This is a genomic window from Cutibacterium sp. LaCa_286 (assembly GCF_057198075.1).
This window is the reverse complement of the sequence record NZ_CP191091.1, coordinates 1,441,789-1,499,459: the sequence shown is the minus strand read 5'-3', so window position 1 is coordinate 1,499,459 and position 57,671 is coordinate 1,441,789. Positions and strand designations below refer to the sequence as shown.

Sequence of the window (57,671 nt, the reverse complement as noted above, 5' to 3'; positions counted from 1 at the left end):
CCTGGATCTGGTGGAGCTGCTCGAGGATCAGGGTTACGAGGTGGTGGCCCAGGCCAGTGATGGTGAGGAGGCCGTCTCACTGGCGCGTGAGCTGGAGCCCGATCTCGTCGTCATGGACGTCAAAATGCCCAAGATGGACGGAATCACCGCAGCAGACAAGATTGCCGAGGAACGTATCTGCGCCGTCGTCATGCTCACCGCCTTCTCCCAGCGCGATCTCATCGAACGCGCCAAGGAAGCCGGGGCAATGGCCTACGTCGTCAAGCCCTTCGACGTGTCAGACGTCGTGCCCGCGATCGAGATCGCTCTTGCTCGATTCCAGGAGATCCGTGCTGTTGAAGACGAGATCGCCGACCTTGAGGAGCGTCTTGAGTCCCGCAAGCTCGTCGACCAGGCCAAGGGGATGCTCCAGTCCAGCTTGGGCCTCACTGAGCCAGAAGCCTTCCGTTGGATCCAGAAGACTGCCATGGACCTGCGTAAGTCCATGCGTGAGGTTGCCCAAGGGGTCATCGACCACGGGCGCAAGTGACGGCGGTGTTCGTGTTCAGTCGAGGTCGATGATTTGGCAGCTCACCCGTCCCACCGCGCAGATCCGTCCCAGATCATCGACAATCTCCACCGCGTGAGTCGTGGTACGCCGTCCCAGGTGCATGGCCGTGGCGGTCGCTGTCATGTGCTCTCCCTTGGGGGCGCGCATGTGGGAGACATTGAGCTCGGTTCCCACTGCACCTTTGCCGCTTTGATGTGCAAAGAACATGGCGGCCAAGGAGCCGGCCGTTTCCACCAGCACTCCTGACCCACCGCCGTGCCACAGTCCGAGTGGCTGGGTGTTGCCGGCCAAGGGCGCCTTGATGACGCAACGCTCTGGTGAGAGCTCAATCACCTCGACGCCGAGCTTGTCGTCGAGCGGGCTCACCAGGTCGGTGAGCCATGTGGGGAGTCCGGATTCCTTGGATGCGTAACTCATGTGACGTAGCTTGCCACGTTGGCGAGCGAAGTAGCACCCCTTCCTGCCCCGCTGTGTCATTCGCTCTCGACTCGACGCGGCGGTCAGGGTTTGGCTCGGCTGCCCCACCTTTTCTGATGACACGCGTTTGCTCTCCTTGGCAGGTACCCCTTGTCCTTTGTCAGTGTCAGGTAGTCCTCTCCGGCAGCCGCTCTGTCTTTTTTCTGGTGACACGCGTGTGCTCCCCCTTGATAGTCACCCCTCACCATATTTCCTTGTGGTCGCGAGCTCATTTCCTGCTGGGCACACGGTCATCTCTTTTTTCCGTGGTCGGGGGAGCGGTAGTCGTTGCCAGCATCGAGTGAGTGACATCCTCTGGGCGATCTGTGGAGAAATGGTTGCGAAAGGCCGTGGATGTCACCCTGCTTTGCAGTGGGGCGACTCATGAACAGAAATACCACGCCGGCGTCGCCGATCCAGCTCACAGATGCATGTTTCATGCCTGATGTTTAAAGGACCTACGTGTCTGTGAAGGCTCCACCAGAGCGCCGTGGGGCCGCGTGGGCCGTCGTTGCCGGGAGATCGTGTGGTTCGCCAGTGTCGTGGGAGCCGTGAGGGGCCGTGGGCATCCCCAGTCACGGTTTCCACGGAACTCGTGTGAGGTCGAGAACCGCCTCCAAGACTCGTGAAGGTAACGGAGATGTAGAATTGCTCTCCAGCAGGTGGTCACGCTCCATGACCGGGGGCCCGCCCGACAAGGTGCACCAGCAGATCTTCTCCGAGCGGTCACTCCCCATGCCCGTGGGCCAGAGCTGCCTGTCGAGCCAGCTCGGGCACGTCTGCCCGGCGTGATGAGGCATACCGGGCTTCCGCATCTGCGGGGCCAGTCCATTCAACGAGCACCCTGCCTCCCCGCCCGGAGCGGTTCACAGTGTGCAACCGGTCAGCAACCTGGCTCGTCACGCTCCCATGCGTGGGTGTGCAGCAGAGCCCTGATCGAGGCCTCGCGATCAGAGTAGGCCCTCTCAGTCAGGTTGTGTGGCGGAGTGAACCTGCCCTGCTGTGACACCATTGCTGCCCGTCGTTCCCGACCCGCGTGGCAAATTGGTTGCTGCAGCCGAGGCTTGCCACCAGTCGTGGCAGCTCAAGGTTCTCACAACCAATTTGCCACGCGGGCTCGTGGTACCGGTGATTTTCGGTCGGGGTTGGTCAATGGGGCAGGTGGTTTCTCAGGACAAACCGGCCCGTTCTCCAGCGTCAGCAGCGATGACGACGGGCGCACACATCAGTGCTGGGAGAAAACCGCGTCTTTCATCGCCTAGAGTCGTACACATGAGCCAACGCCCCACCCTGTTGATTGTCGACGGCCACTCGATGGCATTTCGCGCGTTCTTCGCCCTGCCGGTGGAGAACTTCACCACGCGCACCGGCCAGCACACCAACGCGGTGCACGGCTTCGTCTCCATGCTCACTCGACTCATCAAGGATGAGGATCCGAGCCACATAGCGGTGGCCTTCGACCTCCCCGGCGGTACCTTCCGCACCGAGCAGTACCAGGACTACAAGGGCGGTCGGGCAGCCACTCCGCCGGAATTTCCCGGGCAGGTCGAGCTCATCAAGGAGGTTCTCGACGCGCTCAACATCACCCATCTCTCGGTGCCCGGTTATGAGGCCGACGACATTCTTGCAACTCTGGCCATCTCGGCCAGCGCGGCAGACATGGACGCCCTCGTCGTCTCTGGAGACCGGGACGCCATGCAGCTTGTCACCGACCAGGTCACGGTTCTCTACCCCAAGCAGGGCGTCTCCAAGTTGGAGCGTATGACCCCGCAGGCTGTCGAGGAGAAGTACCTCGTCCCCCCGGAACGGTATCCGGAACTGGCTGCTCTGGTGGGTGAACATGCCGACAATCTGCCCGGCGTCCCCGGGGTCGGTCCCAAAACTGCTGCGAAGTGGCTCGCGGCGTACGACGGTCTCGACAACCTCCTGGCGGACGCAGATTCGGTCAAGGGCAAGGCTGGTGCCTCGTTCCGTGACCATCTCGACGACGTCAGGCGCAACCGTCGTCTCAATGCTCTGGTGCGGGATCTGGAGCTGGAGGTTGGCCTTGACGATCTGGCCCGACGTAGTTGGGATCAGCAGGCCACGCGCCAGCTCTTCGACTCCTTGGAGTTCCGCTCACTGTGGGATCGCGTCAAGGCCATGGAAGGCACCGACGGGGCGCAGGACAGTGCGCGAACTGTGGATGTCACCGTCCAGGTGCCAGGAGAAGGCGAGCTCGACTCGTGGTTGCAAGCCCATCGAGATGTTCGACTCGGCGTGGACGCCACCGGGACGTGGGTCTGTGGAGCCGGCGACGTCACTGGTGTCGTCATAGGGTCACCGCAGCAGGAAGCCGTCAGGCTGGACCTCACTGATCTCTGCCCGGCAGATGAGAAGGCCTTCGCCGATTGGCTCGCTGACCCCCACTGCCCCAAGGTCATGCATGCCGCCAAGAGCCAGATCGAAGCCTTCGCAGCACGTGGGATGGCTGTTGACGGTCTCAGCTGTGACACCGAGTTGGCTGCCTACCTGCTGCACCCGGATCGGCGCAAGTATCAACTTGACGATCTGGTTCTTGAGTATCTCGATCTTGAACTTGTCCCGACCCACGATCAACCCAGTCAGGGCACACTCGACTTCGGTGACGACGATGCCACGGTTGAACTGTCTGCGCGTCGAGCGGTACTCATCGCTCGGTTGGCCGACGTCCTCGAGCGGGAACTCGACAATCGCAGCGAGCTCGGCCTGCTCCACGATCTTGAGCTGCCTGTTCAGCGCAGTTTGGTCGCCATGGAACAAGCTGGTGTTGCCGTCGACACCGACGTGCTGGACGGGTTGCGTGCTGACTTCGATTCCCGGGTTCGCAAGGCCGAGGAGCTGGCCTGGCAGGCAGCGGGGGAGCAGGTGAATCTCGGCTCGCCGAAGCAGCTGCAGGCCGTCCTCTTCGACCGTCTCGACATGCCCAAGACGCGCAGGACCAAGTCCGGTTACACCACTGACGCCGCTGCCCTGGAGGGGTTGTTCAAGAAGACCCAACACCCCTTCCTTGCACATCTGTTGGCCCACCGTGAGGCGATCCGCATGCGGCAGACCATTGACGGGCTGCTCAAGTCCATTGCCGACGACGGACGAATCCACACCACCTATCAGCAGACGGTTGCTGCCACCGGTCGACTGTCGAGTACCGATCCCAACCTTCAGAACATTCCCATGCGCACCGAGGAAGGTCGACGTATCCGGGAAGGATTCGTCGTGGGTGAGGGATACGCATCGCTCATGAGTGCCGACTACTCCCAGATCGAGATGCGCATCATGGCCCATGCCTGCGGGGACGAGTCGCTCATCGAGGCATTCGCCTCTGGTCTGGACTTTCACACGGTGACGGCTTCGCACGTCTTCCGGGTGCCGATCGAGGACGTCACCGCGGCCCAGCGTTCCAAGGTCAAGGCCATGAACTATGGCTTGGCGTATGGGTTGAGCGACTATGGGCTCTCGCAGCGACTCGACGTTCCGGTGACAGAGGCTCGTGAACTCATGGACGACTACTTCAGTCGGTTCGGCAAGGTGCAGCAGTATCTCAACCAGGTCGTCGACCAGGCTCGTAGGGATGGGTGGACCTCGACTCTGTTGGGCCGCCGGCGCTATCTACCCGATCTCAACTCGTCGAATCGGCAGCGTCGCGAGATGGCGGAACGCGCTGCCCTCAACGCGCCGATCCAGGGCACAGCTGCCGATCTCATGAAGTTGGCCATGCTCGCTACCGATCAAGGACTTGCTGAGCACGGGATTCGTTCCCGTGTGCTGCTGCAGATCCACGACGAGCTCGTCCTCGAGGTCGCTGCTGGGGAGGAGCAACGGGTGCGTGAGGTCGTCACCGATGCGATGGGTGGCGCCATGGATCTGGCGGTGCCATTGACTGTCGCGATTGGTGTTGGGCGGTCCTGGTTCGACGCGGCGCACTGAGCGCGGTGGCGGCGCACTGAGTGAGAGGACATCGTTGAGCGTGCCACGGACATTCCAGATGTTCCCCTGATCCAGATGATCCTCTGAGTTGTCCGGGGAAGTTCCGCGTGGGCGCCCATGGCATCTTTTCGATACTCGGCTCCCGCGGTGCTTTGCATGGGCATGTGAGTGCTGGACGTGGTGTCCGGGGTTGGGCCTTCTGGCGGTCTGGCGCGCATGCTCTTTCCGTGCTGCCACCCAAGGCCTTCGCGTCGATGAGCAGATACCACCGTGGGGGGTGTGCGCTCCTGCACGGTGCATCTTTTGCCGCTGCTGTGGTGTTCCTGTGCGTCGATGGGGTGGTTGTCATGTGGAGTGTCAGATGAGGCGGTTGGCAACACGATTACCACGGGTGATCGTGGGAACAGGGGCGCGGTGTGTCTTGGTCAGTTTCTCGATTCGGAGCGGCCATCCCGAATCATTCCGCTGGTTGCTCTTTGAAAAGCGAATTTAGATTGAGTCGAGACCAATCATGATGTGGCGGAGCTGTGGTTCGGTGTAGTGGCGCGTGGGCTTGTGACGAATGTGGAGGTGGGTGGTGATCCAGTCGAGGACGAAGTGCGGGTGGTGGCGCAGCATGGTGGGTGTGATGTGGAGGATCTTCCAGCCGTGTCGCTCGAGGTGAGCAGTGCGCATCATGGTGTGTTCGTAGCCATCGATGGTGCCGTGGATGGTGCGACCGTCAATCTCTATGGCGAGTTTCTCAGCGTTGAAGGCTTGGTCAAGGTAATAGGCGTGGTTTCCGGCGTGGATTTCGTGGTTGGATTTGTGGCCGGTGATGCCGGTGGCTCTGAGCAGTCGTGCCATGTGAAGTTCGGGGATGGACCAGGCGTTGAGGGCTATATCGGCCAAGGCCTGGTCGATCTGGGTTTTGGGATATCGGCCGGTGAGGCTTTTTCGGGCTGCACGGCAGGAACCAGGTGAGACGAGGCGCTGCCGGAGCGCTTCACAGACCCAGTCCCAGTTCCCATGGATGGCGAGGATGAGGACGCAGACTTCTGGTGTGGTGAGGCGGATGTGTTCGCGATAGGTGATGAATCGATCGGGGATGTGCCAGCGGTGCACGGTGATTCCTGGTCGGCTCAGATGCCGGGTGAGTGAACATGCCTCGATGCTGGTGATGCCGGTGAAGTCGAACACGTGGCGGGTGTTGGGCGCTGTCATGCCGTGCATGATGAGGGCAGCTTTTCCGGTGAGGATGGTGTTGGGGTCCCAGAGCCAGAGAGCTCGGATGAGGGTGGTGGGGTCGTGGGCCAGTGCTGCGGCGGCTATCACACCTGGTAGCACACGTACTGCGTCTCCGCGAGCGACGGTTCGGTCGGCTTGGCCTCGGTATGGTGAATTACGGCGGACACGGGCCACGCCGGTGTGATTGAGGTGGTCGTACAAGGTTGTCACGTCTGTGGTTGTTGTGGCCGGGGCTGATTTCCGGCGTGTTTGCCATTCCTTGTGGACAGTGATCGGGCGAGAAGACTGAGTTGCTGTGGATATTTTGTTCGGCACGACCGAGGATGCCGTTCGCAGTGGTAGATCCTGTAGGTGCCACCACGATCACCACAGCAGCCGGCGGAGAAATCCTCGAAGACGAGTCACCCGATCACCGTGTCGTCGGCCCTGTCATGAGCGGGTTGCAGACCCACCCCTGATCACTCGACTGTTGTTTCAGCGAGCATCTGTATCCGCCGGATGGGGACCCACTCATGGCGTGGAATGGGTTGCGGGTCCTGGCTGGATGCTCCGAATGGGAGGGTCCTTGGCCGATGAGGGGGTCCTTGGGCAGGGGTGAAAATCGCCGGTACGAGCGGAGCGCGAGCCACTACGGACCAGGTTGACCCTCTCCCGCGGAGGGCTGTAAAATGCCCAAATGTCATCGCTGTGCGCTCTCGGACAGAGGGGAGCGCCGAGGGCTTCATGTTTTCGAGCATGGCCCAAGGGGTGGCACCACACATCCACGCAACCAACCGGAGTCCTACTACATGACCTCCTCCACTGAGGCCTCCACCTCGAATTCGGTCGACAACGACCAGCAGACTGCCGCCACCGCCACCGAGAACAGCTCGGTCACCGTTGACGACCTGGGCAGCACCGAAGCCTTCATGGCTGCGGTCGACGCCACCATCAAGTACTTCAACGACGGTGACATCGTCACCGGAACCGTCGTCAAGGTCGACCGCGACGAGGTCCTCCTCGACATCGGTTACAAGACCGAGGGCGTCATCCCCTCCAAGGAGCTGTCGATCAAGCATGACGTCGATCCATTCGATGTCGTCAAGGTCGGTGACGAGATCGAGGCCTTGGTCCAACAGAAAGAGGACAAGGAAGGCCGCCTCATCCTCTCCAAGAAGCGTGCTCAGTACGAGCGTGCCTGGGGCAGCATTGAGAAGATCAAGGACGAGGAGGGTGTCGTCTCCGGCACCGTCATCGAGGTCGTCAAGGGCGGCCTGATCGTCGATATCGGTCTGCGTGGCTTCCTGCCGGCCTCCTTGGTCGAGATGCGTCGTGTTCGTGACCTCCAGCCCTACGTCGGCGAGGAGATCGAGGCCAAGATCATCGAGCTCGACAAGAACCGCAACAACGTGGTTCTGTCGCGTCGCGCCTGGCTCGAGCAGACCCAGTCCGAGGTTCGCCACAACTTCCTGCAGCAGCTGCAGAAGGGGCAGATCCGCAAGGGCGTCGTCTCCTCCATCGTCAACTTCGGTGCCTTCGTCGACCTCGGTGGGGTTGACGGCCTGGTCCACGTCTCCGAGCTGTCCTGGAAGCACATCGACCACCCGGGTGAGGTCGTCGAGGTCGGTCAGCCGGTCACCGTTGAGGTGCTGGACGTCGACATGGATCGCGAGCGCGTCTCCCTGTCGCTCAAGGCCACCCAGGAAGATCCGTGGCAGGCCTTCGCCCGGCTGCACCAGATCGGCCAGATCGTTCCCGGCAAGGTCACCAAGCTCGTCCCGTTCGGTGCCTTCGTCCGTGTCGAGGACGGCATCGAGGGCTTGGTTCACGTCTCCGAGCTCGCCGAGCGTCACGTGGAGATCCCCGAGCAGGTTGTCTCGGTCAACGACGACGTCATGGTCAAGATCATCGACATCGATCTGGATCGTCGTCGCATCTCGCTGTCGCTCAAGCAGGCCAACGAGGGTATGGACACCACCTCCGACGAGTTCGACCCCTCGCTGTACGGCATGACCGCCTCCTACGACGAGAACGGCAACTACATCTACCCCGAGGGCTTCGATCCGGAGACCAACGAGTGGAAGCCCGGCTACGACGAGCAGCGCATCGCCTGGGAGCAGCAGTACGCCGAGGCCCAGGCTCGCTGGGAGGCCCACAAGAAGCAGGTCATCGCTGCCGAGGAGGCTGAGCGTGAGGCTGCCGTGGAGCAGCCTGCCTCCGCCACGTCCTACACTTCGCAGGCTCCGACCGAGGGTTCGCTTGCCTCTGACGAGGCTCTGCAGGCCCTGCGTGACAAGCTCACCAACGGCTGAGTTTTTCCTGAGCACTACTGCTGACGCGTCCCCCTCACCCGCCGTGGTGAAGGGGACGCGTTGTTTGTCGCGCAGTTTTTCACAGTGCACTCCTTGCGCAGAAGGCACGTGGACAGTACGGGCAGCATGAAGCCGAGACCGCAAATGCGTTCCCCACGCAGAGGACACGTGTCTCGACGTGGTGCATGATCTGGCCACCATGAAAGGTTGACTCATTCGCGGAGTGTTGATGCGAATCGCTGCTAGCACGAATCGTTCGGAAAACTCGCAAGGCTCGGTATGAGGGGTTGCCCCTTCACGGAGTGTTGGCGTACCGAGCGCCTTGACCAACGACGAGCCAAAAAGACCAGCTGTGGCGGATGGGTGACGGGATCCCCGGGAAAACTGCTCGGCGGATTTCCCGTGCTGTTCGTAGAGCTTCCGTTCCGCGTCTGACTGCCGAGTTGGCACTGAGTTCGCTTCGCTCTGGCGGCAGCCGAGCTGGCTCTGCGAGCTTCCTCCTGCTCACAGAGCTTCCCCTGCCGTGGGGCGAATCTCTGTGTGGTAATCGTGGTCGAGAACGATGAAGATGCCACTGCGCGTGGCAGAACATGGGGATGCGAACAGGATGTGCACACCCCTGACGAATGCAGCGAGATATTTCAGTGGCCCTCGCCAGGATCATGACTTGCGGGATTCTGGTTGCCTGAGATCTCAGCTTTCCGTGCCGCGTCAGCAGAGGGAGAGAGTCAACGGCCTGCCCGATGCAGATGCCCACGATGACGCGCCCATGGTCGACCACGTTCATGACACAATGGGTTGGTGAGCTTCGCACCAGTCTCTGCACCACGCCGCCGTCGTATCGCGCTCACCGGGGGCATTGCGTCTGGCAAAACCACGGTGGCCCAGCTCCTCGCCCAGCGCGGGGCTCTCGTCCTCGACTACGACCAGTTCTCCCGCGACGTTGTCGCGCCCGGTGGCACAGGACTGTCCCGGGTGGCTGCCGAGTTCGGCCCTGAGGTCCTCAACGAGGACGGTAGCTTGAATCGAGCGGCCCTGGCTGAGGTGGTCTTTTCCGATGCACAAGGACGGCAACGGCTGGAAGCCATTCTGCATCCACTCGTCACAGCCCGGGCAGATGAACTTGAGGCACAGGCCCCAGCAGACCAACTCGTCATCCACGACGTTCCGCTGCTGGTCGAAGCAGGGCTTGCTGACAGGTTTGACGTCATCATCGTCACCGATCTCGATCCTGACGAACAGGTGAAACGTGCCCAGGCCCGAGATGGCTCATCGGAACAGCAGGTACGTGATCGAATGGCTGCCCAGGCCAGCCGGGCTGAGCGTCTCGCGGTGGCTGCCCATGTCATCGACACCTCGGGGGCGCTGGAGGAATTGGACGCCAAGGTTGATCGGCTGTGGGCTGAGTTGGTGACGTGACGTCGGACGGCATGGGAAATGGCTTGGCAGCGGCATAGCCTTGGATCATGCGTCCTGTCAACGAGATCACCCGTCGAATCGCCCCAATGCACGTCGTGAGCGAATTCCAGCCTTCCGGCGACCAGCCCAAGGCCATTGACGAGTTGGAGCGACGTCTCAAGGAAGGTGAACAGGACGTCGTGCTGCTGGGTGCCACCGGCACCGGCAAGACGGCCACCGTCGCATGGCTTGCGGAACGGGTGCAGCGCCCGATGCTCGTCATGCAGCCCAACAAGACCCTGGCAGCGCAGTTCGCCCAGGAGCTGCGCGGATTCTTCCCGGACAACGCCGTCGAGTACTTCGTGTCGTACTACGACTACTACCAACCAGAGGCGTATGTTCCGCAGACCGATACCTACATCGAGAAGGACTCCAACATCAACGATGAGGTGGAGCGACTGCGACACTCTGCGACCACGTCGTTGCTCACCCGCCGCGACGTCATCGTCGTCTCCACGGTGTCGGCCATCTATGGTTTGGGCACCCCGTCGGAGTACGTGGAGCGGATGATCACCTTGGAGGTTGGTCAGGAGTGGGACCGACGTGAGTTGTTGTCCGAACTCATCACCAACCAGTACGTTCGCAACGACATCTCTTCCGAACGCGGCACGTTCCGAGTCCAAGGTGACACCATCGAGATCTTCCCGGTGTATGAGGAGAACGCAGTACGTATCGAATTCTTCGGCGATGAGATCGAAGCGCTCACCACGATGCATCCCATCACCGGCGAGGTGCTGCACGAGGACGACATCGTCTACGTCTTCCCCGCGAGCCACTATGCTGCTGGTCCGGAACGCATGGAGCGAGCGATGAAATCGATCGAGGCCGAGTTGTCTGAGCGTCTGACGATCCTGGAGCGTGATGGCAAGCTCTTGGAGGCGCAACGCCTCAAGATGCGTACCACCTATGACCTTGAGATGATGCACCAGATTGGTTCGTGCTCCGGGATCGAGAACTATTCGCGGCACATTGACGGGCGCGGTCCCGGTACCGCCCCGAACTGTCTGCTCGACTATTTCCCCGAGGACTTTCTCCTTGTCGTTGATGAATCGCATGTGACGATTCCTCAGATCGGCGGTATGTACGAGGGTGACATGAGCCGCAAACGCACCCTCGTCGAACACGGTTTTCGACTGCCCAGCGCCATGGACAATCGGCCGCTCAAATTTGACGAGTTCGTCCAACGTATTGGTCAGACGGTGTATCTCTCGGCAACTCCGGGTAGCTACGAGACGGAGCGTGCCAACGGTCAGGTGGAGCAGATCATTCGTCCCACCGGCTTGGTGGATCCGGAGATCATCGTCAAGCCGACCAATGGTCAGATCGACGACCTCATGGGCCTGGTCAAGGAACGTGCCGAGCGTGACGAACGAGTCCTCGTGACGACATTGACGAAGAAGATGGCGGAGGATCTCACCGACTATCTCATGGAGCATGGGGTACGTACTAGATATCTTCATTCCGAGATCGAGACCCTGAAACGCATCGAGTTGCTCAAACAACTGCGTATGGGTGAGTACGATGTGCTGGTGGGTATCAATCTGCTGCGTGAGGGGCTTGACCTTCCCGAGGTGTCACTCGTCGCCATTCTGGACGCCGACAAGGAGGGATTTCTGCGTTCGGATCGGTCGCTCATCCAGACCATCGGTCGCGCAGCCCGAAACGTCAATGGCCAGGTCGTCATGTACGCTGACACGATCACTGAGTCGATGGGGTTTGCCATTGACGAGACGAATCGTCGTCGCGAAATCCAGCTGGCCTACAACAAGGAACACGGCATCGATCCGACGCCGCTGCGCAAGAAGATCGGTGACATCACCGAGATGTTGGCACGTGAGGAGGCCGACACCGACGAACTCGTGGCCCGGTTCGACTACGGCAAGGGACACCGTGGCTACGACTCGATGATCACCGATGAGCAACGGGCACATCGGCAGCTGGACAGCGGGAAGATGAGCGAGCAGGAGCTTGGCGACCTCATTGTGGAGCTCACCGCGCAGATGCGTGACGCTGCTGGCGAGCTCAAGTTCGAGGTGGCGGCACGTCTGCGTGACGAGATCGCTGACCTCAAGAAGGATTTGCGCCAGATGGTGGAGGCCAACCGCTGAGTTGAGAGCATCGGTCGGTGGGAGACCCTTGGGTGGCCCAATATTTTCTACCGACCGCTGCATGAGGCGTTGAAGCCTCGGTTCTGAACCTATGTGATGCCATGGCTTGGACTCGGCGCGTGGTATTTCTGTTACGGATGGTGTGTGCTGCCACGCCTCGTGGCATGAACGTGATGTGGGAACGGATTTTCCACGCTCCGTCCAGCGACCACGCACCAGTTGCTGGGGATGGCTTGCGCTACGCAGGAGATGCCTCACGGGATTCAGGCGAAAGGATCCGGCGACCTCAGGGATCGTCGGGGTGGGGGAATCGGCCGTACATGTCGCGCAGGGCTTTTCTGCAACAGAAAAACAAGGTGACAGAGCGGGTCACGGGATGTCACACTGGTAACTCCTGAGGGGGAGTAGTCTGCGAATGCTGTGGTCGTCACCACGGTCGCGCCATCGCGATCCGGCCACCCGACTCCGAGAGTGACTTGGAGTGGACGAGACCTTCGGACCTTCCCATGCACGTCAGGAGGCCCGATGCCTGTCCACTCGTACACTTGGATCATCACCATCGCCGTCATGCTCGGTCTGCTCATCTTTGATGTGCTCCTCATGAAACGGCACCCACACAAACCATCTGCCAAGGAATGCAGCATCTGGGTCAGCGTTTACATCGGGCTTGCGTTGATTTTCGGGATGGGCGTCTGGATGCTCGCCGGTAGGTCATGGGGGCGTCAGTTCTATGCGGTGTGGATAACTGAATACAGTCTGTCTCTGGACAATTTGTTCATCTTCATCATTCTCATGAGCAAGTTGAAGGTTCCGGAGAAATTGCAGCAATTCGCATTGTTGTGTGGAATCATTCTTGCCTTGGTTTTCCGCGGCGTTTTCATTGCACTTGGCAAGGCTGTCCTCGACGCCTGGGCTTGGGTGTTCTTCGTCTTCGGACTTTTCCTGTTGTACTCGGCGATCAGCTTGGTCAAGGAGTACTTCTCCACGGATGGCAGTGAGGGGGATGCTCCCGACAACGCCCTCATGAGATGGGTGAAGCGCCGAGTCCCCACCACTGGTGACTACCGTGGAACGGCATTTCTGGTCAAGGAGGATGGTAAGCGTCTGGCCACGTCCATGCTCACCGTGATTGTTGCTCTGGGGAGTACGGATCTACTCTTCGCCCTGGATTCCATCCCGGCAAGTTATGGATTGACCAATGAGCCTTACCTCATTTTCACAGCAAACGTCTTTGCTCTCATGGGGCTTCGGCAACTGTATTTCCTGTTGGGAAATCTGCTCAACAGGCTGGTTTTCCTGCAGCTGGGATTGGCAGTCATCTTGGGGTTCATTTCTCTCAAACTCGTGGGGCATGCCATGAACCATTACGGTCTCGATGAGAAATGGTTGGGGTTCTCTGCAGAGACGTCGGAAGGCGTCTCTCTGGGGGTCATCATCGTCACCCTCATCGTCACGACGGTGGCGTCACTGACGTACTCCCGTCTGCACCCGGGAGCGAGTGGGCGCGACTGAAGCTGTGTCGATGGGTGGGATGATGTCCGCCGAATGCGTCCATATATGCAGATGAGCACTCGGTCAGACAATTGCTGTTGCGTACGGGCATCGTGAACTATCCCCGTGGATTTGTCTCCACGTCCGCCATGAGTGCCTTCCGTCAGCTCAGCAGCGGGATCACCAGGTGCTCGGCCCCGGTGAGAGAATTCGAAGTGCCACGTCCGGACAACCACCCGGCGAGTTCGGCGTCTGAGCCATGCACTGTTGTGGCAAAACCGCTTGAACCAATGCGGTCGGTGTAACCGGAGTCTGACACGATGCGCAGCGCCGGAACGTCTGCACGGTTGTGGAGTCGGAAACACACCCATTGCAGCAGTATGCGAGCGCTGAGGTCGTCAAGACTGCGCAGATCAAAGTCGATGTCCAAATCGACGTGGTGCAGCACGACCTCCGCCAGACGGACGGAGGGGAGCTCGTGGGCATGGACGAGTATCCCCGGGCCGAGGATCACTGGTGTGGCGGGGTCCACAGGATCAAGTGCGTCAAAGATCTCGTGGAGTTCGCCTGCTGCTGTGTCCATGTCGATCTGCAGTTCGACTCCCGGACGTTCCGACCCGCGCTCGATCTCGGAGATGCGATTTTCGCGTGATTCGTACAGGGGACCGGGTTGCTCACCGTTGACGAGTGCTGAGGCCACTCGACCCAGGGCTTGGGCACCTCGTGCCAAATGCGTTGCGACATGCGCGCGTGTCCATCCCGGTAGCAGACTGGGAGACTGCCATTGCTCATCGGAAATGTCCATGGTGGCACCGAGCAGTCGCTGGGTGGCATCCCTTTTCGCTTGGCGGACCTCGGACATGGGTGCATCAATGCGTAACCCCGATGAGTGCGTCTGCGAGGTGGTCATGACTCGACCATATATTGTCTGATCTGCTGAAACGATCCTCCCTCGGTTCAGCAGGGTTGGAGCGACACTATCCACTCATGCGGGTCGTGGCTGGGCGTGGAATTGTGGTGGGCGAGTGCGTCTGCTGCCACATGGGGTGGCAGGTGGGACGCTCTGAGACCCGTCGTCCGTAGCGGCAGCAGTTGCCTGGCCTCAATTTCAGATCGATGCGCTCCAGGTGTCCCAACAAGGGTCCATGGGCAAATTGGGAGATGCACTGACTCCGGGGGAGCTGCCGCGGGGGCCTCGTGACGTCCTTGTGGCGTGCAGCCTTCATGGCCTCGGCATCTTCCGGCGAGCTGTGGCTTTTCTGTTACGCGCCGTGGATACTGCCACGAGAGATGGTAGATGGTTGCGTTGTGAACAGGATTTCCACGAAGCCTGTTCCCCATGCACGGTTTGGGCCATGTACGGATTGGACGCATCGGCAGTAGACCCGGCGGCCTATTCGGGTCTGCCTACCTCCGTGCCCAGTCTGATCGAAGACATGGCTTGGCGTGTCTGTCATGGGGTGAGAAACGAGTAGCACCGGGACGTGAAAACGGGGATGTGAAAGCTGTGAGCTGTGGTAAATCCGTTGTGAAGTGAAAGTGCTGCCACGTGGGGCAGCAGAGTGATCGGCGGGAACGAGATTTCCACGGAGGGGATTGGTCACGGTCGACCACGCAGGCTTGCGGGTCTGGATCCGTGTGGGACTGAAATCTGCGATGGAGATGAATCGCGCCGGAGATGGGGAGGGTTGCTCCTGATGCCAGGCTGTCGCCCCGATGCCATGATGTTGAGGGGTGTGGGGGCGCGGCGATGAAGTTGCTGTGGTTTTTCTGTTACAGATTGCGGTTGTTGCCATATGGGTGGCAGCGGAGATCAGGGGAAACAATTTTTCCGCGGAAGCGGGCATATTGTTCAGGGCCTGCCGAGGTGGTTGTGGGGTCGTGGAGAGGTCGCGCTGAAGCGGCCATGGAGTCGTGAAGTGGTCATATCGTTCGAGGCCGGTTCGGACCCGCCGAAGTGACTGTGGAGTCGTGAGGCGCGCTTATCGTACGAGGTCGACTTGGGCCCGCCGAGGTGGCGGCGGAGTTCCGGGGAAACAGGTTTTCCGCGGAAGCGGGCATGTTGTTCAGGATCGGCTTGGAGCCTGCTGGGATGGTTGTGGGGTCGTGTGAAGCGGGCATATCGTTCGAAGTCGGCCTGGGTTTCGCCGAGACGGCTGCGGAGCCGTGAAGTGGCGTGCCGTTCGGGGCCGGCACTTCCAGCCTGCTGCAGGATCTCACCCGTGCGGACTCGGAAGTGGTCCTCACCAAGGCTGGTCTGCCGTCGCCGGACGAACCTCACCCTTGTGAGTTCGGAAGTGGTTGAGATGGTGCGGTTCTGAGCAGACCTGGCCCTTGAGGACTCGACGCCATGAGAGAACGCCTCCCAGCGCGCCCGGCGGATCTGTGAGGATTACCTCGCCCCTCCCGTAACATGGCTGGACGTGAGTGGTGATCGAATAGTCGTGCGGGGAGCCCGGGAACACAATCTGCGCAATGTCAACGTGGAACTTCCTCGGGACCAGCTCATCGTCTTCACCGGCCTCAGCGGGTCGGGCAAGTCATCCCTGGCCTTCGACACGATCTTCGCCGAGGGTCAGCGCCGCTACGTCGAGTCCCTGTCGGCATATGCACGTCAGTTCCTCGGTCAGATGGACAAGCCCGACGTCGACTTCATCGAGGGGCTGTCCCCGGCGGTGTCCATCGACCAGAAGTCGACCTCGCGCAACCCGCGTTCCACGGTGGGCACCATCACCGAGATCCACGACTACCTGCGTCTGTTGTGGGCGCGCATCGGTGTGCCGCACTGCCCCATCTGTGGCGAACCCATCGCCAAACAGACCCCGCAGCAGGTCGTCGACCGGCTGCTCACCATCGACGAACGCACCAAGTTCCAGGTGCTCGCCCCAGTGGTACGTGGCCGCAAGGGGGAGTACGTCGAACTGTTCCGCCAGCTCACCACCGACGGTTTCACTCGTGTGCGGGTGGACGGCACGGTGTACCGGCTGGGTGAGGTGCCGGCCCTGGACAAGAAACGCAAGCACGACATCGACGTGGTCGTCGACCGGCTCGTCGTCAAGCCCTCGATCAAGCAGCGGCTCACCGAGTCGGTGGAGACCGCCATGCGGCTGGCGAGTGGCGTCGTCGCCGTCGACTTCGTCGATCGCCCCGAGGACGCCCCGGACCGGGAACGGCGGTTCTCGGAGAATCTGGCCTGTCCCAATGGCCACGACGTCGAGATGGATGAGCTGGAGCCGAGGCAATTCTCGTTCAACGGCCCGTGGGGTGCCTGCCCGGTGTGCTCCGGGCTGGGAACGACCCAGGACGTCGACCCGGAGCTCGTCGTCCCCGATTCCCAGGTGAGTCTGGTGGACGGGGCCGTAGCGCCGTGGGCGACCCCCCAGGTGGCCAGACACTTCAGACACGTCTTCGAGGGGTTGGGTGCCGATCACGACTTCGACCCGACCCTGCCGTGGGCCGAACTTCCGAAAAAGGTGAGGAAGCTCGTCCTGGAGGGTGACGGCGATCCGGTCATGGTGACCTACCGCAACCGGTTCGGACGGGTGCGTTCCTTCTCGCAGAACTACGAGGGCGTGCTGCACTACGTGCGTCGTCGTTACGACGAGGCCGAGACGGACTCGGCCCGGTCGCGGTGGGGGCAGTACCTGCGCGAACATCCCTGCCCGGCCTGCGACGGCAAACGCCTCAAACCGTCCAGTCTGGCGGTGACGGTGGACGGGCACTCCATCGCCGATGTCGCCGACATGTCGGTGGGCAAGGCGTCGGAATTCTTCGACGCCCTCACCCTCAGCGAGCGCGACGCCATGATCTCGGCGCGAGTGGTCAAGGAGGTACGAGCCAGGCTGCGTTTCCTCGTCGACGTCGGCCTGGACTACCTCACCCTGTCGCGCTCGGCGGGATCGCTGTCGGGCGGTGAGGCCCAGCGGATCCGGCTCGCCACGCAGATCGGCTCGGGCCTGGTGGGTGTGCTCTACGTGCTTGATGAGCCGTCCATCGGGCTGCACCAGCGCGACAACCGTCGTCTCATCGAGACCCTCGTGCGGCTGCGAGACATGGGCAACACGCTCATCGTCGTCGAACATGACGAGGAGACGATCCGCGAGGCCGACTGGGTGGTAGACGTCGGCCCGGGAGCCGGTGAGCACGGCGGCAAGATCGTCGTGAGCGGCCCGGTCAAACAGCTGCTCGCCAGCAGGGAATCCCTCACCGGGGCCTACTTGGCAGGCAGACGCTCGATCCCGGTGCCGCAGGTGCGTCGCCCCCGCACCGGCCGTGATCTCGTCGTCAAGGGGGCGCGTCAGAACAATCTCAAGAACATCGACGTCACCTTCCCGCTGGGGCAGTTCGTCGTCGTCACCGGCGTGAGTGGCTCGGGCAAGTCGACGCTCGTCAACCAGATCCTCTACACCTCGTTGGCCAGTCGTCTGCACGGGTCGCGCACGGTTCCGGGCAGGCACGACACCGTGACAGGCATTGACGAGATCGACAAGGTGATCCACGTCGACCAGTCGCCGATCGGGCGCACACCGCGCTCCAACCCGGCCACCTACACCGGGGTGTTCGACAAGATTCGCGCACTGTTCGCCCAGACTCCCGAGGCGAAGATACGCGGCTACCAGCAGGGGCGGTTCTCGTTCAACATCAAGGGTGGGCGGTGTGAGAACTGCCAGGGTGAAGGCACCATCAAGATCGAGATGAACTTCCTGCCCGACGTCTACGTCCCCTGTGAGGTGTGTCACGGCGCGCGCTACAACCGCGAGACGCTGGAGGTGCACTACAAGGGCAAGACGATCGCCGACGTGCTCGACATGCCGATCGAGGAGGCGGCGGAGTTCTTCGAACCGATCAAGTCCATCCATCGGCACCTCAAGACCCTTGTCGAGGTGGGGTTGGGGTACGTGAGGCTGGGGCAGCCTGCGACCACCCTGTCCGGTGGTGAGGCGCAGCGCGTCAAGCTGGCCTTCGAACTGCAGCGACGCTCGACGGGGCGTACCCTCTACGTCCTCGACGAGCCCACCACCGGGCTGCACTTCGAGGACATCAACAAGCTGCTCAAGGTGCTTGGCAGGCTCGTCGAGCAGGGCAACTCGGTGATCGTCATCGAGCACAATCTGGACGTCATCAAGACGGCTGACTGGATCATCGACATGGGTCCCGGCGGGGGCGACGGCGGTGGCACCGTCGTGGCGCAGGGCAGCCCGGAGGAGGTTGCGGCCTGTCCCGACTCGTTCACCGGGCAGTTCCTGGCGGAGATTCTCTGAGGGGTGGGCCACCCCAGGTGCGTGGGGCGGACGCTACCCCAGACGCAAGAACCACAAAGTCCTTGCACTCTGCTCCAGATGCGTGGGGTAGCCCATAACGGCAACGTCCAGCCCGATCCCCGGTGCATCACACCCTGCTGCAGGCGCGCTGGGTGGGCAGTGGATGGGGCCCAGGCACGCAGTGGATGGTGATCCTCACCGCCCACCCCTCTGGGGGAGTGGAGCCGGGGAACCGGTGGTGCTGTCGTGGTGGATGAGTCGCTCCTACCCTTCCAGGGGGAGTGGAGCCGTTGCGTGCGGGACCGCCCGGGGCAGGGCGGCGTCGGTCACGCCCCAAGATCTCAACCTTCCTGTTCGTGACAGGGCTGGGGCCAAGGCCTTCAGTTCCCTTGGTTCTGGAGAGAGCTTCAGGGGCTGAGGGTGGCAGGTGGGCGCTGCTCTCAGCGGGTGCCGGGATTTCCGGTGGCGCTGGCTCGTGCGCCATGCACCATGCCGGCGACGACGAGGTGATCGACTCGGTTGATCCAGTGCACTTCACAGGAGTTGGGATGGATCTCGATCATCGAGGTGGACGTGTTGGCCAGGTTGAACCACCACGGTTCGGTGCCGGTGGGGTAGTCGGCCAGCTGGGCGGCGCGCTGTGGAGCGATGATCGTCTCTAGGGTGAGTGCCCCGATGGCGCCGTGCCCCACCCAGGCGACGACGTCGTCATCGGCGTGGGCACTGATAAGCCACGACGCGATCCGGCTGGCCCGCTCGACGGCATGGGCCGGGGTCTCGATGTCGTCGTGGTACCAGCCGTCCGCGGTGATGTCTGGATCGAGGACGGCACGCGGGGTGTGTGCGGCAAGCGCGGAGCGCGACGAGCCGGGGTGGGCTCGGGGTCCATCCGGGGTGATCTGCACCGGACCGGGGCGTTCGTGCAGCAGGCTCTTGACACCGATCGGAAGATCGAGGGCGTCGGCCAGTGGCGCGGCGGTCTGCAGGGTACGGCTCATGGGGGAGCAGTAGATGTGCGTCGGGCGCGGGTCGACGCCGGGAATCCAGTCGGCGAGCGCGTGCGCCTGACGGTGCCCGAGCTCGGTGAGTTCCGGGTCGGGTAGACGACCGGTGGTGTAGGCGTTTCCTCCTTGGTTGGCGAGTGCGTTGTTGGTGGACTGTCCGTGGCGGATGAGGAGAAGATGCACGGCATCAGCCTACTGGTGAGCTGCGCCCACGGTCATCATCAATGGACTGCCGCTGGCATACTGTTCTGCCTAGTGGTGCACACATGCAGACGCTCCACGAGGCAGTTGACGAGGGATCATGATGGGGGCCACGGAGATCGGGGTTGAGACCTTTCGAGTCCCAGCTGGGCGTGTTCTATGAAGAGATAGCTTCTGACATGGATGGTTGCCACGTTCATTCAATACCGTTGAATGCTCATCTTTCTACCGGGCACACGCTCCCATGGTGTTCAGGTCACCTGTCACCAGGAAGATCGGATAGATGGGTACTCAATTCCAACCCCGTGCACTGGCATCACGTATTCACGGTTAGTGTTATCGCTATGAGGCATTGCAAGGTTGTTGCCGTTGGTGCTGCTGCGGCTCTCGTATTGACGGCGTGTGGGTCGTCGAAGGATTCATCCACGCAGGTATCACCTGCTTTCAAGGTGTCGGCGTCTGCACAGGCATCCTCTTCAGTATCTTCCGTGGGTACGTCGGCGTCGGTGACGCCCTCCGCCACCCCAACGCCTACGCCCACCCCCACTCCGACCCCGCACAAGCCTGATGCGACGAAGGCTGATCTGGAGTCGATGGAGATTCCGAGTGATTGCACTGTCTCTGCAGACGCACGACTGTCCAACGGCGAGTTCCATGACAAGAAAAATCACATTGACGTGAGGCTCGTCGGCACCTCAGCTTCCGTGGACGTCAATGGGGATCGGGTCCGAGAACAGGTTTCCTTCTTGAACTGCTACACGGGAGGAAATGCACCTTTGCCGGACTTTCTCGCTGTCGTAGGTCGTGGTGGACGTCTCATCGCTTTCAAAGGCTTGGAATCCTTGAACCCTGCGGCTGTACATGGGTTCAATGGAAAAACGGTGACTGCCCATGGCCACGACATCAGATTTACCGCAGACATCACTGGTGTTCCCATGTCAGGTATTGCCAAGGTGAAGGGCAGCCAATTGATCTTCGACATGGATCCCGGTCCGTGGAAGAATGCCAGCTTCACCATGCAAGGTTTTGGTCCAGCAAAGGTTGGATCGCAGGTCAAAAATATGCCGGGGGCACAATATGATGACTCGTGCGGCATCGTCAGGGTTCCGGGCAGGCCACGTAATTTGGACATCGTTCCCGATGACAGTGGTACCGTCATCAAACATGTGGGCACCAGGGATCCGAAGTTCCACACCCGATCTGGTGCCCACGTCGGTATGTCCGAGAAGCAGCTGCGCAAGATCTATGGTTCGGCTCTGAAACCAGTGACGGTTGGCTCACAATCGCCCACGGAGGGTTTGGCCATCAGCAGTGGTGGACACTCCATGGCCTTCTGGTTGGATTACGAGGATCGCCATGTCACGACCATCTACGTCTCTGATGGACCGGCAGGTCCTATCAGTTATTGTGATGACGCCTATAAGGAAGACTGGTCCTGACCCCATCCGTTGGCAGTTCCCTGTCATTGGTGCTCTCACGCTTGCTCCAGTTGGGTGAGCAGGTACCGTAGACCTCTGCTCGCCGATGTCTTGACCGTGGGGAGGCGTGAACATGCGTGATGCCAGCGCGCCCACCCCGGCTTGCCTCGCAACTGGGTCGCGTGGATCGCGTCCAATGTGTCTGGGTCCGGTGGAGTCCAATCCGGCGGAGCAACTCCCCGCGATCCCGAGACCAGCTGCACCGAGTCCAGTGTGGTGGGGGCCAGCACCTCTGAACGTGGTGGTCTCCACCTCGGCAGGGCCGAACCGTGGCTGACCCGTCCACCTACCGCCCCGCCCCCGGCACGATCCCCACCCAGCCCGGCGTCTACCGATTCAGCGACGAGCACGGTCAGGTCATCTACGTCGGCAAGGCGAAGAACCTGCGCAACCGTCTCAACTCGTACTTCCAGGACATCTCGGCCCTGCACCCGCGCACCCAGCGCATGGTCACCACCGCCGCCCACGTGCAGTGGACCGTCGTGCAGAACGAGTTGGAGTCCCTGCAGCTCGAGTACACGTGGATCAAGGAGTTCGACCCACGGTTCAACGTCATGTACCGCGACGACAAGTCGTACCCGTGGCTGTGCATCACATGGAGCGATGAGTTCCCACGCGTGTTCGTCGGCCGTGGCAAACGCCGCAAGGGGTGGCGCTACTTCGGCCCGTTCGGCCAGGCGTGGGCCATTCGCGACACCATGGAGACCCTGCTGCGCGTCTTCCCGATGCGTTCGTGCTCCACCGGCGTGTTCAACCGGGCCCGCTCCCAGGGACGCCCCTGCCTGCTGGGCTACATCGGCAAGTGCTCGGCTCCCTGTGTGGACCGGATCGGCCCCGACGAGCATCGTGCCATCGTCGCGGACTTCTGCTCCTTCATGGCCGGGCGCACCGCGCCGATCCTGCGACGCATCCGTACCGAGATGGACGAGGCTGCCGAGAACCTTGAGTTCGAGCGGGCCGCCGTGCTGCGTGACTCGTTGGACTCGCTCACCAAGGCCATGGAGCGCAACGCCATCGTGCTCACCGACGGCACCGACGCCGACGTCATCGCCCTGGCGGTGGATCCCCTGGAGGTGGGGGTGAAGATCTTCCACGTGCGCAACGGGCGAGTCCGTGGCGAACGCGGCTGGGTGGCCGACCGTGCCGACGACGCCGAACCCGCCGAGCTCATGGAGGAGTTCCTGCTGCAGCTCTACGGACTGGACCCCGACGGCACCTCCGGTCAGATCCGTGACGACGGGCAGGGTCCGGCGATCCCCAAGGAGGTCCTCGTCTCGGTCGAACCGAGCTCCATGGAGGGCCTGGGCGAACTGCTCACGAACCTGCGCGGCTCCAGGGTGAACCTGCGCGTGCCGATGCGTGGCGACAAACGCACCCTCATGGACACCGTCACCCGCAATGCCCAGGAGGTGCTCGAACAGCACAAGCTCAAACGCTCCTCCGACCTCGCCACCCGCACCCGCGCCCTGGAGGAGATCCAGGAGGCGCTCGGGTTGGACCGTGCCCCGCTGCGCATGGAGTCCTACGACATCTCCCACATCCAGGGCACGAACGTCGTGGGCTCCATGGTCGTCTTCGAGGACGGCATGCCGCGCAAGTCGGAATATCGCCGGTTCGTCATCAAGAGTTTCGACGGCTCCGACGACTTCGCCGCCATGCACGAGGTGCTTTCAAGACGCCTTCGCCGCCTGCAGCAGGATCGGGAACAGATGGCTGCTGCCGCCGAACCCGACGGTGAGGTCACCGGTACTCTCGTCGACCCCACGACCGGTGCCCCGCGCAAGTTCGCCTACGCCCCGCACCTCATCGTCGTCGACGGGGGTGCACCTCAGGTGCACGCCGCCCAGCAGGTGCTCGAGGAATTCGGGCTGGACGACGAGATCGCCCTGTGTGGCCTCGCCAAACGTCTCGAGGAGGTGTGGCTGCCCGACGAGGAGTGGCCGGTCATCCTGCCGCGTACCTCGGAGGGGCTCTACCTGCTGCAGCGGTTGCGTGACGAGGCCCACCGGTTCGCCATCACCTTTCACCGGTCCAAACGGTCCAAGGCGATGGTCGAGTCCGTCCTGGACGACGTGCCTGGGCTGGGGGAGGTGCGTCGCAAGGCCCTGCTCAAGAAATTCTCCTCGGTGCGGGCGCTGCGTCGCGCCAGTGCCGAGGAGATTGCCGAGCTGCCCGGGTTCGGCCCCAAACTTGCCACCCAGGTCGTCACGGCCCTGCAGGGTGAGCAGACGCCGACTGGCGTCAACACTGCCACCGGCGAGGTGATCGAGGAGTGAACGACATCCCACCGTTCACTGCTCGCTCATCATGATGGGTTCTGCGCAGACCGGGAAGATCCGTGACGGGCATGATCCCATGGACATGGCAGCACATGATCCTCTCGAACTGCCTACGATGGACACCGTGACCACTACGACGAATCCCGACGGCTCCCAGCCACCCCAGCGTGTCGCCGTCATCACCGGCATGTCCGGAGCGGGTAGGCGTACTGCGGCCCACGCCATGGAGGACCTGGGCTGGTACGTCGTCGACAATCTGCCGCCGACGATGCTGACCGCCCTGTGCGACGAGGTCGACAGCCACGGCATTCGACTCCTGGCAGTGGTGGCCGACGTGCGTACCCGCAGTCTCTTCGATTCCCTGGGAGACGCCCTCTCACAACTGCGCGACCGGGGCATCGATCCAGAGATTCTCTTTCTGGAGGCCACCGACGAGACGATCGTCAAACGTCAGGAGTCCAGCCGTCGCCCCCTGCCACTGCAGCGTGGCGGGCACCTGCTGGAGGCCATCGCCCTGGAACGGCGAATGCTCTCCACCTTGCGCGCCGACGCCGACCTCGTCATCGACACCTCGGGAATCACCACCCGCCAGCTGGCTCAGCGCATTGACCACGCCTTCGCCGTCGACGAGACGACCGGCTTGGCCTACCAGGTGATGTCCTTCGGCTTCAAACGTGGGGTCCCGGTGGATGCCGACCTCGTCTTCGACGTGCGCTTCCTGCCCAACCCGTTCTGGGTGCCGGAGCTGCGCCCCAAGACTGGGCTGTCGCCGGACGTGTCCTCCTACGTCCTGGCGCAACCGGGAGCCGTGGGCTTCGTTGCCGGAGTGGACCAACTGCTCACCGGCATGGAGGACGGCTATCTTCGGGAAGGGAAGAAACAGGTGACGGTGGCCATCGGCTGCACCGGTGGCAAACACCGCAGTACCGCGATCACCGAGGAACTGGCGGCCAGACTACGGTCTCGAGGACGACGCACCGCCGTCCTGCATCGAGATCTGGGGAGGGAATGACGATGACGTCGCAGTTTTACCCCGAGTACGACGACAACGCCGCCTACGGGGGCAACGGATATGAAGGCAATGACTACGGGCCGATCGGTGCCGCGACCCCGATGTATCGGCCAGCCGTCACCGCCTTCGGTGGAGGGCACGGCCTGGCGGCCTCGCTGCGCGCCATGCGCCGCATCACCGACCGCATCACCGCCGTCGTGACGGTGGCCGACAACGGCGGATCGTCCGGACGCCTGCGTGAGGAGTTCGACTGTCTACCGCCTGGTGACCTACGTCAGGCGCTGGCCGCGTTGTGTGCCGATGACTTCGTGGGGCGTACCTGGGCCCAGGTGATGCAGTCCCGGTTCCGTGGCGATGGACCGCTGGCGGGGCATGCCATCGGCAATCTGCTCATTGCCGGGCTGTGGCAGGAGCTGGATGACCCGGTGGCGGGCCTGGACATGGTGGGTCAGCTGCTCGGCACCCGGGGTCGTGTGCTGCCGATGTCGCTCATGCCCCTGGACATCACTGCCGAGGTCGTCGGCCTGGACCCGAACCGTCCCGACGAGATGTACAGTCTCACCGGCCAGTCGACCATCGCCAAGACGAGCGCCGAGGTGATCGAGGTGCACCTCGACCCGCCCGACCCGCCGGCCAGCCCGTCGGTGCTGGAGGCCATCGAGACCTCCGACGTGCTCGTACTGGGCCCCGGATCGTGGTTCACCTCGGTGATGCCACACCTGCTCGTGCCACAGATCGTCGAGGCCATCATGGATTCCGACGCCCTCAAGATCCTCACCCTCAATGTTGCCGGGGCCGACGAGACCAACGGCTTCAGCCCAGCACGACACCTGGAGGTGTTGGCCGAGCACGAGCCGCGTATTAGGTTCGATGTCGTCCTTGCCGATCGCTCCTTCGCACGGAGCGATCCGCATCTGGGGACGTTCGCGCGCAACCTGGGAGCACGAATCGTCGAGGCCGATCTGGCCATGCACGACGGTTCGGCACGTCATGACCCGTTGCGGCTGGCCTCGGCCTACGCCGAGGTCATGGGGGTGCGCATCCGGTGACACGCTTTCGACGCATTCGCTGACGTCGTGAGGCTCGGGGAGCCTCGAATCACCGTGCCAGCCCCGGCTGGCATCTGGACGAGGATCCTGGTCGTGGATCCGGACAAGGAAAGGCGCCATCATGGCTCTCACCACGGACATCAAGGTGGAACTGGCTCGTGTCGAGACGGCGAAGGCATGCTGCCGGTGCGCTGAGATCACCGCGATGCTGCGTTTCGCGGGACGGGTACAGGTGGTGCGTGGGCACGTCGTCGTCGAGGCCGAGTTCGACACTCGCCAGGCTGCCGACCGCTTTGCGGAAGCCATTCGGGACGCCTTCAACCTCCAGTGCGAGATGATCGTCATCGGCCCCTCGGAGTCGACGAGCAATACCCGGTATCTTCTGCGGATGGTGCGAGGTGGAGCCGAGCTTGCTCGACTGACCGGACTCGTGGATCGGGCGGGTAGGCCGGTGCGAGGCTTGCCGGCGTCGGTCGTTGGGTCCGGGAAATGCTGTCAGGCCGCCATCTGGCGTGGCGCCTTCCTGGGCAATGGGGCATTGACGCATTCCAGTCAGTCCATCTGCCTCGAAGTGCTCTCACCCAGCCCGGAGGCGGCCTTGGCCCTGGTTGGCTCGGCTCGCAGACTGAACGTGCCAGCAAAGACTCGTCGCACGCGTCACGTGGATCGAGCCATCGTCCGAGACGCCGATGCCATCTCGACGCTGTTCACCGTCATGGGGGCCGTCGAGGGGGTCCGTGCCTGGCGCGAGAGCCTGGCTGCGCAGGAATCCCACGTTGGTGTGAACCGACTGGCGAACTTCGATGACGCCAATTCCCGCCGATCCGCACAGGCGGCCCAGACGGCCTCACTGCGCGTTCGTCGTGCCCTGGAAATACTGGGTGACGACGTCCCGGAGCATTTGCTCAAGGCAGGAGAGCTCCGTCTGGAGCACAAGGACGCCAGCCTGGAGGAACTGGGGCAGTTCCACGTACCACCCCTGACGAAGGACGCCATCGCGGGACGAATCCGTCGCCTGCTGGCAATGGCCGACAAGGAGGCCAGGTCGCGCAATCTGCCCACCACCGCCGATGCCGCATCGGCAGAGCGTGGACGCGGCCACTGACCCGTGCCGCCCGGTTGTGAGATGAGGCATTCCCCAATGGCCATTCCCCAATGGCAGAGGTTCCGGCGGTGCCGGTGCCGATCAGCACGTGTGTTCACCATGAGGGCCATGCGCCCACAGATTTTGAACAGCGGCTATTGTTGGACATGTCCAAGTGCAGTCAAAGCACACACCTCATCCGGAGGAGATCACTTAATGACCGTCAAGGTTGGTATCAATGGATTCGGCCGCATTGGCCGCAACTTCTTCCGCGCTCTCAAGGATCAGGGCGCTGACCTCGAGGTCGTCGCCGTCAACGACCTCACCGACACCAAGACCCTGGCCCACCTCCTGAAGTACGACTCCATCCTGGGCCGTTTCCCCGGAGAGGTCAGCTACGACGAGGACTCCATCACCGTCGACGGCAAGCAGATCAAGGTCCTCGGCGAGCGTGACCCGAAGAACCTCCCTTGGAAGGATCTCGGCGTTGACATCGCCGTCGAGTCCACCGGTCTGTTCACCGATGGCACCAAGGCTCAGGCCCACATCGAGGCCGGCGCCAAGAAGGTCGTCATCTCCGCTCCCGGCAAGAACGTTGACGGCACCTTCGTCATGGGCGTCAACGACGGCGACTACGACAATGCGAAGCACAACATCATCTCCAACGCTTCCTGCACCACCAACTGCCTGGCTCCGCTGGCCAAGGTCCTGAACGACGAGTTCGGCATCGAGCACGGCATCATGACCACCGTTCACGCCTACACCGGTGACCAGCGTCTGCAGGACGCCCCCCACAAGGATCTGCGTCGCGCCCGTGCCGCCGCCCTCAACATGATCCCCACCAAGACCGGTGCCGCCCAGGCCGTGTCGCTGGTCCTGCCGGAGCTCAAGGGCAAGTTCGACGGTCTCGCCGTCCGCGTCCCCACCCCGACCGGCTCCCTGACCGACCTCACCTTCCAGGCCTCCAAGGAGGTCTCCGTCGAGGCCGTCCAGGCCGCCGTGAAGAAGGCTGCCGAGGGCCCGCTCAAGGGCATCTTGGCCTACACCGAGGACCCGATCGTCTCCACCGACATCATGGGTGACTCGCACTCCAGCATCTTCGACGCCACCGAGACCAAGGTCATCGGCAACCTCGTCAAGGTGCTCTCCTGGTACGACAACGAGTGGGGCTACTCCAACCGCCTGGTCGACCTGACCGAGCTCGTCGCCTCCAAGCTGGCCTGAGACATCCCGACAACACTGCGGATGTGATCTCAAGACGGCCCCGTGCCCCACGTGGGCGCGGGGCCGTCGTCATCTCCCGGCCGACACGGCACGATCCGTTGCGGCGCATGGCTCCCGGCATCAGGGAAACCGAACTGTTGCCCTGCATGTCCTGCCCATGTGCCAGCTCGCACCTGAGGGTCATTGGCTCCTCGTGATCCGTGCGGCCCCACATCACGTGAGCCACGCATCACGTGAAACGGTGTGGTCCGGCCGGGCCACCGCACACCACCTTCCACCAATCCGATCTGAAAGGACTGTCATGAAGTCTGTTGACGATCTGGGTGACCTGCGCGGCAAGCGTGTCGTCATCCGTTGCGATTTCAACGTGCCGCTCGACGGCGACAAGATCACTGACGACGGCCGCATCAAGGCCGCTCTGCCCACCCTGACCCAGCTTCACGAGGCTGGCGCCCGCGTCACCGTGCTGGCCCACCTGGGACGCCCCAAGGGTGAGGTCAACCCCAAGTTCTCCCTGGCCCCGGTCGCCAAGCGTCTGGGCGAGCTCATGAACCTCGACGTCAAGCTTGCCGAGGACGTCGTGGGCCCCTCTGCCCAGGAGCTGTCCGCCTCGCTCTCCGACGGAGACGTCTGCTTGGTTGAGAATGTCCGCTTCGAGCCCGGTGAGACCAGCAAGGATGCCACCGAGCGTCTTGATCTCGCCAAGAAGTACGCCGAGTTCGGTGAGTACTACGTCTCCAACGGCTTCGGCGTCGTGCACCGCAAGCAGGCCTCGGTCTACGACCTGGCCAAGCTGCTGCCCAATGCCGCTGGCTCCTTGGTGGCCAAGGAGGTCGAGGTCCTCGAGGGTCTCACCGCCGAGCCCAAGCGTCCGTTCGTCGTCGTCCTCGGTGGCGCCAAGGTCGCTGACAAGCTCGCCGTCATCGACAATCTGCTCAAGGTTGCCGACACCCTCGTCATCGGCGGCGGCATGCTCTTCACCTTCCTCAAGGCCCAGGGGTACGAGGTCGGCAAGTCGCTTGTCGACGACGCCTCCATCGAGACCTGCAAGAAGTACCTCGAGCAGGCCGAGGCCACCAGCAAGCAGATCCTGCTGCCCACCGACGTACGCGTCGCCTCCGAGGTGGACTTCGACGCCCACACCGTGGGTCAGGTCGACGTCGTCCCCGTCGACGCCATCCCGGCCGACAAGATGGGCCTGGACATCGGCCCCGAGACCGAGAAGGCCTACGCCGCTGCCATCGAGCAGGCCACCAGCGTCTTCTGGAACGGCCCGATGGGCGTCTTCGAGATCAAGGGCCTGGAGCAGGGCACCAAGACCGTTGCCGAGGCCCTCACCAAGGTTGACGGCCTGTCGGTGGTCGGTGGTGGCGACTCCGCCTCCGCCGTGCGCGCCCTCGGCTTCGACGATGACCAGTTCGGTCACATCTCGACCGGTGGCGGTGCCTCCCTCGAGCTCATGGAGGGCAAGGAACTTCCCGGAATCGCTGTCCTGAAGGAGAACAACTGATGACTCGCACCCCGATTCTCGCTGGCAACTGGAAGATGAACGTGAACCACCTGGACGCGGTGACCCTCGTCCAGGACCTGGGTCAGGCTCTCGCCGAGGCCGGCTACGACAAGTCCAAGGCCGAGGCCGTCGTCATCCCGCCGTTCACCGACATCCGCTCAGTGCAGGTGCTCATCGACGGCGACAAGCTGCCGATCACCTACGGTGCCCAGGACATCTCCGCCCACGACGACGGTGCCTACACCGGTGAGGTGTCTGGCACCATGCTCTCCAAGCTCGGCTGCAGCTACGTTGTCGTCGGCCACTCCGAGCGTCGTGAGTACCACGAGGAGTCCGACGAGCTCGTCAACGCCAAGGCCAAGAAGATCATCGAGGCCGGCATGACGCCGATCATCTGCTGTGGTGAGCCCCTGGACGTCCGCAAGGCGGGCAAGCACGTCGAGCACACCGTCGGCCAGATCAAGGCCGATCTCGACGGCATCAGCGCGGCTGACGTCGCCAAGCTCGTCATTGCCTACGAGCCCATCTGGGCCATCGGCACCGGCGAGACCGCCACCGCCGACGATGCACAGGAGGTCTGCGGAGCCATCCGCAAGGCCGTCGCCGAGATGTACGACGAGGCCACCGCCGAGTCCGTGCGCATCCAGTACGGCGGCTCCGTGAAGCCGGGCAATGTCGTGGAGATCATGAGCAAGCCCGACGTGGACGGCGCCCTCGTGGGTGGCGCCTCCCTCAAGGCTGCCGATTTCGCCAAGATCGTGACGTTCTACGCTGCCTGACAAGGCACAATGGCCTGATTGCGGCGCCTCCCTCGACTGGGGGAGGCGCCGCAACTGCGTCCAACCACGTTCACCTGCTCCCGAGGATCCCCATCGCAGGTTTTCCCACGTGGTGTGCCGCGGTGACCAGCTCTCCGCAGCTGCGACGAGTGCCCTGCACCGACGTGAACTCAAGTTCCAGCGGCCTCATCAGTCGCTGGGGGACGGTTGTTCGGCGGCCATGATGTGCTGGGTGTGAGTATTGGCGCTCAGTGGGTTACCCTTGACCCCGTGATGTCCGTCCCACTTGTTACCTGGCCGATCATGACGCTGTCGATCATCCTGTGCATCCTCAGTATCATCCTCACCCTGTCCGTGTTGCTCCACAAGAGTCGAGGCGGTGGTCTGTCCGACCTCTTCGGTGGTGGTGTGTCCACGTCCATGGGTGGCACCTCGGTCGCAGAGCGAAATCTGGACCGCATCACCATCATCGTTGGTCTGATCTGGGTGGCCTGCATCGTCGGTCTGCTATTCCTGTACCGCTACAGCTGAGCTGATGATGGTACAGCGATCCCTCTGCTCCTGTCATGGGCCTGAGAGATTGCTCATTCCATGAGGCGTGGCATCAGTGCGAATTTTGCCATCGGTCGATCATCAGCTTCTGGGCATGATCGGTCCAGACGGCCGTCCACCCGAACGTGTCCTGCTGCCATGCTCACAGCCTGCCGGTTGGCCTTGTGAGTTGTTGTTTTCCCGTCCTTGAGGGGCGGTTTCGTCATGTCTTCATCGTTGTTGAGGAGAATTTGAATGTCTGGTGGAAGCGCCATTCGTGGTAGCAGAGTCGGAGCAGGACCGGTGGGTGAAGCCGAGAGGGGCAAGGCTGCTGCTCGGGAATACGTCTCGTACTACTGCGCCAACCATCACGTCATCCGTCCGGCCTTCTCCGTCGACGCCGAGATCCCTGACGAGTGGGACTGCCCGCGGTGCGGACTGCCAGCCAACCGGAATGCCGAGAACCCACCTGCACGTCCGCGCGCCATTCCCTACAAGACACATCTGGCCTACGTCAAGGAACGCCGTAGTGATGCCGAGGCTGCCACGATCCTTTCGGAGGCCTTGGCGAATCTGCGCGAACGTCGCGCCAACGGTGAGGCGATCTATTGATGGATCACGCAGAACTGGTGGCACGGCTCGAGGCCAGGTGGCCGGAGAACCGGATCGGTCCGGGGCTCGGCCGTGAGAAGGCTCTCCTCGACCTGCTGGGCAACCCCCAACGTTCCTGCCCGGTGATCCACATTGCCGGCACCAACGGCAAGGGTTCGACTGCGCTCATGGTTGAGTCCCTGCTGCGTGCTGCCGGTTTGCGGGTGGGACGTTACGCCTCTCCACACCTGGTTGACGTCAATGAGCGGATCTGCATCGACGGAGCACCCATCAGCGACGAGGTGTTCGACCAAACCTGGGAACAGATCGAGCCGATGGTCCAGATGGTCGACGAACAGCAGGTCGACGGCATCCAGATGACATTCTTCGAGGTCATCACAGCGATGGCCTTCGCCGCTTTCGCCGACGCCCCGGTGGACGTCATGGTCGTCGAGGTCGGCCTGGGAGGTCGGTGGGACGCGACGAATGTGGCTGACGGGGACGTCTGCGTCATCTGCCCGGTGGCGATGGATCACATGCACATCCTGGGCGACAACTTGGAGAAGATCGCCTCGGAGAAGGCGGGAATCATCAAGTCTGGATCGGTGCCGGTCATTGCTGGCCAGAAGCCGGAGGCGGCCCCCGTCCTGTTGGCGCAGTGTCAGCAGGCAGGTGCCAAGCCGGTGCTCGAAGGCCCAGACTTCGGTCTGCTGGAGCGTCGTGGGGCAGTCGGTGGCCAGGTGCTGCGTCTGCAGACAGCTTCCGGGCCGTTGGGGGAGTTGTACCTGCCCCTGTTCGGGGAGCACATGGCACGCAACGCTGCCCTCGCCGTTGCTGCCGCCGAGGCGCTCACCGGGCCGCTCAAGCCCGACATCATCGAGCAGGGTCTGGCACAGGTGAGTGCCCCGGCCCGTCTGGAACTGGTGCGACGAGCCCCAGCCATCGTCCTGGACACCTTCCATAACCCTCATGGTGCCGATTCGGCCCTTGCCGGTCTCACCCAGTCCTTCGACTTCCACCCCCTCATCGCCGTGTTCGGAGCAATGCGTGACAAGGATGTCGAAGGGGTTTTTGCTCGGATGGCGCAGGACGTCAACCGTGTCGTGCTCACCGGTCTTCCCGGAGATCGTGCCTACCGCGCCGCCGAGCTGGCGGACCTGGCGTCCGAACACTGGGCAGCCGACGAGGTGACGCTCACCGAGAACACTGCCGAGGCGTTGGAGCAGGCGATCCACGTGGCGGATGCTGCCGGACCCTCGGCAGGCATCCTGGTGGCCGGTTCCGTGGTGATCGCGGGGGAGGCCCGTCACATCCTGTTGCCCGATGGCGTCAACCACGTCTCGACCGCTCCCACGGCAGTGGTGGAATCCCCCGAGCTCTCCGACGTGCAGATCGAGCAGATGGAGGGTGAACCCCTCGACGTTCCCGACGAGGTGGGGGACAACCAGTGGGACGACATCGGTCTGGACGGCGAATGAGTTCTGCTGGCAGGGGCTACTGAGTTCTGCTGGCACAGCCGGCCAGGGGGTACTGAGTTCTGCTGGCAGGAAGGACCGGAGCCATTGACGGCGCTGCCGGGTGGGTCCAAGCTCCGTCGAAGGTGCGTGCATCGGCCATCGGTCAGGTCCTCAGGGAAATCCCCGCCGGCACCCCCGATGCCCTCGTCATTGATCCTGACGGAGTTTTTCGCAGAGTTGGGAGTCTCACGTCGGTCCGGGCGCGGCCCGTCTTAAGCGCGTGTCCCTGCGACTCTGAACCCTCATCCCGATGATTCGTGCTCCGGGATGCTGGGACGATCGACCAGTGCCTCCAGACGATCACCTGTCGCCAGGCGATCAACCGGTGCGCCCGACGGCGGGGGTTTGTGGGCCGGTCGGGGGACACGGGGCCGGTTGAGTGGACCCGACGGCGGGGGATACGGGGATCGGTCGAGTGCACTCTTGGTTCTGCATCGTGACTGCAGCGCGATGTTGCCCGACGATGGAGGATCGGTCTTCAGCATGGATTTGCTATAGAGTCGAGGCCATGAGCGAGATTCAGAGAACTTTGGTGCTCATCAAGCCCGACGCAGTGCAGCGTCATCTCATCGGCGAGATCATCGGGCGTTACGAGCGCAAGGGATTGACCATCGTCGCGATGGAGCAGCGTGCCGTCAGCAAGGACCTGGCACGCAAGCACTACGCCGAGCACGAACGCAAGTCGTACTTCGACGAGCTCGTCGACTTCCTCTCCTCGGGCCCGTTGGTGTCCCTGGTGCTTGAGGGGCGCGAGGCGGTTTCCGCAGTGCGTGCCATGCACGGCAAAACCGACGGAGCCCAGGCTGCTCCTGGGACGGTTCGTGGTGACTTCGGACTGTCGACTCGGTGGAATCTGGTGCACGCCTCGGACAGTGAAAAATCCGCTGCTCGCGAGATCAGTCTGTGGTTCCCCGAGGTGTCGGTTCACGCCTGAGCCGGCTCATCGGACTGTGCTCGGCTCTACGAGGTCGCAGGAGTCGTCGGGCCACGTCTGACTGTTCCGGTTCCATGCTTGGAGCTGGGGGACTGCATGGACGGCGTTCCCCAGCCCCGCTCTTTCTTGACACTCGATCGACTCCCGACGCCCCTGCATGGCTGCCCTGTCTGCGTGGTTGCCCTGAGCTGTTATGGATGAGGAGACATCGCTCGGCTCCACCATTCCTGGTGTGACCAACTCGGGTGGAGCTCGTCCTGGTTCTGCTCCCGGATCCCGGCGCGGCCGGCATGGATTTCGCGCTCGGCCAAGTCACACGTGGGCATGTGATCGGGAACAGTTCCCCCGCCTACCATGTGCGGGTGAACATCGACTCCGCCCCTGACCTGCTGCCCACGCTCGAGCCATTGCTGGCTCGTGTCAGCAAACCCATCCAGTACGTGGGTGGGGAGAAGAACAGCATCGTCAAGCCGTGGGAGTCCGCCCAGGTGCGGTGGACCCTCATGTACCCCGACGCCTACGAGGTGGGCCAGCCCAACCAGGGGCTGGCGATCCTCTACGAGGTGCTCAACGAGCATGACTGGATCCTGGCCGAACGCGCCTTCTCCGTCTGGCCGGATCTCGCCGACCTCATGCGCGCCAGCGACGTCCCGGCGTTCACCCTGGACGGTCACCGGCCACTACGAGCCTTCGACGTCGTGGGAATGTCACTGTCGACGGAGCTGTGCTACACCAACGTGCTCAACGCCTTGGACCTGGCCCAGATCCCGGTGCACCAGGCGGATCGCACCATGGCCGACCCGCTCGTCCTCATCGGGGGTCATGCCTCGTTCAACCCCGAGCCCCTGGCCGACTTCATCGACGGTGCGATTCTGGGCGATGGCGAGGAGGCCCTCGTCACCATCAGCGAAGTCATCCGTGACTGGAAGGACGAGGGCTGTCCGGGCGGCCGGGACGAGATCCTTGCCCGGTTGGCCGCTGACGCCGGGGTGTACGTGCCGTCGTTCTACGACGTCGAGTACCTGCCGGACGGCCCGATTCGCCGCGTCACCCCCAATCGCCCCGAGGCGCCGTTCATGGTGAGCAAGCACACGGTGATGGACCTCGACGAGTGGCCGTACCCCAAACACCCCATCGTCTCCACCGCCGAGACCGTCCACGAACGGTACTCCGCTGAGATCTTTCGGGGATGCAGTCGGGGATGCCGATTCTGCCAGGCAGGCATGATCACCCGTCCGGTACGGGAACGCTCGATCGACACGATCGGCTCCATGGTGGCCTGTGGACTGGCCGAGACCGGATTCGACGAGGTCGGCCTGCTCAGCCTGTCCAGCGCGGACCACTCCGAGATCACCGAGATCACCGAACAGCTCGCCGACCGTTACGAGGGCACGAACATCTCGCTGTCACTGCCGAGCACCCGCGTCGACGCCTTCAACATCGACCTGGCCAACGAACTCTCGCGCAACGGACGCCGATCCGGGCTCACCTTCGCTCCCGAGGGCGGCTCGGAACGGATGCGCAGGGTCATCAACAAGCAGGTCACCGAGCAGGACCTCATCGACACCGTGGCCACGGCCTTCGGCCACGGATGGCGTCAGGTGAAGCTGTACTTCATGTGTGGGCTGCCCACCGAGACCGATGAGGACGTCCTGGGGATCAAGGACATGGCCGTGCACGTCATCGAGGCCGGTCGCAAGGCCTCGGGACGCAAGGACATCCGGTGCACGATCAGCATCGGCGGGTTCATCCCCAAACCGCACACCCCGTTCCAGTGGGCGACCCAGGCCCCTGCCGAGGTCATCGACGAACGTCTGGCACTGCTCAAGGAGACCATTCGCTCCGACCGACGCTTTGGTCGCTCCATCGGCATGCGATATCACGACGGACGTCCGGGGATGATCGAGGGACTGCTCTCACGCGGGGACCGCCGGGTGGGACGCGTCATCGAAGCGGTGTGGCGAGACGGTGGCATCTTCGACGGGTGGAACGAGCACTTCTCCTACGAGCGGTGGGTGGAGTGTTGTCAACGCGAACTGGAACCCCTGGGGGTGTCGCTGGACTGGTACACCACCCGGGAACGTGACTACGAGGAGGTGCTTCCCTGGGATCACCTCGACGCCGGGCTGGATCGGGACTGGTTGTGGGACGACTGGCAGGATGCTCTTGACGAGGTCGGTGTGGATGACTGCCGGTGGTCACCGTGCTACGACTGCGGAGTCTGCCCACAGATGGACACCGAGATCCAGATCGGTCCGTCCGGACGTTCCCTCCTGCCATTGTCGGTGACGCCGACGAACCTGGCGTGACGGCTGAGGCGAGTCTGCTCGCGAAACCGGTCAATCTCTGCCGGTCGGGTCCGGGTGGCTGGTGCGAGAGTTTCTGTCACAGGACTGTGGCCCATCAACGTCATGATGTCCCTTGGGGCGGCTTGCCGCAGGTGTGGCGTGTCCGGGTCGGGTTCGTTGTTGTGGTTTCTCTCGGGGAGTGTGGCGGGGTCGGGTCGAGCTCATCTGTCGTGGTGCGGGTCAAAACCACCGGCACCACCTCCACAGCCTTGGCGCGAGGGTCCTCGTCACGGAGTCGCGAGTCGATCAGTGTCGTGACGTTTCCCAGGGTGACTTGCCGCAGGTGTGGGTCCGGGTTGGGCTCGTCTGTCGTGGTGCGGGCCACCCCACAGGCCCGGGTCTGCACGGCGTGTCTTGGCGACTCCTCGTGCCGAGGGCGGATTCGGCAATACAGGACGAGACCAGCTGGCGATTCGGGCGGAATGGTGGCACCTGACCGCTGGGCAGCGAATACCGAGCCAGTGGTGCAGCGCGTTGTGCAAAGCTGCTGTGCGGCACCGACACCGCGCCGGTCCTAGGAATCTTCTCGTGGCGAGACTCGGTCGACGGGGTTTTCGCTGGGAAATCCCACGGGCGGCCCTGATCAGCTTTCACACAGCGCCAGTCCAGCGTTTGTCTGCCCGGCGTCCCCTTGCTCTGTCACGGTGCCTTCTGCGAGAGCATGAGAGCCTTGGGTTTCGCAGCCCTGCAGAGTTTCCTCCACCCGCATTTTTACCGATCCGTTTTGAAAGGCCCCATCATGGCTCACAGGAATCAACGTCAACCCGAGCAGCTTGCCCCACCGGTTCAGCGGATGCGATTACGGTATGCCAAGCGATCCGTGGCACGGTTCATGAGCCATCGGGATTTTGCCCGGTCCTTCGAGCGAGTGCTGCTACGAGCTCGTATTCCCATGGCGCTGTCATCCGGATTCAATCCGCACCCACGTATTTCCTATGCCAATGCGTCCCCGACCGGAGCAGCCAGCGAGGCGGAGTACCTGGAGATTGCGCTGTGGGAGGTGTGTGACCCGGAAAAGGTGAAGGACGCTCTCAATGCTGAGATGCCCACGGGCATGGAGGTGCTGGAAGTCGTCGAGTCGGATCGAGTGGCATGGACCGAGGTGCTCACGGCCTCTGCGTGGACTGTGCATGTGCCACACAGCACCGATCCCGCTGCTGTGTCGTCTGCTGTGGACGCATTGCTGGCCTCCCCCACCTGGGTGGTGCAACGTATGACGAAGTCTGGGTTGCGCGATTTCGATGTGCGTGGCGCACTCATCGGGCTGGGCGCTGATGGCGATCTGGTGCGGATGATGATCCGTCACCAAACTCCGTTGGTGCGCCCCGATGACGTCATGGGAGCGCTGGAATCGCAGATCGACGGTTTTGATCGTCAGGAGTGTCTGTTCACACGGTTGTATCAGGGACGCGTCGGGCTGCTCGAGGACGGCACGGCGGACGAACGAGGGTTGAAGACTGCGCTGATTGACGCCTTCGATGGGCGAGCCGTTCAAGTGTGGTGATCACAGAGATCTGGGTCGGGGTCAGGATTCGATTCGAGGCCAGCTCAGGGTGGCGAAGGCGTCGGGAAACATGACGGGTGAGTCGGGAAACATAGGGGGAGCGCGGCTGTGGTGATCGTGCGTCAAAGGCCGGGCAGTGCCACAGAAGGTGGCATGACTGATTTGCCCGACCGAGGTTGCCACGGCTGAAGTCATCACCGCCTACCACAGTCGCTGCACACTCACCGTCCACAGCAGTCGCCGCACACCACCAGCCAGGACTCGCCTGCCCAGAGTTGCCACGCCTGAAGCCATACCCATCACGGCTCGGTTCTCAGGCTCGACCCAGGTTTGATCCCACTCGCGAGTGTGGTGAATGGGTTGCAGGGACTCATTCGTGCAACGTGTCGTGTCACAACGGATGTTCTCAACCATGATCGCCACGGCGATTTCTGGCACTTCGTACCCGGTGCGGTTTGGCGAAGGGCTGTCTCACTTGGCGCAAAGGACCCCGAAGGTGTTCGTCAGCTGGAGGGCGCCGGGGCTGAGAGTCGTTGACCGATGTCGAAGCCAGTCTGACCCGACGTGTGGTAATTGTGTGCCGAAGATGGACTGGTGCCACATCTCATGGCACGGAGAGTGTCCGCAGCCACGATCGCCATGGCCAAGTCCGCACCAGCCACGTTCGAGTCACGCGGTAAGGGCAGTACTGGCTTGAGTGGGTGGGGCCGGTGGAATCGGTGTGGCTTTCAGTGGCCCGTCACTCAGGGGAATCCCATGGGGTGGGGTAGTGGTTGCCGATGGCCCGGCAATAGCCCATGTTTCAGGGGGAATCCCGCTCAAGGTGTGGCAATCATGCGGCTATCGGTGAACCGCGCCATGCCTCGTGGATCCAGCCAGATTCCGCGCCCAGGCGGTGCCGGTGCGAGTTGTCATTGTGAGCTGAATGTTTCGACCTTCGCTGTCGTCTTGGGCTATGACGCCTACCAACAAGGGCGGTGGTCCCTACCGACAAGAATGCCATGTCTTCGATTCTGGGCGACAACGATCCAGAACCCGTGGTAATCGTGTTGCACACGATGTTCTGCACCAGCTCTGTTGCACGGGGAGGCTGACGTTGCACATTTGCCACAAGGTGGGTTCTTCTTGCCACCCGAACAACTGCTGAAGTGATGCGTGGCATGGCCGTCAGTGGTTCTCTGTGGCATACTTGGCCGCAGGTGACGGGGCACCGCCCCATCCGGGACCGTGGTCTTTACCGCGACGCGTGCTGCGACCGCGGGAGATAGCGGTCGTCCGGATCCACCGACAGCTTTTGCATCTCCGCCCATCCGCACTGTCATTGACGCGACGTTATGGGCGTGGTGCACACGATCATGCCGAAAGGCAGAGGAGAGCACGCATGCTCAATGACGAAAATTCCATGACCGCTTCCGGGCCTGCACAGTCGGAATCGACGACTGAATTGCACAACACAGGCACGGTTCCCGAGAAGTCAGCGACTCGCCGTCACCGTGCTGCCACCCGAGCAGCGGGCGCCCCTGCGGAGTCGAGTGCTGGAGAGTCGAGCGCCTCGGTGCCAGTCACGACTGCCGCTGGTTCCGGCGGTGCCGTGGTGACGTCGGCCGCCGAGACCGTTGATCTTCCTCGTCCCCCGGCCGGACGACGTCGTTCCACCCGGTCGGCTGCAGCCGCTGAGCAGGCCTCGAAAGAGGATGCGAATGCCACGGTGAAAGACTTCCAGCCTGCAGTTTCAGCGCCTGCCGAGGCTCAGGAGCAGCTCCCTGTCCAGCCTGTGAGCGACCATGAGTCAGGTTCGGGTGACTCCACTGCTGATGACCTCCCTGATGGTGAGCTTGGTGGCGAGCAATCCGAATCCACCAGTGCCACCTCCGACGAGTCCAGCACCAGCGAGACCGAAAGATCTGCCCCGACCCGTCGTGCTCGACGCCACTCCACATCGAGGTCGAGGAGCCGTGGTACTGGTTCCCGCGCCATGACGACGGCCAGCCCCCAGGATGACGTCGCTACTCCCGAACAGACCGGATCAGCCGACGCTGAGAAACACGTCACCACCGGGACGGGCAGTGAGACCACCCCGGCCACCGAGGCAGACGACTTGCCGCGTCCGCCTGCTGGACGCCGCGCTTCGCGTTCCGCCTCGGCTGCGCACGAGAAGACCAGTACGCGAGCGCGAAACAAGGACACTGCAGTCGAGGAGACTGATTCCGGTGCGCCCGAGTCCAGCCCCGACACCTCGAGCTCCACCGATTCCCGGCGAACCACGTCCGAGGAGTCCACGCCAGCTCGCCGTACCCGTCGCCGTCGTTCCGCGAACCGACGCGTCTCTGAGCCGAAGGCAGAATCGGATTTCGCCGACATTGACGCTGCCCTGACCAAGGCCGAGGAGCAGGCCCAGTCCCGCAAGACGGCTGAGCAGGGAGTAGACGCGGAGCAGCGCTCCACCAGCGACATCCTCGACAACCTGGCTGCCGAGATCGGCGGCGAGGGCGAAGACGGATCGGCTCGCCGGACCACTCGTCGCCGAGCTGCCCGCCCGTCCTCCTCGTCGCGCGGTACTGATTCCTCCCGTGGTACTGAACGTGTTCGCAAGGCCGATCGCCGGTCGGACGCCCATGACGCTGAGGATCATGAGGATTCTGCTGCCGCGGAACATCAGAGCACTGGAAAGATGACGTCCTCCACAGAGGATTCCAGCCAGACTACTGAGTCTGGTGAGGGGACGACACGCCGTCGCCGGCGCCGCGGCGGACGTCGTCGGCATCCCGCCGAGGCGGAGAGCGGCGCTGACAACTCCTCGTCGGACAAGGACAATGAGGAGAACCGCTCGTCTGACGATGGATCTGAGAAATCCAGCAGCGAGTCGACCAAGTCCAACGACGCGGATCATTCCGATCACGAGGGCGGCTCGACTCGCAGACGGCGTCGTCGCCGTCGTCGCGGTGAGGACACCAGTGGCTCCGACGACGATCCGAACAATGTCGTCATCAAGGTGCGCGAGCCTCGTTCGCGTCGATCCGCCTCCGACGAGGTCTCCGGCATCGAGGGATCCACCCGGGTGGAGGCCAAGAAACAACGTCGCCGGGAGGGACGTGCCGCCGGACGGCGTCGCAATGTCGTGCTCACCGAGGCCGAGTTCCTCGCTCGTCGGGAGTCCGTGGACCGCAAGATGGTCATCCGCCAGTCCGAGGAGTACTCCCAGCTTGCCGTGCTCGAGGACGGGGTGCTCGTGGAGCACTACGTCGATCGGGCCTCGGCCACCTCGGCCATCGGCAACGTCTACCTCGGCAAGGTGCAAAGCGTCCTGCCGTCGATGGAGGCTGCCTTCGTCGACATTGGACGGCGCCGCAATGCCGTCATCTACGCCGGTGAGATCGAGTGGGAGAAATACGGCGAGGTGGGCAAGGAGCACCGCATCGAACAGGTGCTCAAGACGGGCGACCCGATCTTGGTGCAGGTGACCAAGGACCCGGTCGGGGCCAAGGGAGCTCGGCTGACCAGTCACATCTCGTTGCCGGGTCGTTACGTCGTCTACTCTCCGGACGGCAAGCTCTCGGGCATCAGCCGAAAGCTGTTCGACTCCGAACGAAAGAGACTGCGCAAGATCGTTGATGCGACGATGCCCTCCGAGGCATCGGTGATCGTGCGTACTGCCGCTGAAGGTGTCAGCGAGGAAGACCTCACCCGCGACATCAACCGGCTCAAGGCCCAGTGGGAGGTCATCGAGCGCAAGGCGGGCACCAGTCATGCACCGCAGATGCTCTACAGTGAGCCGGATCTCACGGTGCGCATCATCCGCGACCTGTTCAACGAGGACTTCTCCGAACTCATCGTTGCCGGAAATGGCGGTTCCGACGATGCCTACGAGACGATCAAGGCGTACGTGGACCACGTGGCCCCATCCCTTGAGAAGCGTCTGACCAAGTGGGACACCCAGTCCCAGGGGGACCTGTTCCAGAAGTACCGGATCGATGAGCAGGTGGCCAAGGGCCTGGAGCGGAAGGTCTTCCTGCCATCCGGTGGTTCGCTGGTCATCGACCGCACCGAGGCCATGACCGTCATCGACGTCAACACTGGCAAGTTCACCGGATCGGCGGGCAACCTGGAGGCCACCGTGACGGCGAACAACCTGGAGGCAGCCGAGGAGATCGTGCGTCAGCTGCGGCTACGCGACATCGGCGGAATCATCGTCATCGACTTCATCGACATGGTGCTGCCCGCCAACCGTGAGCTGTTGGTGCGCCGTCTCATCGAGTGCTTGGGACGCGATCGCACCCGCCATCAGGTGTCCGAGGTGACATCCCTGGGCTTGGTGCAGATGACGCGCAAGAAGATCGGGACCGGCTTGGCCGAGGCCTTCACCGAGGAGTGCTCCTCCTGTGGCGGTCGTGGATACGTTCGACACGACAAGCCCGTGAACTCCCAGGCCCCGGCAGACGGTGGTGAACGCTCCGCACGAGGCCGTCGTACCTCGGGCGGGCGCAAGAGCTCCAAGAGAAAGTCGCAGCGCAAGAGTCACGAGAACTGAGTTCGGCCCGAGACAGTCAGACGAGGCCAGAAGCAGTGTGAGCCAGTACCTGATCTGATGAGTTGGCGGCGGGGTGATCGCTCCGCCGCCAACCTCTGATGCCACCCCATATGTCTTTCCTGCTGCGCCTTCTGCGATCCCACTGAGGCTGCGGCGATGGAGGGTCGTGATACATCCGCAGGATCGCTTGGCTCGAGTTGTTCGCTTGTGTTTTTTCGAGGACGGAGACGTGCTGCAGGTCGGAGACAACTGACGATTCCACGCATGAATCGGCCGCACCGGGCAGGACTCTGCTGGGTCGCGTCCCACACCACACGACGTGCATCGTCTCGATCGACTCTGCGGGCACGAGACCGTGGATCACGGCCGTCTGAGCAGTGAGCGTCTTTCCCGGATGGCTGGTAGGAGTTTTCGGGGCTGGGCTGCCGCGTGCCGTCTGAGCCAATTCGTGACACCATGTTCAGGCACTACCGGTGCCACATCACAGAGAATCCCGCTGACAGCGGGCATACGAAGGAGTTCGTCGTTGATCACTGCAGCAGCTGACGGGTCGAGTCTGCACAATCCTGGCCCTGCTGGGTGGGCGTGGTACATCGACGACGCCACTTGGGCTGCCGGTGGCTGGCCGAAGGGCACCAACAACATGGGGGAGCTCACCGCGGTGCTGGACCTGCTGCGCGCCACTCGCGACGCTGGTGAGGAGCTCACGGTTCTGTGTGACTCGCAGTACGCCATCAACTGCTGCACCAAGTGGATGGCGGGATGGAAACGTAAGGGATGGCGCAAGGCTGACGGCAAACCCGTGCTCAACAAGGAGATTCTGCAGGAGCTCGATACCGAGCTCGCAGGCCGGCAGGTGCATTTCCAGTGGGTCAAGGGGCACGCTGGTCATGCCATGAACGAAGCCGCCGACTCCCGTGCCCGCGCTGCTGCAACGGCCTATCGCGACGGAACCTCGGTGGATCATGGCCCTGGATTCGGGCACGCCCCTGCCGCGGAGACCGCCGCAGGCGGCGCAGACGACACACAGAATGTTTTCTGCGCCCCACAACGCCACTCTGCCGGCAATGTGTGTGGGGAGGATGACCAGGAGGCTCCATGCCGGGCAGCTGCCCCCACGGCGACTCAGCTCGAAGCCACGTCATCGCGTGACGTCACCTCGGCCTCCGCCGGTGATATCCCGTCCATCGAGCCCTTCCAGGACGGTCTTTTTGAGTTGGATGCCCCCAGTGCCCTTGTCAGTACCTTGGCAGATCTGCAGAGCCGTCTAGTCGACTCCAACCCAGCTCGCCGTCAACAGGCCATGGCCGAGCTGTTGTCCGATGACTTCATCGATCATGCTGCAGACGGCAAGGTTCGCAGCAAGGCGCGTCTGATTGCCATGGATCGCTCCATCAAGTCTCGTACCACCACCCAGATCGACATCCTGGGCATCACCGAACCAGCTGACGGGGTGGCTCTGGTGCGATGGAGGTCGCGAACCGGGGCACGTGCAGAACTTCATGCCAGCTTGTGGCGTCTCAGCGGGCAGCATGGGGACGGTCAGTGGCAGATCGTCTTCAGTCAGGCGACGGCGATCTGACCTCGACCACGGGACGATGCAATCGGCATCATCCCGTGGTCGTTGCGCAGTCACTCGAGGTGGCCCACCATCGGTGCCTGCCTGTCGACTTCGCACGATCTGCGGCAGTCGACGTTGCCGAACCGCGAAGTGACTGCTGCCTCGGCAAGGGGACTGACGGTCCTCAAGACCGTGGCTCCCCGCGGCTGTGGCAATCATGGTTGCGGAACGGGTTTGTGCCACGTGGCGTAGCAGCTCGGGGCGGTGCAAACACTTCTGCCACAGGGCCCCGGTTCATGATGGGGCGGCAGAGACAGCAGTGACCATATTTGTCACGCAAGGTGGTGAGCCATGTCGTGGCGGCAGCATCATTGCCGATAGAGTTGGCCCCATGTGTGCCAATGTTCTTGCCGCCGTTGCCTGGCCCTACGCGAATGGGCCTCGCCACATCGGTCATGTTTCAGGATTCGGTGTTCCCTCTGACGTCTTCGCGAGGTTCATGCGAATGTCGGGTCACCGTGTCCTCATGGTCTCCGGCTCGGACTGCCACGGCACCGCGATTTCGGTCAAGGCCGATCAGATGGGACTCACGGCCCAGCAGTGCGCCGAGAAGTTCCATCACATCATCGCTGAGGACCTGCAGGGTCTGGGCCTGTCGTACGATCTCTACACCTCAACGATGACGCCCAATCACGCCCACGTCACCCAGGAAATCTTCACGACCCTCCACAAGAACGGCTATCTCGTCAAGAAGTCGGAGATGGGGGCCTTCGAGCCATCCACCGGACGTACCCTGCCGGATCGTTACATCGAAGGCACCTGCCCGATCTGCGGTTATGACGACGCCCGTGGCGACCAGTGTGACAACTGTGGACGTCAGCTGGACCCGGCGGACCTCGTCGAACCGCGCTCCAAGACCACTGGGGCGACCCCCGAGTTCCGTGAGACCGAGCATTTCTTCCTCGACCTTCCCGCCTTGGCCGAGGAGCTCACCCGGTGGATCAACACTCGCACCGACTGGCGACCCAATGTCCTCAAGTTCTCCCACAACTTGCTCGAGGAACTGCGTCCACGCGCCATCACTCGCGACCTCGACTGGGGGGTGCGCGTGCCGGTCGAGGGCTGGCAGGACAACCCCATGAAATCCATCTATGTGTGGTTCGACGCCGTCATCGGTTACCTGTCAGCCTCCATCGAGTGGGCCCGGCTCTCCGGTGACCCACAGGCGTGGAAGGATTTCTGGCAGGACCCGGAGGCCTTGTCGTACTACTTCATGGGCAAGGACAACATCGTTTTCCACTCGGTGATCTGGCCCGGCATTCTGCTGGGCATCAATGGCGAGGGTGACAGGGGCGGTGCCCCATCGCCCGAGATCGGCACCCTCAACCTGCCCACCGAGGTGGTTTCCAGCGAGTTCCTCACCATGAGTGGTTCCAAGGTGTCCAACTCGCGCGGTGCGACGATCTTCGTCGGAGACTTCCTGCGTGATTTCGGCCCAGACGCGCTGCGCTACTTCATTGCTGTGGCAGGTCCGGAGAACCAGGACACCGACTTCACCTGGGAGGAGTTCATCCGCCGGGTGAACTTCGAGCTGGCCAACGAGTGGGGCAACCTCGTCAACCGCTCGATCTCCATGGCCCACAAGAACGTGGGATCCATCCCGCCTGCCGGGGAACTCACCGACGCCGACCGTGCCCTGCTTGACGAGTCCCTCAAGGCCTTCGAGACGGTGGGCGACCTGCTGGAGCATGCCAAGTTCAAGGCAGCCATCACCGAGGTCATGCGTGTCGTCAGCCTGGCGAACGCCTACATCAGCGATCAGGAGCCGTGGAAACTCAAGGACGACCCACAGCGTCGCAGCACCGTGCTGCACGTGGCCCTGCAGGTGGTCAACGACTGCAACACGATGTTCACGCCGTTCCTGCCACACTCCGCCCAGAAGGTCTTCGAAGCCCTGGGTGGGGATGGCGTGTGGGCTGCCCAGCCCGAGCTGGTCGAGGTGGACGACGGTGGCGACACCCATCCGGTGCTGCGCGGTGACTACGCCAGCGAGCAGGCCCACTGGGGGCGTGACGAGATCGAGGTGGGGCGCCCCCTGGCCAAGCCCACCCCGATCTTCCGCAAGTTGGACGCCAAACTCGCCGAGACGGGCCCGGAATGGGCGCCGATCAACAAGAACTGAGGTGGCACAGTTGCCGTGAGTAGGGGCGTACCCTGCACACGGCATTGAACTGTGTGGTCATCAGATGCGAAGCTGACGGTTTCATGTCTGTGCGGCAGCAAAAACTGCGCGTGGTTTGAAGAACACGCCTGAACCAATCACCAATCCGACCACGAGGACCGTGGCTTGGAACAGGCCAATCTGGCGCTTGAGAGTCGCATTTACTGCTGTCTCACCCCGCGCTGGGCGTGAGGCATGGGCGGTGGACATGTCACACCTCAACCCCGTTGTCGCGCAGGGCGGCCAGTACCAAGTTCCGATCGCTCTGGGTCTCGTCGATGAGGAACTGGATGTCCTCCTCGGTGGCGCTGGTCGCCTTGACGTGTCGCACCATCTGCTTGACGTAGCTTCGGCGCAGCCGATCCAGGTCGGCCCATCGAGTGACGAGGCGGGACGGGTGGTCCGGCATGACGATTGTCCGTCCGGGCACCTCGGTCTCCGGGTCGCCGAGTGAGACCTCGATGCCGTTGTGCTTGGCGAACGACAGCTGAGCGAGCGGATGCTTGCCAGCGCCGGTGTACTCCGTCTCCTGGACGACGATGGCCTGGTCAGAGGGGAGCGTCTGGGCCAGAGCGAACGCCGCAGCCAAGGAGGTGTTGCCAGCCGGCCCGCGTTCCATGCCCTCGAGCTGGGCCAGCAACTCGGTCATGTAGAACACCTCGCCCTGCTTGACGTACAGGTAGCCGTCCATGTAGCGCAGCGGGCGGGCTGCCGAGCGTGGTACGTCGGAGTGATCGGGATTCGTGGCGTAGGGCACACCGAACCCGGTGTGCCCGGTGGTGAACGACTTGAGGTTGAAGTCGTGGTCGGAGGCCATGTGCAGCCCCGAGAGGTCGACCGATGCGCCATACACCTTGGTGTCTGATGCCCCTGCCTTGCGCAGTCCGCGTGCGGTGCCGGTGAGATTTCCTCCGCCTGCGTTCGTTGCGATCACGACGTCGGGAGCGCGTCCGATGAGGGACTGGCACTGTTCCACGATCTCCAGACCCAGGGTCTCCACACCGGCGATGCCAAAGGCCGAGTACAGCGAGGCATTGAAGAATCCAGTCTCCTCGAGAACCTTGAGATAGCTGTAGAACAGCTCCGGGCCGACCGAGAGCTGCAACACCTCGGCGCCCAGGGACTCACACTTGCGCTGCTTCTCGAGGATTTCGGGCTGCCCCACCTTGTGGGAGTCGTAGCATTCCTGCACGATGATGCATGGCAGATTCGCCATCGCAGCCTGGCTTGCGACGGCAGCCCCGTAGTTGCCGGAGGTTGCTGACATGACGCCGGGGAAACCAAGCTGCTTGGCCTGGAGCACCGACATCGACGCCCGACGATCCTTGAACGAGCCAGATGGATTGCACTGCTCATCCTTGACGAGGATGCGGGCGCCAAGTCCCGGCCCTGAGACCGCACGGGCCAGGGCGGTGAGATTGCGCAGCTCGAGCAGTGGGGTGTCGCCCACCCCCACCCGACGTTGCGCAGCGCGCACGTCGTCCAGGGTGAGGCCGGTGTCCGCCATGAGACGCTCGTAGTCGAAGGCGATGTTTCCCGACTCATACGTCGAGTAATCAACGCCGAGTGCCTTCTTCATGATTTCGCCGTTGCGAGCCATGACGGCGTCGTAACTCATGTCACGCATTGTCTTTCTCCTTGATGATGTGCCTGGCCTGCGGACCGATACCGAGTAGTTCGGGGACGGCGGCGTCACCGAATCCGTAGTCGTAACCAGGGTTGACGGCCAACAATGTTCCGCTGATGGTGCGCCCGCAGGTCGTGGTGATGGTGACCCGGTCGCCGATGTGGGCGGACTCCTCGTCAAGGAATCCCTTCACCCACGACTCGAACGGGACCTTCTGCGTGTCCTGCGGAAGATGGGCGGTGCGTTGCTCGGGGGTGAGCACGATGTCGTGGATCTGTACCCAGTCGCCCCTGCGGGCACTGTGCATTGTCTCAAGGCTGCTCATCGGTGAACTCTGCCTTTCATTGCGTACGGTGGGGTGGCCGAGGGGGCCAGTGAGCCAAGTACATCGCCGCCGAAATGGCTGGTCAAGGACGATCCTGTGCCGCCACGGTGCGATAATTTCTTGTGGGAACGACACAGCGTGGTTGTCGGAAGGTGTGATGCCGTCATGGGCAAGAAATTGCAACTGGACGAGATTGATCGCGAAATAGTGTTGCAATTACGTAAGGATGGCCGAATGTCGAATGCCGACCTCGCCAGGCACGTCAGCCTGAGCGCACCGGCGTGCCTGCGACGGGTCAAGCATCTCGAGGACTCCGGGGTGATTCGGGGGTATCGTGCCGTCATCGACCCGGCGGCATTCGGTCATTCCCTGGAGGTGTTCGTCTGGGTGGACCTCGACGCGAGCAATCGGGAGGCAATGCTCGCCTTCGAGGACCGGGTGAGCCAGATGGAGGAGGTCGTCGAGTGCCATCGGGTTTTCGGGCGGCCCGATTTCTTCATGCGAGTGCTCGTGCGTGACCCGGCCGACTACGAGGACTTCCTCACCAACAAACTCATCGGTGTGCCCTCGGTGCTGCGGGTCACCTCCACCCCCTCACTGAAGAAGATCAAGACGGAGGATCATGGCTGGAGTGAGGGGGCACTGGGCTGAGCGGGCCTTGGCCTGACCCGGTCAAGATCCGGGCGAGGTGCTGCGGGTCACTGATGACTCCCTGGGCTGTCTGGGGGCACCCGCGATCAGAGTCCCGACCAGCCGGAGGAGTGGCAGGTACTGATGGTTTCCCGGGTCGCCTGCGGAGAGGCGATCTTCCGGCGCCATCCTGTCAGTGGGCTCGACCTCCTGTACTCCTGACGTAGGGATAGGAAGACCCGTGTCGTCTGGTCCGTGGGGGCTCGACTTCCTGCATCCCTGACGTGAGAACAGATCGACTCGTGTCGTCCAGTCAGCGGAGCTCGACCCCTCTCGTCGCCATGCCAGCGACAAGGTACTACCATGTTTCTCCGTGGGTGAATTGAACACTGTTAAAGACTTCGTCGGGTATGACCAGGATCACGTCTGGCATCCCTACGGGCCCATGCCGGCCGCCATGCGACACCGACTCGTCGATGACGCCGAGGGCGTGTATCTCACGATGCATGACGACCCGGCCGCCGAGCCGACCCAGCTCATTGACGCCATGAGTTCGTGGTGGGCAGCCTGCCACGGGCATCGGCACCCCGCCCTCGTTGCTGCCGCGCACCGTCAGATCGATCGGATGCCGCACGTCATGTTCGGCGGTCTCACCCACCGTCCGGCCATCGAGCTGGCCAGCCGACTGGTCGAGATCACCGACGACCCCCTCACCAAGGTGTTCTTCGCCGACTCGGGATCGGTCGCCGTCGAGGTGGCCATCAAGATGGCCCTGCAGTACCAACGTGGCATCGGGCACCCGGAACGACGTCGACTGCTCACTTGGCGCTCGGGTTACCATGGTGACACATTCCAGGCGATGAGTGTGTGCGACCCCCAGGGAGGCATGCATTCGCTGTGGACCGGAGTGCTCACCGAACAGGTCTTCGCCCCGGCACCCCCGGTGGTCGGGACCTCTGCCGACGAGTGCTCACGCTACCTTGAGCATCTCGAGAGTCTCATTGACGAGTCCATCGCCGCCATCGTCATCGAGCCGGTCGTCCAGGGCGCCGGGGGCATGCGTGTCCACGACCCGCGCCTCGTCACGGGACTGCGGGAGATCTGCGATCGACACGGTGTTGTGCTGCTGGCCGACGAGATCGCCACCGGATTTGGACGCACCGGCACCCTTTTCGCCACCCAGGCGGCTGGCGTCACCCCCGACATCATGTGTGTCGGCAAGGCACTCACTGGTGGATTCATGACCCTCTCCGCCGTGCTCACCACCGACGAGATGGCCGCTGCCATCTCCAGCCCCGACGGGGGAGGGGCGCTCATGCACGGACCGACCTTCATGGGCAACCCACTGGCATGTGCCGTCGCCAACGCCTCGGTGGGGCTCATCCAGGACGGTGACTGGCGCACGAGTGTGCCGCGCATCGAGACCGAGCTCATGACAGGCCTCGCTGGGGTGAAGGACGTTTCCCATGTGGCCGACGTGCGGGTACGTGGAGCCATCGGAGTCATCGAGATGGACCACGACGTCGACATGGAGGCCACCACCCAGGCCGCCATCGATCACGGCGTCTGGCTGCGACCGTTCGGGCGGCTCATCTACGCCATGCCGCCCTACATCTGTACCAGTGAGCAGATCGCCACCATCACCGGGGCCATGACTGCCGCAGCACGAGCTGCGGGCGGTCATGACTGAGAGCCAGCGCTGAGCATCGTTCGTCCATGAACATCGTTGACGCGCATCAGGGTTCCGTTCGGAACGGCCCCTCGGAACCGACTCCTCACAACACTTGGATCCCAGGAAGGACACCTCATGGCCATCGTCGTCATCACCGGAACCAACACCGACGTCGGCAAGACGTACACGACGGCATCCGTCGCGCGGTCCGCCATTGAGCAGGGGGTGCGCGTCACCGTGTGCAAGCCCGCTCAGACCGGAGAACCGGCCGGCAGTGGCGACCTCTCGACCGTCCAGAAGCTGCTTGGCGCTGACGTCGTGCACGACTACGTCGAGTTCGCTCGCTACCCCGAACCGTTGGCACCCAACATCTCGGCCCGCCGCGCCGGGATGGCCCAACTCAACCTTGACGAGACGGCTCGGAAGATTCGTGAGCTTGACGCTCCCGGCGAGCTCGTGCTCGTCGAGGGAGCCGGCGGACTGCTGGTGCGTATCGCCGAGGAGTGGACCATCGCCGACCTCGCAGCAAAACTCTGCGCACCGATCCTCGTCGTCACCTCCACCGGACTGGGATCGCTCAACTGTGCCGAGCTCACCGTCGAGGCTGCCCAGCACCGTGGCATCACGGTGTTGGGGCTCATCGGCGGCATCTACCCGGACGATCCCGACCTTGCCACCCGACTCAACGTCGAGGAGTTCGAGGAGGTCTGTGGGGTGCCGCTGCTCGGACTGGTTCCGCAGGGGCAGGCGGCCCTGGCCGATGACTCCCGAGTCGTCCAGATGCTCAGCGGGCTGCTCGCCACGACGAAATAGGTGGAACGACGGCGGCACGCCAGGGCTGGCAGGAGCCTTCTGCAGGCAGTGTCAGTCCTTGCTGTCGTCGCATGCCAGTCCCCGCTGTCGGTGGTGTGTCGGTCGTGCCTGCAATCGTGGACGGGGCCGGTGCCATTTGATGGGCCGGTGCCATTGAGGTGCGGTCACAAGGTGGCTCAGGGCTGGCCGTCGTGTCTCAGGGGCGGTCATCGTCGGTGATGATCCGACCGACGAGCCGGGCGGCTCCAGCCATGCTCATGGGCCGAAAACCTGCAGCGATGGCATGGGCACGGATCTCCGGCTCGGCTGCGCGCAGTGCCCAACCCCGCCTGAGAAGCACCTTGGGTGGCTTTCGGTGCTCCTCGAGGTCACGCAGCAGGCGACGTGCGAAGTTGAGGTTGCGTGGCCGGTCCAGCCAGATCGGCACCACGGTGAGCCCGGCTCCTCGGCAGGGCTGCAGCAGATGGGTGGCGAAGATGCCCTCGGCGACGATCGCCGGGTGGCCGGTGACGTCGACGACGTGCGTACCCTCCGCCTGCGAGGTGGACAGGTTGTACCTCGGAACCCGTGCTCGCCCAGTGGTGGCCAGGCTGTGCAGAACCGTGACGGCAGCGTCCACATTCCATGAGGAGACGTCGTCCCAGTCGATCATGCCGTGCCGTCGCGGCAGACCGGGGGAGTCGACGTCGCGATAGAAGTCGTCGAGCCGTAACTGCGGAAGATCGGAGACACGGGCGAGTCGGGACTTGCCCGACCCCGAGGGGCCAGCCAGGAGAATGATGGTGCGCGCCACGAGGTGGATCCTATCGGGTTCTGGCAGGGCGTGTTCTCATCGTCACCGCTGCCCCGTGGGCACGGTCGAGGGTCGGGGTCGGTGACGATCCATGACATGCGGATTCCCCGTGACGGAAGCTGGCCACAGGCCCTTGGGGGCCCAAGGGTAGGGTTCGCCGTCAAACGCGGAACACCCAACAAGCCCGCACAGGCTTGGGGGCCCAAGGGTGAGGGGACTGCTTGGGACCCCGGCGTCGTCGATACCGTCGATCAGGACTGCAGCCCCAGGGCTGCCGACATCTCGGCACGCAGGCGGACCATCTGCTCATCCAGCTTGGTCTTGGCGGCGGCGAGATCGTCGGTGTCGCTGCTGCGCACCTCCAGATACACCTTGAGCTTCGGCTCGGTTCCCGAAGGACGAGCCACGACGTGCACCTGCTCCCCGGAGAGCTCGATGGCGTTCTGCCTCGGCAGCCCGGAGTCGTTGTTCGGGTCGAGGAGGTCGCGCACGCTCACCGGCTCGTCGAGCAGGGTGGCCGGTGGGGTGGCGCGCAGCGTGTCCATCGCATCGGAAATGATCGACATGTCGGTGACGCGCACTGCGAGCTGGGAGGTGCGGAACAGTCCGATCCGACGCCAGATCTCGTCGAGCCGGTCGTTGATCGTCTGCCCGTTGGCCTTGAGCTCACCGACGAGCCGCAGAATCCTCGCCAGGGCAGTGATGCCGTCCTTGTCGGGCACCCTGGCCGGGTCACAGCAGTAACCGATGGCCTCCTCGTAGCCGAAGGCGAGACCCGGTACCCGACCGATCCACTTGAAGCCGGTGAGCGTCGTGCGGTGCTGCTTGCCAGCGGCAGATGCCAGGGTGGCCAGGGCGGTGGAGGAGACGATGGAGTTGGCGTAGACGCCGTCCACCCCGCGACGCAGGGCGTCGTCGCCCAGCAGGGTGCCCAGCTCGTCGCCGGTGAGCATGCGCCACTGCCCGTCGATGACGGCAGCAACCGCGCAGCGGTCGGCGTCCGGGTCGGAGGCGATGACCACGTCGGCATCCTGGCAGCGGGCACGGTCCAGGGCCAGGTCCAGGGCTCCGGGCTCCTCCGGGTTGGGGAAGGAGACGGTCGGGAAGTCCGGGTCGGGCTCCAGCTGCTCGCTCACCCCGACGAACTCGGGAAGCCCCGCCTGTTCGACCAGACGACGCACCACGCGGGTGCCCACTCCGTGCATGGCGGTGTAGACCCAGGTGACGTCGTCCGGCACGGGTCCGGCCAGCTCGACGGCCCGTGAGACGTAGGCGTCGATGAGATCGTCGCCCACGAGCTCGATGTCGTCACCGCGGGCGATGTCGCCGACCGGACGGGTGGAGACTGCCTCGATCTGCTCGGCAATCTGGGAGTCGGTGGGTGGGACGATCTGTGATCCGTCACCCAGGTACACCTTGTAACCGTTGTCGGCAGGTGGATTGTGCGAGGCCGTCACCATGACTCCGGCAACCGCTCCGTAGTGGCCGATGCCGAAGGCCGTCACCGGGGTGGGCACGGGCGAGTCGGCCAGCAGGACGTGGAACCCGGCACCAGCCATGATCTCGGCGGTGTCGCGGGCGAAGACGTCGGAGTTGTGCCGGGCGTCGAAGCCAACCACGACTGAACCGCTGGTGTGGCCGTTGGCGTGCAGCCAGGCGGCGAAACCGGCCGCGGCGCGCTGCACGACGACACGATTCATCCGGGCGGGCCCCGGCCCCAGGGCAGCACGCAGCCCAGCCGTGCCAAAGGTGAGTGGTCCAGAGAACTGCGCCTCGATTCGGTCGATGGCGTCCGGATCGCCATCCTTGGCGGCGCAGAGTTGGGCGGAAAGTTCAGCGCGGGTGGTCTCGTCGGGATCCTGGTCGATCCAGGCGGTGACCTCGTCGATGCGCTGCGGAGTCAGAGACGTCATGGCAGTACCTTTCGCGAAGTTCATGAGGTGGGGCGGGTCACAGTTCGACCACGATGCGCGACAGCAGCGTGGCCAGCCGTGGGGCAGCGGCTCGTCCGGCGGCGACGACCTCGGCGTGATCCAGTGGCTCTGGGCTCACCCCGGCAGCCAGGTTCGTCACCAGGGACAGTCCCAGCAGGTCCAGACCGGCCTCACGAGCAGCAATGGCCTCCAGGGCCGTGGACATACCGACGAGATCGGCTCCGATGATCCCTGCCATCCGCACCTCGGCGGGAGTCTCGTAGTTGGGGCCGTGGAACTGGGCGTAGACGCCGGTGGGGATCGACGTGTCGATCTGCTGCACCTTCTGCACGAGTTCGGGGGTCCACGTCGTCGTCATGTCGATGAAGGTGGCACCGCGCAGGGGCGTGGTGCCGGTGAGGTTGATGTGGTCGCGGATGGCGACGACGGTTCCGGGCTCCCAACTCGGGTTGAGCCCACCACAGCCGTTGGTGAGCACCATGGTTCCCGCGCCCAGCGCAGCGACGGTGCGCACCCCGTGCACGACCGGCTCCACCCCACGCCCCTCGTAGAGATGGGTGCGGCCAGTGAGGACGACGGCGATCCTGCCGGTCGACACCCGGATGGCCAGCAGATCACCGCCATGACCGGTGACGACTGGGGCGCTGAACCCGGGAATTTCGGCCAGCGGCAGTGAACCGATGATCTCACCGAGGTGGTCGGCGCCGGCGGACCAGCCAGAACCCAGGACCAGACCGATGTCTGCTCTGTCGATACCGAGACGCTCCCGAATGGTCCGTGCGGCCAGCTCGGCCGTCGCCGTCGGGTCGGAGAAGTCATGATGCATGGGGATACTCCATTGGGTGCTGGGGGTCATGGGTGGGACGGGTCATCTGTGGTCGAGGCGGTGCCGGGCGGTGCTCAGTCGTCGAAGGAGTTGAAGATCGCTCCCAGGATCCCCAGGCCCAGCGCTCCCATGGCGATGCCTCCGGCAGTGCTGTCGCGGAACTGGTGGAAATAGCCCTTGGCCCACATGCTGTAGTCCTCGTCCTGCCAGTAGGGCACCTGGTTGCCATTGAGCGCCACGGTGCGGATCCACGGGGCCTGCCCCTGCTCGATCCGGCTGGCATCGGCTGCGCAGGCTGGAACTGCCCGGGCGGCTCCGCCGTCCGGGGTCCACATGACGTCACGTACCGATGGGCCGTGGGAGGGATCGAAGAAGCACGGTGGCCGAAGTTGAGGTACCGGGTCGCCGGCAGCACGGGCACGTACACACATGACGGCGTGCCGGCCCTCCTGCAGGGCCTCGGTGACCAGTGGAACGACCTGGGTGGAATGATCCTGCGACAGGAGGTCCTTGGCCCGGTCGTAGCAGTCCAAGGCATGTGACCAGTCCGATGTGGCCTCGGAGCTGAGGTCATCAACCGGCAGATCGGCGTCCAGGCGGCGCAGTTCCTCCCCGAACTCGGTGACGTCGTCCTCGGTGGCGCGACGGATTCGACCGATCTGCAGCTCACGCTGCCTGACGTTCTGCCGTTCGATCTCGCGAGCCTGACGCTGGGAGCGTGCCAGAGCAGCGAAGGTCGTCACCATCCCGACCACGAAGAGGACGAGGAGCAACGCCGGACCGAGCGAGATGATCATGACGTCCAATATGCCTGTGAGCATCGCGGGTGACAAGGATCAGTCGGCGTCGACGATTTCGCAGATGACCTCACCCGAAGCGACCGTGGCGCCGGGCTCGGCAATGAGGTTGCGCACCACACCAGAGCGATGCGCCACCAGCGGCTGCTCCATCTTCATGGCCTCCAGCACGGCAACCTGGTCACCCTCGTTCACCTGCTCGCCCTCCACGACACCCACCTTGACGATGGTGCCCTGCATGGGGCTGGCCAGGGTGTTGCCCGAGGGAGGCGCCGGCCGGTGGTCGCCACGCGAACGGCGGGTGGGCCGCTTGGAGCGACTTGTCGCCCCGGGCCGGGGAGCCTGCAGGGAGGCAGGAATCCGCACCTCGACGCGCTTGCCGTTGACCTCGACGACGACGTCGCGCGGCGGTTCGGTCTCCTCGGGATTGCCGAGCTCACCCACGTAGGGCTCGATCTCGCCGGAGAACTCCGACTCGATCCAGTCGGTGAAGACGCCGAAATGACCGTCCTCGGCAGTGAAGGCGGGATCGCGCACGACCACGCGAGCGAATGGGATGACGCTGGGCATCCCCTCGATCTCCATCTCGTCCAGGGCACGCCGGGCCCGCTGCAGGGCCTGCTTGCGGGTGGCACCGGTGATGATGAGCTTGCCGATGAGCGAGTCGAAGGCCCCCGGAACCGTCATGCCGGAGTGGTACCCCTCGTCAACACGCACTCCGGGGCCGGTCGGTGGACGCCACACGGTGAGGGTGCCGGGGCCGGGCATGAAGCCGCGTCCGGGATCCTCGGCGTTGACGCGAAACTCGAAGGAGTGCCCACGAAGCGCTGGGTCGTGATCTTTCAGGCGCTCGCCCTCGGCGACCCGGAACATCTCCTGGACGAGGTCCACCCCGGAGACCTCCTCGGAGACCGGGTGCTCCACCTGCAGACGGGTGTTGACCTCCAGGAAACTGATGACGCCGTCCTGGCCGACGAGGAACTCGCAGGTGCCGGCCCCGACGTATCCGGCCTCCTTGAGGATGTCCTTGGAGGACTGGTAGAGACGTTCCTGCTGCTCCTGGCTGAGGAATGGCGCCGGTGCCTCCTCGACGAGTTTCTGGTGGCGACGCTGCAGGGAGCAGTCCCGGGTCGAGATGATCTGCACGGTGCCGTACTGGTCGGCGAGGCACTGGGTCTCCACGTGACGAGGACGATCCAAGTAGCGCTCCACGAAGCATTCGCCGCGTCCGAACGCGGTCACGGCCTCGCGCACCGCCGACTCGTAGAGATCGGCCACCTCGTCCATCTCGCGGGCCACCTTGAGGCCACGTCCGCCGCCGCCGAAGGCTGCCTTGATGGCGATGGGCAGGCCGTGTGTGCGAGCGAACTCGACGACCTCGTCGGCGCTGTCCACCGGGTCGGCGGTGCCGGGGACCAGTGGTGCCCCGACCTTCTGGGCGATGTGTCGGGCTTGGACCTTGTCACCGAGTTTGCGGATCGCCTCGGGTGGCGGCCCGATCCAGATGAGACCCGCATCGATGACGGCTTGTGCGAAGTCGGCGTTCTCGGAGAGGAACCCGTAGCCGGGATGGATGGCGTCCACCTCGGCCTGCTTGGCCACGGTGAGGATCTTGTCGACGTCAAGGTACGTCTGGGCCGGAGTGGTGCCGTTGAGGGCGTAGGCCTCGTCGGCCAGCTTCACGAAGAGATTGTCGGCATCGGAGTCGGCATAGACGGCGATGCTGGTCTTCCCGGCGTCACGTGCGGCGCGGATGATTCGCACGGCGATCTCGCCACGGTTCGCGATGAGGACGCGTCGAATGACTTTCGTCACCAGATCCTCCCATTCCTTGAGCAGTGAGGTTGTGCCCCCAGTGTATTGGCAATATCCAGGCGGGGGCGACGAGCTGTCTTAAAGTGAGACCGTGCCCACGCCGCAGTTCATCCTTGACCTTCGCCAGCAGATCGGACATCGCCCGCTGTGGCTGATCGGTGCGACCGGAGTGATCTGGCGCGACGTGCAGGACGAGTCGTACGAGGGGAGCGGCCCGGCCCACATTGGGGGAAACGCTCTGGATCGCGTCTCATCGGATGACGGAGGCAGCAGTTCGGGGGTTTCGGGATGCGTCAT

37 protein-coding genes and 2 pseudogenes (2 of these 39 only partly in view) are annotated in these 57,671 nt (G+C 63.4%); 28 read left to right on the top strand and 11 right to left on the bottom strand.

Annotated features, from left to right (window positions below; translation table 11 throughout):
• A protein-coding gene (locus tag ACP8JZ_RS06445) for an ANTAR domain-containing response regulator (RefSeq protein WP_021104328.1) crosses the window boundary here: on the top strand, positions 1 to 529 show its 3' portion. 98 nt of this gene lie to the left of the window's left edge; only the last 529 of its 627 coding nucleotides appear in the window; the start codon falls outside the window, past its left edge; its stop codon occupies positions 527 to 529.
• A gap of 15 nt (positions 530 to 544) precedes the next feature.
• Here the strand turns inward: ACP8JZ_RS06445 and ACP8JZ_RS06440 are convergent, their stop codons facing one another.
• A complete protein-coding gene (locus tag ACP8JZ_RS06440) occupies positions 545 to 967 on the bottom strand; it encodes a PaaI family thioesterase (RefSeq protein ID WP_021104329.1) in 423 nt (140 codons plus the stop codon).
• 1,311 nt (positions 968 to 2,278) lie between these two features.
• Between ACP8JZ_RS06440 and polA the strand changes: the two genes are divergently transcribed.
• Complete coding sequence (polA, locus tag ACP8JZ_RS06435; RefSeq protein WP_306517404.1) at positions 2,279 to 4,951, top strand: DNA polymerase I; 2,673 nt, start codon at positions 2,279 to 2,281, stop codon at positions 4,949 to 4,951.
• A gap of 489 nt (positions 4,952 to 5,440) precedes the next feature.
• Here polA and ACP8JZ_RS06430 read toward each other — a convergent pair whose 3' ends face one another.
• Complete coding sequence (locus ACP8JZ_RS06430) at positions 5,441 to 6,388, bottom strand: endonuclease domain-containing protein (RefSeq protein ID WP_306517403.1); 948 nt, start codon at positions 6,386 to 6,388, stop codon at positions 5,441 to 5,443.
• 578 nt (positions 6,389 to 6,966) lie between these two features.
• On the opposite strand from ACP8JZ_RS06430, the gene rpsA reads away from it, so the two are divergent.
• The 4 genes from rpsA (at position 6,967) to ACP8JZ_RS06410 (ending at position 13,547) form a co-directional block, all read left to right on the top strand.
• Positions 6,967 to 8,469, top strand: coding sequence for a 30S ribosomal protein S1 (rpsA, locus tag ACP8JZ_RS06425; protein WP_484482275.1), 1,503 nt, complete (start codon positions 6,967 to 6,969; stop codon positions 8,467 to 8,469).
• A gap of 801 nt (positions 8,470 to 9,270) precedes the next feature.
• Complete coding sequence (coaE, locus tag ACP8JZ_RS06420) at positions 9,271 to 9,888, top strand: dephospho-CoA kinase (protein WP_323458728.1); 618 nt, start codon at positions 9,271 to 9,273, stop codon at positions 9,886 to 9,888.
• Positions 9,889 to 9,935: 47 nt separating this feature from the next.
• On the top strand, positions 9,936 to 12,035 hold the full coding sequence (gene uvrB, locus ACP8JZ_RS06415; protein WP_323458729.1) for an excinuclease ABC subunit UvrB: 2,100 nt from the start codon (positions 9,936 to 9,938) through the stop codon (positions 12,033 to 12,035).
• Between the two features lie 525 nt (positions 12,036 to 12,560).
• Positions 12,561 to 13,547, top strand: coding sequence for a TerC/Alx family metal homeostasis membrane protein (locus tag ACP8JZ_RS06410; RefSeq protein ID WP_484482274.1), 987 nt, complete (start codon positions 12,561 to 12,563; stop codon positions 13,545 to 13,547).
• A gap of 142 nt (positions 13,548 to 13,689) precedes the next feature.
• Here the strand turns inward: ACP8JZ_RS06410 and ACP8JZ_RS06405 are convergent, their stop codons facing one another.
• On the bottom strand, positions 13,690 to 14,388 hold the full coding sequence (locus tag ACP8JZ_RS06405; RefSeq protein WP_306517423.1) for a maleylpyruvate isomerase family mycothiol-dependent enzyme: 699 nt from the start codon (positions 14,386 to 14,388) through the stop codon (positions 13,690 to 13,692).
• A 1,561-nt stretch (positions 14,389 to 15,949) separates the two neighbouring features.
• Here ACP8JZ_RS06405 and uvrA point away from each other — a divergent pair.
• Positions 15,950 to 18,784 (top strand): annotated as a pseudogene (uvrA, locus tag ACP8JZ_RS06400) (excinuclease ABC subunit UvrA); the annotation flags it as partial.
• A 443-nt stretch (positions 18,785 to 19,227) separates the two neighbouring features.
• Here the strand turns inward: uvrA and ACP8JZ_RS06395 are convergent.
• Positions 19,228 to 19,974, bottom strand: a complete 747-nt coding sequence (locus ACP8JZ_RS06395; RefSeq protein WP_306517400.1) for a histidine phosphatase family protein — start codon at positions 19,972 to 19,974, stop codon at positions 19,228 to 19,230.
• A 611-nt stretch (positions 19,975 to 20,585) separates the two neighbouring features.
• Between ACP8JZ_RS06395 and ACP8JZ_RS06390 the strand changes: the two genes are divergently transcribed.
• The 17 genes and pseudogenes from ACP8JZ_RS06390 to metG all read left to right on the top strand — a co-directional run bounded on the left by ACP8JZ_RS06390 (position 20,586) and on the right by metG (position 46,103).
• On the top strand, positions 20,586 to 21,431 hold the full coding sequence (locus ACP8JZ_RS06390; RefSeq protein ID WP_323457284.1) for a hypothetical protein: 846 nt from the start codon (positions 20,586 to 20,588) through the stop codon (positions 21,429 to 21,431).
• Positions 21,432 to 21,739: 308 nt separating this feature from the next.
• Entirely contained in the window at positions 21,740 to 23,746 is a 2,007-nt protein-coding gene (uvrC, locus tag ACP8JZ_RS06385) for an excinuclease ABC subunit UvrC (protein ID WP_484482273.1), read from the top strand.
• A gap of 118 nt (positions 23,747 to 23,864) precedes the next feature.
• Entirely contained in the window at positions 23,865 to 24,761 is an 897-nt protein-coding gene (rapZ, locus tag ACP8JZ_RS06380) for an RNase adapter RapZ (protein ID WP_306516803.1), read from the top strand.
• Positions 24,762 to 24,862: 101 nt separating this feature from the next.
• Positions 24,863 to 25,810, top strand: a complete 948-nt coding sequence (locus ACP8JZ_RS06375; protein ID WP_306516815.1) for a gluconeogenesis factor YvcK family protein — start codon at positions 24,863 to 24,865, stop codon at positions 25,808 to 25,810.
• Between the two features lie 121 nt (positions 25,811 to 25,931).
• Positions 25,932 to 26,915, top strand: coding sequence for a DNA-binding protein WhiA (gene whiA, locus ACP8JZ_RS06370; protein ID WP_306516802.1), 984 nt, complete (start codon positions 25,932 to 25,934; stop codon positions 26,913 to 26,915).
• A 195-nt stretch (positions 26,916 to 27,110) separates the two neighbouring features.
• Positions 27,111 to 28,118: a type I glyceraldehyde-3-phosphate dehydrogenase gene (gene gap, locus ACP8JZ_RS06365; protein WP_021104351.1), complete on the top strand. Its 1,008-nt coding sequence runs from the start codon at positions 27,111 to 27,113 to the stop codon at positions 28,116 to 28,118.
• Between the two features lie 301 nt (positions 28,119 to 28,419).
• Positions 28,420 to 29,628 carry a phosphoglycerate kinase gene (locus ACP8JZ_RS06360; RefSeq protein ID WP_306516800.1) on the top strand — a complete coding sequence of 403 codons (1,209 nt, stop codon included), beginning with the start codon at positions 28,420 to 28,422 and terminating at the stop codon, positions 29,626 to 29,628.
• Positions 29,628 to 30,407 (top strand): triose-phosphate isomerase, encoded by a 780-nt coding sequence (gene tpiA / locus ACP8JZ_RS06355; RefSeq protein ID WP_021104353.1) that lies wholly within the window; start codon positions 29,628 to 29,630, stop codon positions 30,405 to 30,407. Before ACP8JZ_RS06360 ends, tpiA begins: the two co-directional genes overlap by 1 nt.
• 273 nt (positions 30,408 to 30,680) lie before the next feature.
• Positions 30,681 to 30,938: a preprotein translocase subunit SecG gene (gene secG, locus ACP8JZ_RS06350; protein ID WP_277101274.1), complete on the top strand. Its 258-nt coding sequence runs from the start codon at positions 30,681 to 30,683 to the stop codon at positions 30,936 to 30,938.
• Positions 30,939 to 31,193: 255 nt separating this feature from the next.
• Entirely contained in the window at positions 31,194 to 31,550 is a 357-nt protein-coding gene (locus ACP8JZ_RS06345; RefSeq protein WP_306516798.1) for an RNA polymerase-binding protein RbpA, read from the top strand.
• On the top strand, positions 31,547 to 33,007 hold the full coding sequence (locus tag ACP8JZ_RS06340) for a bifunctional folylpolyglutamate synthase/dihydrofolate synthase (protein ID WP_484482272.1): 1,461 nt from the start codon (positions 31,547 to 31,549) through the stop codon (positions 33,005 to 33,007). Before ACP8JZ_RS06345 ends, ACP8JZ_RS06340 begins: the two co-directional genes overlap by 4 nt.
• Positions 33,008 to 33,554: 547 nt before the next feature.
• Positions 33,555 to 33,980, top strand: a complete 426-nt coding sequence (gene ndk, locus ACP8JZ_RS06335; RefSeq protein WP_021104357.1) for a nucleoside-diphosphate kinase — start codon at positions 33,555 to 33,557, stop codon at positions 33,978 to 33,980.
• A gap of 362 nt (positions 33,981 to 34,342) precedes the next feature.
• Positions 34,343 to 36,289, top strand: a complete 1,947-nt coding sequence (locus ACP8JZ_RS06330; RefSeq protein ID WP_484482271.1) for a TIGR03960 family B12-binding radical SAM protein — start codon at positions 34,343 to 34,345, stop codon at positions 36,287 to 36,289.
• A 778-nt stretch (positions 36,290 to 37,067) separates the two neighbouring features.
• On the top strand, positions 37,068 to 37,832 hold the full coding sequence (locus ACP8JZ_RS06325; RefSeq protein ID WP_023034175.1) for a TIGR03936 family radical SAM-associated protein: 765 nt from the start codon (positions 37,068 to 37,070) through the stop codon (positions 37,830 to 37,832).
• A gap of 1,975 nt (positions 37,833 to 39,807) precedes the next feature.
• Positions 39,808 to 42,360, top strand: coding sequence for an Rne/Rng family ribonuclease (locus ACP8JZ_RS06320; RefSeq protein WP_484482817.1), 2,553 nt, complete (start codon positions 39,808 to 39,810; stop codon positions 42,358 to 42,360).
• Positions 42,361 to 42,886: 526 nt separating this feature from the next.
• Positions 42,887 to 43,346: pseudogene (locus ACP8JZ_RS06315) on the top strand (ribonuclease H family protein); the annotation flags it as partial.
• Positions 43,347 to 44,312: 966 nt separating this feature from the next.
• A complete protein-coding gene (gene metG, locus ACP8JZ_RS06310; protein ID WP_484482269.1) occupies positions 44,313 to 46,103 on the top strand; it encodes a methionine--tRNA ligase in 1,791 nt (596 codons plus the stop codon).
• A 250-nt stretch (positions 46,104 to 46,353) separates the two neighbouring features.
• Here the strand turns inward: metG and ortB are convergent, their stop codons facing one another.
• On the bottom strand, positions 46,354 to 47,769 hold the full coding sequence (gene ortB, locus ACP8JZ_RS06305) for a 2-amino-4-oxopentanoate thiolase subunit OrtB (protein ID WP_484482268.1): 1,416 nt from the start codon (positions 47,767 to 47,769) through the stop codon (positions 46,354 to 46,356).
• Positions 47,762 to 48,094 (bottom strand): 2-amino-4-oxopentanoate thiolase subunit OrtA, encoded by a 333-nt coding sequence (gene ortA / locus ACP8JZ_RS06300; RefSeq protein WP_323461820.1) that lies wholly within the window; start codon positions 48,092 to 48,094, stop codon positions 47,762 to 47,764. Before ortA ends, ortB begins: the two co-directional genes overlap by 8 nt.
• A gap of 165 nt (positions 48,095 to 48,259) precedes the next feature.
• On the opposite strand from ortA, the gene ACP8JZ_RS06295 reads away from it, so the two are divergent.
• The 3 genes from ACP8JZ_RS06295 to bioD all read left to right on the top strand — a co-directional run bounded on the left by ACP8JZ_RS06295 (position 48,260) and on the right by bioD (position 51,209).
• The gene (locus ACP8JZ_RS06295; protein ID WP_306516791.1) at positions 48,260 to 48,745 is read left to right on the top strand and encodes an Lrp/AsnC family transcriptional regulator; all 486 of its coding nucleotides are present in this window, start codon (positions 48,260 to 48,262) and stop codon (positions 48,743 to 48,745) included.
• Between the two features lie 352 nt (positions 48,746 to 49,097).
• Entirely contained in the window at positions 49,098 to 50,414 is a 1,317-nt protein-coding gene (locus ACP8JZ_RS06290; protein ID WP_484482267.1) for an adenosylmethionine--8-amino-7-oxononanoate transaminase, read from the top strand.
• 117 nt (positions 50,415 to 50,531) lie between these two features.
• Positions 50,532 to 51,209, top strand: coding sequence for a dethiobiotin synthase (gene bioD, locus ACP8JZ_RS06285; RefSeq protein ID WP_023034166.1), 678 nt, complete (start codon positions 50,532 to 50,534; stop codon positions 51,207 to 51,209).
• A 196-nt stretch (positions 51,210 to 51,405) separates the two neighbouring features.
• On the opposite strand, the gene ACP8JZ_RS06280 is transcribed toward bioD, so the two are convergent.
• The 5 genes from ACP8JZ_RS06280 to ACP8JZ_RS06260 form a co-directional block, all read right to left on the bottom strand.
• The gene (locus tag ACP8JZ_RS06280) at positions 51,406 to 52,002 is read right to left on the bottom strand and encodes a uridine kinase family protein (protein WP_484482266.1); all 597 of its coding nucleotides are present in this window, start codon (positions 52,000 to 52,002) and stop codon (positions 51,406 to 51,408) included.
• Positions 52,003 to 52,253: 251 nt separating this feature from the next.
• Positions 52,254 to 53,915: a phospho-sugar mutase gene (locus tag ACP8JZ_RS06275; RefSeq protein WP_484482265.1), complete on the bottom strand. Its 1,662-nt coding sequence runs from the start codon at positions 53,913 to 53,915 to the stop codon at positions 52,254 to 52,256.
• Positions 53,916 to 53,952: 37 nt separating this feature from the next.
• On the bottom strand, positions 53,953 to 54,762 hold the full coding sequence (locus ACP8JZ_RS06270) for a purine-nucleoside phosphorylase (RefSeq protein ID WP_323457272.1): 810 nt from the start codon (positions 54,760 to 54,762) through the stop codon (positions 53,953 to 53,955).
• A gap of 74 nt (positions 54,763 to 54,836) precedes the next feature.
• A complete protein-coding gene (locus ACP8JZ_RS06265) occupies positions 54,837 to 55,559 on the bottom strand; it encodes a hypothetical protein (RefSeq protein ID WP_036902710.1) in 723 nt (240 codons plus the stop codon).
• Positions 55,560 to 55,598: 39 nt separating this feature from the next.
• Entirely contained in the window at positions 55,599 to 57,374 is a 1,776-nt protein-coding gene (locus ACP8JZ_RS06260) for an acetyl-CoA carboxylase biotin carboxylase subunit (protein WP_484482264.1), read from the bottom strand.
• A gap of 91 nt (positions 57,375 to 57,465) precedes the next feature.
• Between ACP8JZ_RS06260 and ACP8JZ_RS06255 the strand changes: the two genes are divergently transcribed.
• Positions 57,466 to 57,671: the start of an NUDIX hydrolase gene (locus ACP8JZ_RS06255; protein ID WP_484482263.1), read on the top strand. The gene runs 493 nt beyond the window's last position; 206 of the gene's 699 nt are visible here — the first part of the coding sequence; it begins with the start codon at positions 57,466 to 57,468; its stop codon lies off the right edge, out of view.

Excerpts from the sequence above, each read along its gene's own strand:
- secG (WP_277101274.1), top strand. The coding sequence starts at position 30,681 with ATGTCCGTCCCACTTGTTACCTGGCCGATCATGACGCTGTCGATCATC.
- ACP8JZ_RS06325 (WP_023034175.1), top strand. The coding sequence starts at position 37,068 with ATGGCTCACAGGAATCAACGTCAACCCGAGCAGCTTGCCCCACCGGTT.
- ACP8JZ_RS06410 (WP_484482274.1), top strand. The coding sequence starts at position 12,561 with ATGCCTGTCCACTCGTACACTTGGATCATCACCATCGCCGTCATGCTC.
- ACP8JZ_RS06320 (WP_484482817.1), top strand. The coding sequence starts at position 39,808 with ATGACGACGGCCAGCCCCCAGGATGACGTCGCTACTCCCGAACAGACC.
- uvrB (WP_323458729.1), top strand. The coding sequence starts at position 9,936 with ATGCGTCCTGTCAACGAGATCACCCGTCGAATCGCCCCAATGCACGTC.
- ACP8JZ_RS06360 (WP_306516800.1), top strand. The coding sequence starts at position 28,420 with ATGAAGTCTGTTGACGATCTGGGTGACCTGCGCGGCAAGCGTGTCGTC.
- tpiA (WP_021104353.1), top strand. The coding sequence starts at position 29,628 with ATGACTCGCACCCCGATTCTCGCTGGCAACTGGAAGATGAACGTGAAC.
- ACP8JZ_RS06270 (WP_323457272.1), bottom strand. The coding sequence starts at position 54,762 with ATGCATCATGACTTCTCCGACCCGACGGCGACGGCCGAGCTGGCCGCA.
- gap (WP_021104351.1), top strand. The coding sequence starts at position 27,111 with ATGACCGTCAAGGTTGGTATCAATGGATTCGGCCGCATTGGCCGCAAC.
- metG (WP_484482269.1), top strand. The coding sequence starts at position 44,313 with ATGTGTGCCAATGTTCTTGCCGCCGTTGCCTGGCCCTACGCGAATGGG.
- rapZ (WP_306516803.1), top strand. The coding sequence starts at position 23,865 with ATGGACACCGTGACCACTACGACGAATCCCGACGGCTCCCAGCCACCC.
- whiA (WP_306516802.1), top strand. The coding sequence starts at position 25,932 with ATGGCTCTCACCACGGACATCAAGGTGGAACTGGCTCGTGTCGAGACG.
- ACP8JZ_RS06405 (WP_306517423.1), bottom strand. The coding sequence starts at position 14,388 with ATGTCCGAGGTCCGCCAAGCGAAAAGGGATGCCACCCAGCGACTGCTC.
- ACP8JZ_RS06440 (WP_021104329.1), bottom strand. The coding sequence starts at position 967 with ATGAGTTACGCATCCAAGGAATCCGGACTCCCCACATGGCTCACCGAC.
- ACP8JZ_RS06295 (WP_306516791.1), top strand. The coding sequence starts at position 48,260 with ATGGGCAAGAAATTGCAACTGGACGAGATTGATCGCGAAATAGTGTTG.
- polA (WP_306517404.1), top strand. The coding sequence starts at position 2,279 with ATGAGCCAACGCCCCACCCTGTTGATTGTCGACGGCCACTCGATGGCA.
- ortB (WP_484482268.1), bottom strand. The coding sequence starts at position 47,769 with ATGCGTGACATGAGTTACGACGCCGTCATGGCTCGCAACGGCGAAATC.
- ACP8JZ_RS06265 (WP_036902710.1), bottom strand. The coding sequence starts at position 55,559 with ATGATCATCTCGCTCGGTCCGGCGTTGCTCCTCGTCCTCTTCGTGGTC.
- ACP8JZ_RS06390 (WP_323457284.1), top strand. The coding sequence starts at position 20,586 with ATGGAGATTCCGAGTGATTGCACTGTCTCTGCAGACGCACGACTGTCC.
- bioD (WP_023034166.1), top strand. The coding sequence starts at position 50,532 with ATGGCCATCGTCGTCATCACCGGAACCAACACCGACGTCGGCAAGACG.
- ndk (WP_021104357.1), top strand. The coding sequence starts at position 33,555 with ATGAGCGAGATTCAGAGAACTTTGGTGCTCATCAAGCCCGACGCAGTG.
- ACP8JZ_RS06375 (WP_306516815.1), top strand. The coding sequence starts at position 24,863 with ATGTATCGGCCAGCCGTCACCGCCTTCGGTGGAGGGCACGGCCTGGCG.
- rpsA (WP_484482275.1), top strand. The coding sequence starts at position 6,967 with ATGACCTCCTCCACTGAGGCCTCCACCTCGAATTCGGTCGACAACGAC.
- ortA (WP_323461820.1), bottom strand. The coding sequence starts at position 48,094 with ATGAGCAGCCTTGAGACAATGCACAGTGCCCGCAGGGGCGACTGGGTA.
- ACP8JZ_RS06275 (WP_484482265.1), bottom strand. The coding sequence starts at position 53,915 with ATGACGTCTCTGACTCCGCAGCGCATCGACGAGGTCACCGCCTGGATC.
- ACP8JZ_RS06345 (WP_306516798.1), top strand. The coding sequence starts at position 31,194 with ATGTCTGGTGGAAGCGCCATTCGTGGTAGCAGAGTCGGAGCAGGACCG.